This window comes from Neobacillus sp. KR4-4 (assembly GCF_042136325.1).
Taxonomy (GTDB): domain Bacteria; phylum Bacillota; class Bacilli; order Bacillales; family Cytobacillaceae; genus Neobacillus.
This window is the reverse complement of sequence record NZ_JBHHJU010000018.1, coordinates 57672-108295: the sequence shown is the minus strand read 5'-3', so window position 1 is coordinate 108295 and position 50624 is coordinate 57672. Positions and strand designations below refer to the sequence as shown.

General features: G+C 39.9%; 44 protein-coding genes and 2 rRNA genes (1 of these 46 only partly in view). 30 read left to right on the top strand and 16 right to left on the bottom strand.

Annotated elements, in window-relative coordinates; translation table 11 throughout:
* Nucleotides 1-128 (top strand): 23S ribosomal RNA (locus ACE198_RS18015); the annotation flags it as partial.
* A 76-nt stretch (nucleotides 129-204) separates the two neighbouring features.
* Nucleotides 205-321: ribosomal RNA gene (gene rrf, locus ACE198_RS18010) — 5S ribosomal RNA — on the top strand.
* A 153-nt stretch (nucleotides 322-474) separates the two neighbouring features.
* Here the strand turns inward: rrf and ACE198_RS18005 are convergent.
* Both ACE198_RS18005 and ACE198_RS18000 read right to left on the bottom strand, forming a co-directional pair.
* On the bottom strand, nucleotides 475-1269 hold the full coding sequence (locus ACE198_RS18005) for an SDR family NAD(P)-dependent oxidoreductase (protein WP_375376527.1): 795 nt from the start codon (nucleotides 1267-1269) through the stop codon (nucleotides 475-477).
* A complete protein-coding gene (locus ACE198_RS18000; RefSeq protein WP_375376526.1) occupies nucleotides 1266-2390 on the bottom strand; it encodes an oxygenase MpaB family protein in 1125 nt (374 codons plus the stop codon). Before ACE198_RS18000 ends, ACE198_RS18005 begins: the two co-directional genes overlap by 4 nt.
* Before the next feature lie 461 nt (nucleotides 2391-2851).
* Between ACE198_RS18000 and ACE198_RS17995 the strand changes: the two genes are divergently transcribed.
* The 6 genes from ACE198_RS17995 (at nucleotide 2852) to ACE198_RS17970 (ending at nucleotide 11423) form a co-directional block, all read left to right on the top strand.
* A complete protein-coding gene (locus ACE198_RS17995) occupies nucleotides 2852-3880 on the top strand; it encodes a LacI family DNA-binding transcriptional regulator (RefSeq protein WP_375376525.1) in 1029 nt (342 codons plus the stop codon).
* 174 nt (nucleotides 3881-4054) lie between these two features.
* Nucleotides 4055-5326: an ABC transporter substrate-binding protein gene (locus ACE198_RS17990; protein ID WP_375376524.1), complete on the top strand. Its 1272-nt coding sequence runs from the start codon at nucleotides 4055-4057 to the stop codon at nucleotides 5324-5326.
* Between the two features lie 62 nt (nucleotides 5327-5388).
* Nucleotides 5389-6306 carry a carbohydrate ABC transporter permease gene (locus ACE198_RS17985; RefSeq protein ID WP_375376523.1) on the top strand — a complete coding sequence of 306 codons (918 nt, stop codon included), beginning with the start codon at nucleotides 5389-5391 and terminating at the stop codon, nucleotides 6304-6306.
* Entirely contained in the window at nucleotides 6306-7136 is an 831-nt protein-coding gene (locus ACE198_RS17980; RefSeq protein WP_375376522.1) for a carbohydrate ABC transporter permease, read from the top strand. Before ACE198_RS17985 ends, ACE198_RS17980 begins: the two co-directional genes overlap by 1 nt.
* Before the next feature lie 19 nt (nucleotides 7137-7155).
* Nucleotides 7156-10317 carry a glycoside hydrolase family 2 TIM barrel-domain containing protein gene (locus ACE198_RS17975; RefSeq protein ID WP_375376521.1) on the top strand — a complete coding sequence of 1054 codons (3162 nt, stop codon included), beginning with the start codon at nucleotides 7156-7158 and terminating at the stop codon, nucleotides 10315-10317.
* 440 nt (nucleotides 10318-10757) lie between these two features.
* The gene (locus ACE198_RS17970; protein WP_375376520.1) at nucleotides 10758-11423 is read left to right on the top strand and encodes a DNA-binding response regulator; all 666 of its coding nucleotides are present in this window, start codon (nucleotides 10758-10760) and stop codon (nucleotides 11421-11423) included.
* 378 nt (nucleotides 11424-11801) lie between these two features.
* On the opposite strand, the gene ACE198_RS17965 is transcribed toward ACE198_RS17970, so the two are convergent.
* Genes ACE198_RS17965 through ACE198_RS17955 form a run of 3 tightly spaced genes read right to left on the bottom strand, consistent with a single transcriptional unit; the run spans nucleotide 11802 to nucleotide 14711 of the window.
* Nucleotides 11802-12158 carry a cupin domain-containing protein gene (locus ACE198_RS17965; protein ID WP_375376519.1) on the bottom strand — a complete coding sequence of 119 codons (357 nt, stop codon included), beginning with the start codon at nucleotides 12156-12158 and terminating at the stop codon, nucleotides 11802-11804.
* A gap of 22 nt (nucleotides 12159-12180) precedes the next feature.
* Entirely contained in the window at nucleotides 12181-13740 is a 1560-nt protein-coding gene (lsrK, locus tag ACE198_RS17960; protein WP_375376518.1) for an autoinducer-2 kinase, read from the bottom strand.
* A 50-nt stretch (nucleotides 13741-13790) separates the two neighbouring features.
* Nucleotides 13791-14711: a sugar-binding transcriptional regulator gene (locus ACE198_RS17955; protein WP_375376517.1), complete on the bottom strand. Its 921-nt coding sequence runs from the start codon at nucleotides 14709-14711 to the stop codon at nucleotides 13791-13793.
* A gap of 345 nt (nucleotides 14712-15056) precedes the next feature.
* Here ACE198_RS17955 and ACE198_RS17950 point away from each other — a divergent pair, with 345 nt between their 5' ends.
* From ACE198_RS17950 to lsrF, 5 genes are read left to right on the top strand one after another with little or no spacing between them, the layout of a single operon-like run.
* Entirely contained in the window at nucleotides 15057-16568 is a 1512-nt protein-coding gene (locus tag ACE198_RS17950; protein ID WP_375376516.1) for a sugar ABC transporter ATP-binding protein, read from the top strand.
* Entirely contained in the window at nucleotides 16561-17544 is a 984-nt protein-coding gene (locus ACE198_RS17945; RefSeq protein WP_375376515.1) for an ABC transporter permease, read from the top strand. The genes ACE198_RS17950 and ACE198_RS17945 overlap by 8 nt, the downstream gene beginning before the upstream one ends.
* Nucleotides 17545-17564: 20 nt before the next feature.
* Nucleotides 17565-18563: an ABC transporter permease gene (locus ACE198_RS17940; protein ID WP_375376514.1), complete on the top strand. Its 999-nt coding sequence runs from the start codon at nucleotides 17565-17567 to the stop codon at nucleotides 18561-18563.
* Between the two features lie 14 nt (nucleotides 18564-18577).
* Nucleotides 18578-19645 carry an autoinducer 2 ABC transporter substrate-binding protein LsrB gene (gene lsrB / locus ACE198_RS17935; protein ID WP_375376530.1) on the top strand — a complete coding sequence of 356 codons (1068 nt, stop codon included), beginning with the start codon at nucleotides 18578-18580 and terminating at the stop codon, nucleotides 19643-19645.
* A 38-nt stretch (nucleotides 19646-19683) separates the two neighbouring features.
* Nucleotides 19684-20562, top strand: a complete 879-nt coding sequence (gene lsrF, locus ACE198_RS17930; protein WP_098572746.1) for a 3-hydroxy-5-phosphonooxypentane-2,4-dione thiolase — start codon at nucleotides 19684-19686, stop codon at nucleotides 20560-20562.
* A 532-nt stretch (nucleotides 20563-21094) separates the two neighbouring features.
* Here the strand turns inward: lsrF and ACE198_RS17925 are convergent.
* Genes ACE198_RS17925 through ACE198_RS17910 form a run of 4 tightly spaced genes read right to left on the bottom strand, consistent with a single transcriptional unit; the run spans nucleotide 21095 to nucleotide 22127 of the window.
* A complete protein-coding gene (locus ACE198_RS17925; RefSeq protein ID WP_098576302.1) occupies nucleotides 21095-21331 on the bottom strand; it encodes a spore germination protein in 237 nt (78 codons plus the stop codon).
* 56 nt (nucleotides 21332-21387) lie between these two features.
* Nucleotides 21388-21621 carry a spore germination protein gene (locus ACE198_RS17920; RefSeq protein ID WP_098576303.1) on the bottom strand — a complete coding sequence of 78 codons (234 nt, stop codon included), beginning with the start codon at nucleotides 21619-21621 and terminating at the stop codon, nucleotides 21388-21390.
* Nucleotides 21618-21884 (bottom strand): hypothetical protein, encoded by a 267-nt coding sequence (locus tag ACE198_RS17915; protein WP_098576304.1) that lies wholly within the window; start codon nucleotides 21882-21884, stop codon nucleotides 21618-21620. Before ACE198_RS17915 ends, ACE198_RS17920 begins: the two co-directional genes overlap by 4 nt.
* A gap of 9 nt (nucleotides 21885-21893) precedes the next feature.
* Nucleotides 21894-22127 (bottom strand): hypothetical protein, encoded by a 234-nt coding sequence (locus tag ACE198_RS17910; protein WP_375376513.1) that lies wholly within the window; start codon nucleotides 22125-22127, stop codon nucleotides 21894-21896.
* Between the two features lie 222 nt (nucleotides 22128-22349).
* Here ACE198_RS17910 and ACE198_RS17905 point away from each other — a divergent pair, with 222 nt between their 5' ends.
* Together ACE198_RS17905 and ACE198_RS17900 are read left to right on the top strand one after the other, a co-directional pair.
* Nucleotides 22350-22823, top strand: coding sequence for an Hsp20/alpha crystallin family protein (locus ACE198_RS17905; protein ID WP_251463409.1), 474 nt, complete (start codon nucleotides 22350-22352; stop codon nucleotides 22821-22823).
* 54 nt (nucleotides 22824-22877) lie between these two features.
* The gene (locus tag ACE198_RS17900; protein ID WP_375376512.1) at nucleotides 22878-23720 is read left to right on the top strand and encodes a hypothetical protein; all 843 of its coding nucleotides are present in this window, start codon (nucleotides 22878-22880) and stop codon (nucleotides 23718-23720) included.
* 726 nt (nucleotides 23721-24446) lie between these two features.
* On the opposite strand, the gene ACE198_RS17895 is transcribed toward ACE198_RS17900, so the two are convergent.
* Nucleotides 24447-25277, bottom strand: a complete 831-nt coding sequence (locus ACE198_RS17895; protein WP_375376511.1) for a hypothetical protein — start codon at nucleotides 25275-25277, stop codon at nucleotides 24447-24449.
* 297 nt (nucleotides 25278-25574) lie between these two features.
* On the opposite strand from ACE198_RS17895, the gene ACE198_RS17890 reads away from it, so the two are divergent.
* Nucleotides 25575-25970, top strand: a complete 396-nt coding sequence (locus ACE198_RS17890) for a VOC family protein (RefSeq protein ID WP_251463406.1) — start codon at nucleotides 25575-25577, stop codon at nucleotides 25968-25970.
* Between the two features lie 29 nt (nucleotides 25971-25999).
* On the opposite strand, the gene ACE198_RS17885 is transcribed toward ACE198_RS17890, so the two are convergent.
* The gene (locus tag ACE198_RS17885; protein ID WP_285851489.1) at nucleotides 26000-26131 is read right to left on the bottom strand and encodes a hypothetical protein; all 132 of its coding nucleotides are present in this window, start codon (nucleotides 26129-26131) and stop codon (nucleotides 26000-26002) included.
* A gap of 1216 nt (nucleotides 26132-27347) precedes the next feature.
* Between ACE198_RS17885 and vanR the strand changes: the two genes are divergently transcribed.
* From vanR to ACE198_RS17855, 6 genes are all read left to right on the top strand, one after another.
* The gene (gene vanR / locus ACE198_RS17880) at nucleotides 27348-28043 is read left to right on the top strand and encodes a vancomycin resistance response regulator transcription factor, VanR-F/VanR-M family (RefSeq protein ID WP_375376510.1); all 696 of its coding nucleotides are present in this window, start codon (nucleotides 27348-27350) and stop codon (nucleotides 28041-28043) included.
* Nucleotides 28036-29139: a HAMP domain-containing sensor histidine kinase gene (locus tag ACE198_RS17875; protein ID WP_375376509.1), complete on the top strand. Its 1104-nt coding sequence runs from the start codon at nucleotides 28036-28038 to the stop codon at nucleotides 29137-29139. Before vanR ends, ACE198_RS17875 begins: the two co-directional genes overlap by 8 nt.
* Before the next feature lie 100 nt (nucleotides 29140-29239).
* Entirely contained in the window at nucleotides 29240-30145 is a 906-nt protein-coding gene (vanY, locus tag ACE198_RS17870) for a VanY-A/VanY-F/VanY-M family D-Ala-D-Ala carboxypeptidase (protein ID WP_375376508.1), read from the top strand.
* Complete coding sequence (locus ACE198_RS17865; RefSeq protein WP_375376507.1) at nucleotides 30142-30654, top strand: VanZ family protein; 513 nt, start codon at nucleotides 30142-30144, stop codon at nucleotides 30652-30654. Before vanY ends, ACE198_RS17865 begins: the two co-directional genes overlap by 4 nt.
* A gap of 5 nt (nucleotides 30655-30659) precedes the next feature.
* On the top strand, nucleotides 30660-31568 hold the full coding sequence (locus ACE198_RS17860; protein WP_375376506.1) for a Gfo/Idh/MocA family protein: 909 nt from the start codon (nucleotides 30660-30662) through the stop codon (nucleotides 31566-31568).
* A 242-nt stretch (nucleotides 31569-31810) separates the two neighbouring features.
* Nucleotides 31811-33700 (top strand): GDSL-type esterase/lipase family protein, encoded by a 1890-nt coding sequence (locus tag ACE198_RS17855; RefSeq protein ID WP_375376505.1) that lies wholly within the window; start codon nucleotides 31811-31813, stop codon nucleotides 33698-33700.
* Between the two features lie 117 nt (nucleotides 33701-33817).
* Here ACE198_RS17855 and ACE198_RS17850 read toward each other — a convergent pair whose 3' ends face one another.
* Nucleotides 33818-34255, bottom strand: coding sequence for a VOC family protein (locus tag ACE198_RS17850; RefSeq protein WP_375376504.1), 438 nt, complete (start codon nucleotides 34253-34255; stop codon nucleotides 33818-33820).
* A 215-nt stretch (nucleotides 34256-34470) separates the two neighbouring features.
* Between ACE198_RS17850 and ACE198_RS17845 the strand changes: the two genes are divergently transcribed.
* The 8 genes from ACE198_RS17845 to ACE198_RS17810 all read left to right on the top strand — a co-directional run bounded on the left by ACE198_RS17845 (nucleotide 34471) and on the right by ACE198_RS17810 (nucleotide 44192).
* Nucleotides 34471-35490 (top strand): ATP-binding cassette domain-containing protein, encoded by a 1020-nt coding sequence (locus tag ACE198_RS17845; RefSeq protein WP_375376503.1) that lies wholly within the window; start codon nucleotides 34471-34473, stop codon nucleotides 35488-35490.
* The gene (locus ACE198_RS17840) at nucleotides 35487-36299 is read left to right on the top strand and encodes an ABC transporter permease (protein ID WP_375376502.1); all 813 of its coding nucleotides are present in this window, start codon (nucleotides 35487-35489) and stop codon (nucleotides 36297-36299) included. Before ACE198_RS17845 ends, ACE198_RS17840 begins: the two co-directional genes overlap by 4 nt.
* 512 nt (nucleotides 36300-36811) lie before the next feature.
* Nucleotides 36812-37498 carry a response regulator transcription factor gene (locus tag ACE198_RS17835; RefSeq protein ID WP_375376501.1) on the top strand — a complete coding sequence of 229 codons (687 nt, stop codon included), beginning with the start codon at nucleotides 36812-36814 and terminating at the stop codon, nucleotides 37496-37498.
* Entirely contained in the window at nucleotides 37485-39596 is a 2112-nt protein-coding gene (locus ACE198_RS17830) for a HAMP domain-containing sensor histidine kinase (RefSeq protein ID WP_375376500.1), read from the top strand. The genes ACE198_RS17835 and ACE198_RS17830 overlap by 14 nt, the downstream gene beginning before the upstream one ends.
* Nucleotides 39597-39762: 166 nt before the next feature.
* Nucleotides 39763-40089 (top strand): hypothetical protein, encoded by a 327-nt coding sequence (locus ACE198_RS17825; protein WP_375376499.1) that lies wholly within the window; start codon nucleotides 39763-39765, stop codon nucleotides 40087-40089.
* Nucleotides 40090-40228: 139 nt separating this feature from the next.
* Entirely contained in the window at nucleotides 40229-41221 is a 993-nt protein-coding gene (locus ACE198_RS17820) for an aminoglycoside phosphotransferase family protein (protein WP_375376498.1), read from the top strand.
* A gap of 327 nt (nucleotides 41222-41548) precedes the next feature.
* The gene (gene galE / locus ACE198_RS17815; protein WP_375376497.1) at nucleotides 41549-42583 is read left to right on the top strand and encodes a UDP-glucose 4-epimerase GalE; all 1035 of its coding nucleotides are present in this window, start codon (nucleotides 41549-41551) and stop codon (nucleotides 42581-42583) included.
* A 499-nt stretch (nucleotides 42584-43082) separates the two neighbouring features.
* Entirely contained in the window at nucleotides 43083-44192 is a 1110-nt protein-coding gene (locus ACE198_RS17810; protein WP_375376496.1) for an FtsZ/tubulin family protein, read from the top strand.
* A gap of 47 nt (nucleotides 44193-44239) precedes the next feature.
* On the opposite strand, the gene ACE198_RS17805 is transcribed toward ACE198_RS17810, so the two are convergent.
* From ACE198_RS17805 to ACE198_RS17790, 4 genes are all read right to left on the bottom strand, one after another.
* Entirely contained in the window at nucleotides 44240-46903 is a 2664-nt protein-coding gene (locus ACE198_RS17805) for an SGNH/GDSL hydrolase family protein (RefSeq protein ID WP_375376495.1), read from the bottom strand.
* A gap of 502 nt (nucleotides 46904-47405) precedes the next feature.
* The gene (locus ACE198_RS17800) at nucleotides 47406-48026 is read right to left on the bottom strand and encodes a DUF2238 domain-containing protein (RefSeq protein WP_375376494.1); all 621 of its coding nucleotides are present in this window, start codon (nucleotides 48024-48026) and stop codon (nucleotides 47406-47408) included.
* Nucleotides 48027-48184: 158 nt separating this feature from the next.
* On the bottom strand, nucleotides 48185-49504 hold the full coding sequence (locus ACE198_RS17795; protein ID WP_375376493.1) for a gluconate:H+ symporter: 1320 nt from the start codon (nucleotides 49502-49504) through the stop codon (nucleotides 48185-48187).
* Nucleotides 49505-49691: 187 nt separating this feature from the next.
* On the bottom strand, nucleotides 49692-50624 hold the 3' portion of the coding sequence (locus ACE198_RS17790) for a four-carbon acid sugar kinase family protein (RefSeq protein WP_375376492.1). It continues 504 nt past the right edge of the window; only the last 933 of its 1437 coding nucleotides appear in the window; its start codon lies beyond the right edge, outside the window; its stop codon occupies nucleotides 49692-49694.

The following is a 50624-nucleotide window of genomic DNA, read 5'->3' as shown; positions in this document are numbered from 1 at the left end:
CTCAAGATGAGATTTCCCATAGCGCAAGCTAGTAAGAACCCTGAAAGATGATCAGGTTGATAGGTCAGAGGTGGAAGCGTGGTAACATGTGGAGCTGACTGATACTAATCGTTCGAGGACTTAACCATATTTTAAGGTGAACTCAAGTTTACAAACTTCTTCAGCATTATCTAGTTTTGAGGGAATGAAACCTCAATTAAATAGTCTGGCAGCAATGGCGAGAAGGTCACACCCGTTCCCATACCGAACACGGAAGTTAAGCTTCTCAGCGCCGATGGTAGTTGGGACACGCGTCCCTGTGAGAGTAGGACGTTGCCAGGCAAAAAAAAGACAACCATTTCCGGTTGTCTTTTTTTTGTGCGAAATTTGGAGCTGTCACTCTTTTAAGGGTTAAGCCTGATTAAAAACAAAAGCTGCCAAAAAGGCAGCTACGGTCATCATTTGTTTAATCCGGAAATTTGTAAAAGGTTATTCTTATTTTAAATGTGTTTTTATCTTTTTAGCAATGATGTCCGTTGCTTTTTTCGGATTTAAACGATATAAGAAGTCCATTATTTTTGCATCGTTACCGGCTAACACTCGGTATTTTTTATTTTCCATCCCTTTAATAATGATGGCAGCTGCTTCATTTGGGCTGAGCACCTTATACGAATGGTTGTCGGCACCTTCTAATTCAATTCTTGCATTTTTGACGATGTTCGTGTCGACTCCACCAGGAAAGACGATCGTTATGCCTACATTGGTATCTCTAAGCTCTAAATGAAGGCCTTCAGTTAACATTTTAACGGCCGCTTTGGATGCTGCGTAAACCGATTGAAGCGGTACAGGAAGAAATCCCCCCATGCTTGATACATTGGTTATGTGGGATTCTGGCCGATTTAAAAGGTATGGTAAGAATGATTTGCACATATAGAGCGTACCGTAAAAGTTGACATCCATCACTCTATGAATTTGTTCATAATCAAGATCATTCACACTATGAAACTGTTGAATAATTCCTGCATTATTAATAATTCCATCTATGCATCCGTGTACTGCAATGATCTCCTCTGGAAGCTTTTCCACATCATCTCTGTTAGCTAGATTAGCTATGTGTGTTGATATCTTGTCGTTTCCATAGACTGTTGCTAATGATTTTATTTCCTCTAGCCCGGATTTGTGGATAATGGCTGCGACTTTAGCTCCCTTTTCTAAAAGCTGACGAACGAGTTCACTTCCAATCCCGCCTCCAGCACCTGTTACGACAATGACCTTATTGAATACTTTCATGCAATTCCCCCAATTTCCTCAATCCCCCAAACCTTCCGCAGTTCAGTTGGTATGAGAAAGGGTGTGTATTCATAATCGGTCATCGCGAGTGATTGACGCTTAATTAAGGCTAACCCAAGCCGATTGACCATACTTCCCAAAAAGCCCGTATAATCTGAATCAAGAAAAAAGCCCATTAGCTCTTTGAATTTCATCAGTTTTTGCCAATTGGAGTGTGGAACATCCATCCAGTCTGCTATTTCGTTGCCTACGGTTTCTCGAATTAGAGCAGGGACCATGTTGTCAAACATTTCACCGGGAATGAGGCCTGCGTGAAATTCAAGGAGAGCACGAGTCATCTGGACTCCTTCAGGAGATGGTCCATGGTGTCTTTTTTTAATCATTTTCTCCAACTGCTTTGACTCTTCCATTGTTTCTGGGATATTATCTTCTCGAACTCCCAGTATGATTCCAATAATTTTCCAAAAATAGAGGTAATCTTCCGCTTGTTTCTCTGTTACTTTCATCCCTAAATGGCGAAGCCCATCTATGACGACTTTGGAAAAGGTTAATAGAGTACCAAGAAGATCCTCCTGACAAATGGGGATTCCATTTTCTTTTTCGTCCCATCTACTGGTCTTTTGAACCAAATACCGAATGGCTGAATGCATTAAACGGACTTTTTGAATCGCTTTGATTCCTTGTCCTCCGGATTCAAGTCCGCCTGGAGCCATGATATGAAGAACAAATTGCCCTGTTTCCGCTATCCTGCGGTAAGCGTTTTGGCCTAAGCGATAACTGAATGTAAGGACCTTCACACCTTTAACGGCAGCGTAACAATTCACAAGTGAGGCTGTTGATAATAAGAAGGTGATGGCAATCCCATGCTCCTGAAATAAATCAGTTGCGTTTCTCATTCTTGACCAATCCACGCCTTCTGGGCAAGAAACGGTATTCTTCAGCCAAAATTCAATGGTATCAGGCAGCTCTGCCGGATACTCCTGGTCATTATGCATCAATTGCTTCAATAAATTGTTTACGGAGCCAACCTGACTGTTCTTGAACAATTCTGCGATTATTCGGTCCAGAACTGGATCGCCTTCCATCCGTAACTTTTCCAAAGACTCGTCTGTATATAACATTCATTTCCCCCTCATTACTAACCGTTGGTAGATTAAAAGACTTGAAACATTTTACATATATATTCCTATTAGAATACTAATATGAAAAGTGCCTGACACCAATAGGTGATGAGTTCATTTTTAATGTAAGTTTATGAGAAACCCATCTAATTTTGTTAAAAGATGGGTTATTTCCTGCGAAATTAATAAATGCTTTTCGACATTCTTCTTGTCTGCTTTGCTGCTGAAATTCATATACATCAGTACTTGTAGAAGTTTTAACCAAACGTTTGAATAGTATAGCCTATACGTTATTTAGTCGAAAGAGTGTCGGTTGGTGAGGGTAAATTCCAATGCCTGTTACGCCCAGAGAAAGACAAAATACAACTCAATACCTTTCTTGTTAGAGATGCTAGATAAAGGCAACAATACAAGGTACAATATATAATGTAATTGGTTATATAGATAAAAGGGGAGTGTGTATGGTTACAAGAAAAGATGTGGCTCTGAAGGCAGGAGTTTCACCATCAACAGTGTCACGTGTCATCAATAATAATGGGTATGTTGCTATGGAAGTAAGAAAACGAATAGAAGCAGCCATTGCCGAATTGAACTACATACCGAACCGGGCAGCACAGAATTTACGGATGAAATCCTATAAACAAATTGCTTGTATCTCCCCCTCTATTAATAACTCCTTTTTTGCAGAAATGTTTATGGGGATAGAGGAAATGGCAATTGAGGTCGGATATTCATTATCTTTATATAATATTACAAAGAAAAAACCCGATTTTTTAAAGCAAGTTGTAGAAGGCCCTTATGATGGTTTGATTCTGCTAGCCTCACATGAATTAATTATGATTAAAGATATTCTCGAAAATATAAAAAAAATGCCACTGTCTATCTACTGGGATCGAATTGATAAACTAAACATTCCGCTTAAGGCAGAAATTCCTCATGTATATGTTGATTTAAAGAAAGTAATGAGGCAATCTGTAAACCATTTGATAACAAATGGACATAAGGAAATTCTTTTTTTAGGCCATTATTATCAAAAAGAAAAAAGCAGCAATCCAAGATACAAGGGCTATGAAATGGCTATGAAGGAACATAACTTAGAGATTAAGGAATATTATCGAATATTCGTTGAAATGTATGAAGATAAATTGACGACAGGGTATGAAGCGATTAAGATGTTATTGGATAAGGGGCGATATTTTACTGCTGTTGCTGCATCGAACGATTTGTTAGCTGCTGGGGCAATACGAGCGATTATTGAAAGCGGGAAGAAGGTTCCTGAGGATATTTCAGTCATTGGTGTGGATAATATTGAGTTAGCTAAAATTGTGACGCCCACGTTGACTACGATGAATATTCCAAAAAGGGAAATTGGCAAAATGCTCGTACAGCAGTTGATGGATCAAATTCAAAACGAAAATACAATTGAGAAAAGTGTTGAAGTTGAAGTAATGTTAAAAGAAAGAGAATCAGTGAAAAAATTAATGATTTAGTAATTTTGGATTGACAACGATTACAATTTAATTTATTTTAATAGCATAGCAGAATTTTTTAAATAATGTGGTTACGTGGCCATATTATTTTTTCTGTAATATGGTTACGTGGCCATATTTTTTTCTGAAGAGTGGTCACGTGACCATAGACTTTTAAAAAAAGGAGCGATAAAAATGAAAAGGTTCTCAGTATTATTGTCAGTATTATTGGTTTTATCAGTTTTCTTGACAGCCTGTAGCAGTGGAAAAGATGAGAAGGCTAGTTCTACTGATGGTAAGGTTACCATTACTGTGGCATCCTGGAATGCCGCTGCAGATGCTTTAACAGAACAAATTGAGGGATTTAACTCAAAGTACCCAGATATAAAAGTGGAAGTGCTACATACAGATACTGGATATTCTAAAGTTACCCCAGCTTTAGCAGCAGGAACAGGAGCTCCGGATATTATTCAAACACAAGCAAGGGATTTTCCGGCATTTCTTCAGAAGTTTCCTGATCAATTTGAGGATTTAACAGACGAAACGGAAAAATATAAAGATGATTTTATTGAGTCTTCTTGGAAAAGCGTTACACAAAATCAAAAAATATATGCCATGCCATGGGATGTAGGTCCAACGGCTTTATATTATCGAATTGATTTATTTGAAAAAGCAGGAATTGATGTTGAATCGATCAAAACATGGAGCGATTATATTGAAGCGGGTAAGAAATTAAAAGAAACATTCCCTGACACAGCGATGACCCTCTATACCGATGATTTTAATCTTTATGAAATCTTCTTAAACCAATTGGGTGGTTCTTATGTGAAAGATGGAAAAATTAATGTGAATTCACCGGAATCAGAAAAAGCACTTTTACTTCAAAAGAAAATGAAGGATGAGGGCATTGCCATTAATGTTCACGACGGAAATGGACGAATTCCAGCTTTAACGAACGATAAAGCTGCTAGTGTTATTTTACCTGTATGGTATGCGGGCACGTTAAGCCATTCTGTTGAAAAACAAGCTGGTAAATGGGGCATCGTTCCGATACCTGCTTTTGAGGAGGGTGGAAATACACAAGCCAATTTAGGCGGCTCTGTCTTAGCCGTGTCAAAACAGTCTAAAAATGCGGATGCAGCATTTAAATTTATTGAATATGTGTTAACTACAGATGAAGGTCAAAAGATTATGCTAAAATACGGACTTTTCCCTTCCTATACTCCTTTCTATAAAAATGAAGCATTTAATACAAAAGATGAGTATTTTGGTATGGAATTATATCCCTTCTTTGCGAAACAAACTACAACCATTAGAGATATGGAGTATGGTCCGATTATGTTAGATGCAACGAAACCGCTTAAAGATATGATTGACGGTGTGTTAGCAGGAAATAATGCCAAGAAAATGATGGGAACTGCTGCAGAATCTATTTCAAAATCTACTAAGCTTAAAGTAAATCATTAAAAAAACTAATAAAGTAGGTGTTTGCTAGTTAAACACCTACTCCTAATTTAGGAGGTGCCAAAATGAGGGAAACAGCTGTTGGAAAAATGACAAACCCTTCTGTTGCTAGTAAGAAAAAATGGAATCCAAAAACATTAACTCCCTACCTATTTCTATCGCCGTTTTTCATCGTGTTTGCCATTTTCATGGTGTATCCCATTTTTGAATCATTGTATTTATCCTTCACTTCAGCTCAAGGAAACCGTGCAGAATGGGTTGGGTTGGAAAACTTTAAAAACATTATAACGGACGGATTATTTTGGAAATCCTTATCCAACGTTTTTATCATTTTAATTGTTCAAGTGCCAATCATGCTTATTATAGGGACATTATTAGCTGTCCTATTAAACTCTAAATTTATTAAGGGAAAGGCCATCCTTCGATTATTTATCTTTTTACCGGTATTAATTGATTTAGTCACTTATTCTATTGTCTTTACCCTTATTTTTAATGAGCAATACGGAATGATGAATTACGTTTTAGGTCTCATTCATATTGACCCTATTCATTGGTTTAGTGACCCGTTCTGGTCGAAAGTGTTAATTATTATTGCGGTGACATGGAGATGGACCGGTTATAATACGATTATTTTGTTGGCAGGAATCACAACGATTGATAACTCGTTGTATGAATCCGCTGAAGTGGATGGGGCTAACAAGTTCACCCAATTCTTTAAGATCACCATTCCCATGTTAAAACCAATCCTGTTGTTTTGTGGAATTCTTTCTACCATCGGGACGATTCAATTATTTACGGAGCCTTCCTTATTAACCGCGGGCGGACCAAACAATGCTACCAATACACCTATTATGTACCTTTACCAATTTGGATTTCAAAGCTTCCAATTTGGGTATGCATCAGCCGCGGCGTACATCATTACCATTATTGTTGGTATTATTAGTTTCTTCCAAATCAAAGTTTCAAAAGGAGGAGAGATTTAATGAAAGGATCATCCTACTTAACAAAATCAGCAGGATATCTATTTTTAATTCTGGTTAGTATTGCTTCAGTGTACCCATTTTATTGGATGTTTGTGGGTTCCACTCTATCTGATAGTGACATTTTTCAAAGTCCTCCCAAGTTATTACCGAGTGGGGAGTTTTTTAATAACATAACAGGACTCTCGGCTTCTGCTCCTATTTGGCAGGCATTGGGTAATAGTTTACTCATCTCCACCATCTTTACGATTGCTACATTATATTTGTGTGCGATTGCAGGATATGCCTTCGCTAAATATGAGTTTAAAGGGAAAAATATCATGTTCGTTATTGTATTAATTACGATGATGCTGCCACACCAAGTGACATTAATTCCTTTGTTCAAAATGATCATCGGGTTCGGCTGGCAAGATCAACCCCAGTCAGTCATTTTACCGGCGCTCGCGAACGCCTTTGGGGTCTTTTTTATGAGGCAAAATATGATGAGTATTCCGACTGAAATGATAGAAGCGGCGAGAATTGATGGGGCTAGTGAAATGTCCATTTTTCATAAAATTATCTTGCCTACATCTTTACCGCCATTAGCTGCTTTGGGTATATTGAGCTTTATCCAACAATGGGGCAATTATTTGTGGCCGCTCATTATTTTACAGGATCGTGAGAGTACAACGTTACCTGTTCTATTATCTCAGTTAGTGGCACCAGGCCAGGTCGTCTATTATGGCCAAGTATTAGCGGGAACAGTTATCAGCATTGTTCCGGTATTAATCTTATTCCTGTTATTGCAAAAGTATTTTATCAGCGGCATATATGGCGGATCTGTTAAAGGATAATATCGAGAGGAGAATAAGGATGCGTTTACAACATGATTGGGAAAACTTGAATGTGTTACATAAGAATCGACTGCCAGCCAGGTCAACCTTTTTTAGCTATAAGAGTAAACAAGAAGCCCTTACGTATGAACGAGGGGACTCACAGGGTTTCTTATTGCTCAATGGAAATTGGAAATTTCATTACGCGAACTCACCGATGGAATCGCCGAGTAATTTTTACAAGGAGGATTACTCTACTGATCATTGGGCGGATATTACCGTTCCATCTCATTGGCAATTAAATGGGTACGGAAAACCGCACTATACAAACGTCCAGTATCCTTTTCCAGTAGAACCTCCGTATATTCCATCAGAGAATCCAACGGGGTCTTACAGCCGCACCTTTTATGTCGCGAAGGAAGCCTTACAAGGGAAGGTTCATCTTATGTTTGAGGGTGTTGATAGCTCTTTCCATGTTTGGGTGAATGGATATTTCACAGGATATAGTCAAGGCAGCCGACTTCAATCAGAGTTTGATATTACCCATTTTGTAAGAGAAGGCGAGAACCGGATCTCCGTACGTGTCTATCAATGGGCCGAATCCTCTTATATTGAAGATCAAGATATGTGGTGGTTAAGCGGAATTTTTAGGGATGTTTATATTTTCTCAAAACCGGATGTGCATATCCGCGATCTGTTTTTGAATGGTACTTTAGAACCTGGCTATCAAGATGGCCGACTTAATTTTGAGATCGCTTTATCAGGAGCGTATCAAGATCATTCAGTGGAAATAGAAATCCAACAGGAGGGCACTGTTGTCGCTTTACACAAACAAGGTGCAGCGGATGAAACGGTGACAGGTTCGATCCATTTGGATCAAGTGAAATCATGGAATGCTGAAACTCCCTTCTTATATGATGTGGTGGTTACTCTATTAAATCCTGAGGGGGAAGTGGTAGAGGTTATTCCACATAAATGCGGATTTAGGACGGTTGAGATTAAAGGCGGTCAATTACTCGTAAATGGTGTAGCTATTATGTTTAAAGGTGTAAATCGACATGACGCCCATCCTGATTACGGAAGGGCTGTCCCATTACGTTCCATGATTGAGGATTTAGTTTTAATGAAACAGCATAACATTAATGCCATCCGGACCGCGCATTATCCAAACGACCCGAGGTTCTATGATCTTTGTGATCAATTTGGCTTTTATGTGATTGATGAAGCTGATCTTGAGTGTCATGGGTTGACCAGGATTGGGCAGCCACATGTATTAAGTAATGATCCAGCATGGGAACATGCCTATTTAGATCGAATGGAAAGATTGGTAGAAAGAGATAAAAATCATCCTTCCGTCATTATGTGGTCATTAGGGAATGAGTCCGGTTTTGGACAAAATCATGTTTCGATGTATGAATGGGCAAAAAGAAGAGACCCTTCAAGACTTGTCCACTATGAAGGGGAGACGAGAGAAATTTTGTTGGAGGATCACTTTATCCCAACGAAGGATCCAGTAGCAACGGATGTTCATACGTCCATGTACACGCCAATTGAAAAATTAAAGGTAATTGGGGGATTAACCTACTTAAACAAGCCTCATATTTTATGCGAATATGCTCATGCAATGGGCAATGGGCCAGGTGGTTTCAAAGAATATTGGGAGACCTTTTATGCCTATGATCGATTACAGGGCGGTTTTGTATGGGAATGGGTTGACCACGGCTTACGCCAATTCACAGAAGAGGGTAAGGAATATTTTGCATACGGCGGTGATTTTGGGGAGACACCACATGATGGAAACTTTGTGATCGATGGATTGGTTCGACCGGATCGTGAGCCATCCCCAGCCTTAGCTGAATTTAAAAAGGTGATTGAACCAGTTGTCACATCCCATTTTAATGATAAAGAAAACACCATTCTTGTCCAAAATCGATTTGACTTTTCCGATTTATCAACGTTACAGTGTGAGTGGTTTATTGAAGCTGACGGGCAAATCCTTGCAGGTGGAATGGTCGATGTTCCAGCCATTCCTGCAAACACAGCTAAGGTGGTTGATTTACCAATTCATCTACCGACAGTGGTGAAGGTAAATACAGATTATTGGTTAAATCTCGTTTGGAAGACGAAAGAAAAGACACGATGGGCTGATTCAGGTCATACGGTTGCGTGGTCACAATATGAACTCCCAATCTCTCGTTTTGCTCAGATTGAATCACAATATTTAGGCCAATTAACGGTTCAAGATAAAGCTTCCACCACGAAAATAGCCGGACCTGCCTTTGAATTGACCTTTAATAAACAAAATGGCCGAATAGAAGATTTTTGTTTTGATGGTCAACTTGTGATGTCGAAGGGACCCATGTTACATTTCTGGAGAGCACCAATCGATAATGACTTGTTGGGTTCTGAAGAATTTAACGCAAGCTCGGTTACCAAACGATGGAAGGAATTTGGCGTACATGCCATTCAGCATCGAGTAATTGGAACGGACGTCACCATCAGTGAAGATCTCCAGTCTGTTGTCATTCAGAGTGAAGCCAAACTGGCACCACCGGTTCTTGCGTGGGGATTCCATGTGGCCTATCTCTATACCATTCATGCGAATGGAAGAATTGTAGTGGAGATCAAGGGTGTGAAAACTGGCGAGGCACCTCAGTATCTGCCGCGAATTGGCGTGGAGATGGTGGTAGAAGATACCTACGATTACGTGCAGTGGTATGGACTAGGGCCCAATGAAGCCTATAGTGATAGCAGGCAGGCGTCGAAGATGAGCATTTGGTCATCAACCGTTGATAATTTGCATACGCCGTATGTGTTCCCGCAGGAAAACGGGAACCGCCATCAAACAAAATGGGCAAGTTTTACAGAAGAGAGTGGAAAAGGATTGTTCATCAGTGGCTCCACTTTTGATTTCACGGCAAGCTATTATACGGTTGAACAGTTGGAGGCCGCTAAACATACATGTGACCTATTTAAAATGCCGTATATCACCTTACATGTTGATAAACAGCAATATGGTCTGGGCTCAGCCAGCTGTGGTCAAGAAGTGCAGGAACAGTATCGCTTGGAAAACGAAAACTTTGAATTTACATTTTCAATGCTGCCATATGATGAAAATGCCTATTCACCAATTGCTTTAAGTAAAAAGTTTATTAGTGTAACAGAAAAAGCGAAGAATGTATGTAAGAGTGAAATAATTTAATAGAATGTATCCCCTTCATCATGTGGAGGGGATATATTTTTCTGGTAAAATTTAAGTACCCCTATTTTATAAAGAAAATAAATTGACAAATTGAGGAATTTTATTAAACTAAAGGTAGTTTGTTTATCCTCAAATTCTTCACTAAAAATTCATTTAATATTAGCTGCTCCGCAAGTCTTTATTTGTCTTTACTTTCTTCAATGGAAGCCACATTAACCTCTTTTTTTCACTCACATTAACAATCAATAACGTTTATGAATCTGTCCGAAGTTCCAATCAATATAGGCATCGAATATGTATGCAAAGTTTGATAATAGAAGAAATGGAGGGAAAGACCGGGTTCCCAATTAATTAAGGTTTGTCCACTAAATTTTTGTTTAAATGATGATTGGCCATTGTATAAAAAGGTTGCAATAAAAGATGATGAGGAGAGGGATACAATGGGATTTGAAGAAGAATATCAGGCCTTTTTAAATGCTCATTTACAGGTACGAACCGGTGAAAGGCTGCGACGCTTACAGGAAGGTCATAACCAGGCTGAAAGATTGTTTTTGAAACAAGTGTGGTGGCCTTTATTTTACCATTTTCGGTATCTTCATCCTGAGTATGAAGTTGATGATTTCAAGGATGGCAAAAGGTATTTGGATTTTGCCTATATTCGTCCCGCCATCCGGATTTGTTTTGAGGTCGACGGGTATGGCCCTCACCTAAAGAACATTAGCAGATGGCAATTTTCCGACAGCCTGGAACGTCAAAACCAGTTGGTGATTGATGGATGGACCGTGATTCGCTTTTCTTATGACCAAGTTAAAGAAAAGCCTCGTCAATGCCAACAGATTGTTCAACAAGTGATTGGCCAATGGCTGGGGGATGAACTGGATCAGACATCTCTTTCCTTTGTCGAAAAGGAAGTGCTCCGGTTAACGATTCGAAAAGGAGAAGCCATATCCCCTAAAGAAGTCGAAGCGTATTTGAGGCTAAGTGACAAGACGGTAAGGAAGGTATTTTCTCAACTAGTCTACAAAAATATGTTGATTCCCGCATCCGGGGTTAAGAGGATCCGCACTTATCAGTTGGGGGATCAGGTTAAGCATCCGATCAGATAATTAGGCGGAAAAATTCCGCTTATTTAGAAATTATCATTGAAAATAACCAAAATAGCCGAAGAAATTCCGCCTATTTACTCGAAAGACGTGAAAATGGGGGATTTTGAATTGCATAAGCGGAAAAACTTCTCTTATTTACCCCGAAACGAGCTCCATTCTGCATTTAACCGGAAAAACTCCGCTTATTTTACTTTCGCTGATTAAGGACAATAGACATCTTATATAAATGAAAGTGAGACGGGATGGGTTTTGAATATGTAACTAAAAGTGCCTGACACCCTTGGGGGTGTCAGGCACCGTTCCTAAAATCCTATCCACTAGTTGTACAAAGCAAGACTTGCGATTGATCTCTATAAGAACCGTCCCTTGGCAGCCTCGCTACTTACCATATGGACGGTATTCGACCTCGATTTTATCTTTTTCATGGTAGGGTGCCAGCATAAAGGCCGCTTTAAGGAGGGTATCTCCCTTATTAATTAAATAGTGGACCTTTTTTGGCTCCACATGGATAAAATCTCCTTGTTTACATTGGAAAATCTCCTCGTCAATATGAATTTCCAGTTCGCCTTCTAAAATAAAGAAATTTTCTTCCATGAAGTTATGATAATGGGCTGTAAAATCCTGTCCTGGCTGCAGGACAACGATACCAAAGTTCATTCGGGGTCCTTTTTGCAGGTACTTAGGACCGCTGTCACCAAATCGGTATTCTCGCTCATTCTCGTTAATAACAGTCATTCTGTTTCACTCCTTTGGATGTTTATAGTCCTGGGGCAATCCACATATGGTTGGTGTGTCCTTGATCTGCCAGCTCTAGTTGTACCTTGTACACAGCTTCCCACTTTTTATATACCACTTCATAAATGAAGTGATTCGAATTGTTTGGTTCAAAGGTTTTTTCGAACTTAACCACTTGAGTAATGGCTTCATTAAAGCTTTCAAAAATGCCCGCTCCTACACCAGCACAAATGGCCGCACCCAGAGCTGTCGATTCCTTTACCACTGGAACTTTTACCTTTATATTCAGAACATCGGCAACAATTTGGCACCATAGATCACTTTTTGAAGCCCCGCCTCCAAACACAATCGTTTCCGGTGCTTTGTTTGTTATTTTGGAAATGATGTCAATATTGCCCTTTGTGACAAAAGCGGCATTTTCCATAATGGCCCGGTAAAACGTTGCTTTATTATAGGAACTATCAAACTTGAAATCTATGAAACTTGGTGCCGCATGTTTCCATGAAAAGTAGTTCATTTTATCGGAAAACGTACAAATCATTCCATTGCAGCCTGCCGGTACTTGTTGTGCTCTTTTCTCCATTTGGGCATAAATGCTTTCCCCGTTTTCCTTCTGAAGAAAGGCTTCAAGCTCACAAAACGTATCCCTGAACCATCTCATGATCAGTCCAGGAAAGAAGGCGATGGCTTCATATTGCCAAGTATTTGGGATGGCATGGCAATTCACTCTTACTTTACAATCATCATTGATTTCTACTTGATTGGTTGTATATTCATATTGCCAAAAGCTCCCGCCTAAAACAGCTGCATCCCCTTCATTGATGACCCCCATGCCAATGCAGCCTAATTGGGCATCGCCGCCTCCTGCCACCACGACCGTCTGCGTGCTTAATCCAGTAAGGGCGGAAAATTCCTCGGTAACCTGGCTAATAATGGATCCGCTTTCATTTACAATCGGAAAAATATCCCCACTAAGACCTACCTTCTTCGCAATGCTTGGATCCCAAACTCTTTTCTTAATATCAAAAAGTCCAGTGGTGCAGCCATTAGAAGGTTCAACAGAGATCACCCCGGTCATACGATAGGTAATCCAGTCGTTCAGCATGGTAACGTATCGAACCTTTTGATAGGTTTCAGGGAGATGATTTTTTACCCAAAGGATTCTGGGGATTGCGCCTAATGAAAAGGTCTGTCCGGAAATCTGATGAATGTCTGATTCAAGTGTGTCACTTATTTTACAAAGGTAAGCCACTTCCTCGTTGGATCTTGAATCTACGTTGGCACAGGCCCATAATTCCTTCCCGGTTTCATCGTATAGGATAATGGCTTCACGCATACTTGTGGTGGAAATCGCCACAATGTTTTCGGGGTTAACCTTACTCTTTGCCAAGATTTCCTTTATTAATTGGATGATCATGTCTATATTTTTCTCGATAGCAAAGTCCATGGACCCTGGATACCGCTTATCTTCATGGTGGGTCCATTCTGATTGGGCAACAAATTGTTCATGGCCTAGTGTATTAAATAAAATGACTCTGACACTGCCGGTTCCGGCATCAACCGCCATTAAGTACTTTTCCATGTTATCGCTCTTCCTTTCTATCATAGTCGGGATTCATGATCAGGAGCATTTCATTCAATGAGACTTTTAGCCACCACTTCATCTGTTATTAATACATTGATATAGCCCCCTTTTAGGGCGCCGATAATCGCCTCCGTTTTTTCCGTTCCTCCTGCCACGGCCACCACATGGTTCAGTGATTTTAATAAATGGATATCGGTACTAACTAGCTGCTTATGCAAGGGAAGATCTAGAACCTGGCCATTTCGATCATAAAATTGGCTTAATAAATCTCCTGCAGCCCCCAATGATTTATAGATTTCCATTTCATGCGTGCTCAAATATCCTTCCTTTACAAGGGTGGCCCGTTCGTTAACTGCTCCAATGCCGATGATGGTAATTGTAGAATAAGGGATCATTTCAAAGATTTTCTTGATTGGTTTTTCATTAATTAACTGTTCGGCGAGGTGCTCTGTAGATGTTAATAATGGGGCTGGCATAATGTAATGGGTGTAATTGGGATTGGTGTAATAATCGGATGATGAATCGATCGCTGTGGGAATGTAGAATTTGACGCCCCCGGATAGCGAGACGAAGGTGACTTTATATTTCGTTGAGATGTTTAAATGTCCCAAGGTTCCTGAAACGGCTTGCCCATACCCAACATTAATCATGGTGTCGCTGGTAATTCGGTCTTGGATATAGTGGGCGGCGGCTTTTGTCAGACTATCTAACGGATTTTCGGTAGAGGCGGGAACGATATAAATATCTTGTAATTGATATTTCTGCTTGATTTGATTCTGCAAATCGATGTTAGCCAATTTTTCTAGGTTAATTTTAAATTGGATAATGTTATTGGCTTTCGCGATCTCTAGGTATTTAATCACTTTCATTCTTGATAGATTTAAAGACTCGGCGATCTCATTTTGCGTCATTCCTTCAATGTAATATTTCCATGCGATTTTTATGATCAGGCTATTTTCATATAACATGTTCTTCACTCTTTACAGTTTATTTTTGAAACAAAAGTTTTATGTTAAAACAATTGTGATACTTTTGCATGACGGTAGAACAAAAGTAGCAGCCCAATCTCTTATCGTTATAAGTCAATCATCCTTCTCTATTGTCATAAGCATGTAATGAATAGTATGCCTAGTTCATATAATCTACGAGGGAATCATTCATTAGGTGTTAAGGCTTGTTTTTTAAATTTGCAATATCAAAGATCTATAGAAGGGTTACTAGCAATAATATGTTTATTCGTTAATAAAATGTATGAATCCGTAATAGATTTATTAGTAAGCGGTTACAAAAATAGTCTAAGGGAGGGGGTTAGGATGAAAGCGCCGAGGAACTTAGTGAGATTGGAGAATATTCGGAAGGCCTTTAACCGAAACATCGTTTTGGAGGGTGTTTCATTAGAACTGAATGAGTCAGAAGTAATAGCGATCATCGGCGGTAATGGAGCAGGGAAGAGTACCTTAATGAAAATCCTCACAGGGATCTACAAGGCGGATGACGGGGTTATTGAGATTGCTGGTGAAACGGCGGATCATCTCAATCCTTCTTCGGCACATGAAAGAGGCATTTATTTAGTACCACAGGAACCTTTGCTATTCCCCAATATGACGGTGGAACAAAACCTCACGATTGGATTTAGTAATGATAAACATAAAGTCAGAGAAGAAGCGGCAAAGCTCATTAAAGAGTTAGGCTGGAATCTTGATTTGAACCGGTTAGCGGTTACATTAAGTATCGCTGAACAACAACAGCTTGAGATCATAAAGGGACTTTTAAGAAAGTCAAAAGTGTTGATTCTGGATGAACCCACCTCTACCTTAACGTTTTCAGAAACAGAGTCATTATTCAAAGTGATTAAACAGTTGAAAAATGCTGGGGTTGGAATCTTCTATATTACCCACCGTCTTGATGAAGTCTTTCAGATTTCCACCCATGCCGTCCTATTACGGGACGGAAGGGTAACGCTTCAAGGGAAAATTGAGGAGTTCACGAAAGACCTGTTGATTCAAGGGCTGCTCCCAGTTGGAAATAATAAAAATCATTACGAAGATCCATTCAAAAGGCGAGGGGCTGCTCGCGAGGGAGAAGAACCGATCCTTAAAGTGGAAAACATCGTTGGCGATGGATTTAAGAATATTAGTTTTGAAGTTTATAAGGGAGAGGTTGTCGGTCTGGCTGGGCTTGTCGGTGCCGGAAGAACAGAGATTGCGGAAGCGATTTATGGCATTCATCCGATTGAGAGCGGAAAAGTCTATCTGGCTGGAAAGGACATTACCAAGTTATCCGTAAATGAAACGGTGGACAGTGGGTTGGCTTATATTCCGGAAGATCGCTTTTTAAACGGTATTTTTTCGATCACCTCCGTGAGAAATAATATCACCTCTCAACTGATTAAACGACACGGTTTTTTTACCAAGAAAAAGGTAGAAGAACAAGTGGCCGGTCAGTATATTGATCGATTATGGATTAAGGTGAATTCTGGGGAGGATGAAATAAAATCTCTTTCAGGCGGTAATCAACAGAAGGCTGTGATTGCAAGGGCGTTATCCATGAACCCTAAATTAATTATTATGGATGAACCAACAAGGGGAATTGATGCGGCAGCAAGGGGTGACATCTACTCCATTCTGTCAGAATTAAAAAGCCAGGGATTTTCCATTCTCCTCATTTCCTCTGATTTAGAAGAAATCGAAAGAATGAGCGACCGCATCTATGCTGTCTATCAGGGGACCTGCGATGTTTGCCTACAAGCAGACCAAATCAATGCGGTCAATGTGATGAAGGCAGCTTTTGGAACATTTAAAGGAAGTGATCAGACACATGCCTAGGGTCAGAAACATATTCAAACAACGGGAATTTAGAACGTTCCTATTTCTAGTCCTTCTATTTATGATTGTGGGCGTTATCAACTCTGACTATTTATCCTTACAAAATATCGATCGATCCTTGAAAAGCAGCTTGCTTTATATTGTTCTTGCCGTTGGTATGACCTTTGTTCTATTAACCGGGAATTTGGATATTTCCGTAGGCGGAACGCTGGGATTAAGTGCAGCTGTGTGCGGAACGATTCTTCGCGATGGAGGAACTATCCTTCTAGCTGTGATCGCTGCCATACTTATTGGGGCTATCGTTGGACTCATTAATGGATTTGGCGTGATCAAGTTAAAAATTTCTTCGTTTATTATGACGATAGCAATCCTTTCCATTACGAGAGTGATTCAAGTTATTTATACGGACGGAAAATGGGTAGAGAATATACCTGCAAACTTTAAAGAGCTTTCGAATATAGACATCTTTGGAATTAATTTATTATCCTTCCTCGTTATTGCGGGGGTCATATTCGTTCAGTTATATCTATCTAGAAGCAGTAGAGGAAGATATTACAACGCGATTGGTGATAACAAAGATGGAGCCATTTCCTTAGGGATTCCTGTGAATCGATATATTGCCTATTCCTTTGTCATTTCTGGCATCTGTGCTTCTTTAGCTGGATTAATCTTTGTTAGTCAGATTGGCTTTGTCTCCACCAATGCTGGAGCAGGAATCGAGTTGACGGTGATCGCCGCTTGCGTTCTTGGAGGGGTGTCATTGATCGGCGGGATTGGGACGGTTGTTGGAGCGGCCTTGGGTGCGATTATTTTAACGTCCATCAACTCTGCTCTAGTTTATATGAAAGTGCCGGCCTTTTGGAATGATACGATATCTGGTTCTCTATTAATCATCATTGTCGTGATTGATGCCCTGCTTGCGTTTCATGCGAATAAAAAGGCAAAGAAAGTAAGATTAAATGCGAGGGTTCTGTAAAAGGAGGTGCAGAAATTTTCATGTTAACTAAAATCCCGAAATGGAACCTTACCTTATTCGTCTTAATTATTACTGAAATCATCGTTTTTGGAATGATTAATCCAAGATTCTGGAATGTCACCATCTTGTTAAATAGCTTTAACGATTTTATTGCGATTGCCATGATTGGCTTTTTTGTCACACTGGTGGTGATTACAGGTGGAATAGACATTTCAGGCGTTTCCATTATTGGATTAACCTCTGTTGTCACGGGGCTTTTGTCGCAAGTGGCAGGGGTCAATATCTGGGTTTCTATCCTTTGTGCAATTTTGATTGGCGGGGTATGCGGTCTTCTTAATGGAGTTCTTATTGCGTATGGAAGAGTTCAAGCGATGGTCATCACCCTTGGCGCCATGCTTTTATATAGCGGGATCGCCATTGTACTGGTGGGATTGTCTGGAGTCAGTACCTATGAAGGGATTTCGGGATTTCCTGAGAGTTTTAGCAGCATTGCCAATGGAGAGGTACTGGGAATCCCTCATGCTGTGCTTCTTTTTATCATCATGTTTCTCATTGCTTATATTCTCCTGCACCGCACAAGGTATGGCAGATATATATACTTGACAGGCATTAACCAAAACACCGCTGATTACTCCGGAATCCATACGAAAAGAATCATTGCTAGTACCTATGTTCTATCAGGGTTAAGTGCTGGGATTGCAGGGGTTGTATTAACTTCCTATTTAGGCAGTGCCAGAGCTGATTATGGTGCAGAGTATCTAATGCCCATTCTCACCGTTGTTGTGTTAGGAGGGACATTCATTACAGGAGGTAAAGGGGGTGTTGTCGGGACAGCCTTAGCTAGCATTATATTAGGATTTATGCAGATAGGATTGCAAATGGCCGGGGTTTCTACCCAATATATAGGATTAGCTACTGGGGTTCTTCTTATCGTATCTGTCGCATTCTTGGGCATAAATCCAGATTTCAGATTGAACATGAAGAGGATCTTAACACAAAAACAACATATTGGGGGTTAGGGACAGTGAGAAAAATAAAGTCTATTAAAATAGTAAGTTTGATGGCGATTCTGACATTATTATTAGCTGCCTGCGGTTCCAATGACAATGCTTCCGGAGACGGGGGTAAAAAGAAAGATTCGAAAGATATTCAGGTGGTGTTTATTCCAAAAATGACAGGGAATGCCTTCTTTGAGTCTGGAAACGATGGGGCCCAAGAAATGGCCAAGAAGGTTGGTTTTAAAGTGAAGTACGATGGTGCGCCTGAAGGTACGGTGGCGAATCAAGTACAAATTATTAATAGTGCCGTCAATAGCGGTGCGGATGCGATTGCCATTTCTTCTGTCTCTTCTGATGGTTTGAATCAAGCTTTGAAAAAAGCATTAGATGCCGGCATTAAGGTGGTCACATGGGACTCAGATGTGGATCCTAAATATCGTTCTGTTTATGTAGACCAAGGTACACCGGATATCCTAGGAAAAATGCTTGTTGACATGGCTGCCCAGCAAATGGATAAACCTGATGAGGCGAAGAAAATTGCCTGGTTCTATTCCAGCCCGACCGTTCCAGACCAAAACTCATGGGTGAAAGCCGCAAACCAATATATTAAAGAAAAATATCCTAAATGGGAATTGGTTACGACTCAGTTTGGTGATGCCAATGAACAAAAATCCTTACAAGTGGGAGAAAGTATTTTAAGTTCTTATCCTGATATTGATGCGGTCATTTGCCCGGATTCCACCGCCCTTCCGGCCATGGCACAAGCGGCTGAAAATAAAGGGCTAAAAGCGGATGATGTCATTATTACAGGATTTGCTTCTCCAAATTCGATGAGGCAGTTTATTGAGAATGGAACGATTACTAATCATGGGTTGTGGGATGTAAAAGATCAAGGTGCTCTTGCTGTGTATGTGGCTTATTGGCTGGCTCAAGGGAAGGATTTAAAGGTTGGGGACTCTTTGGATGTTCCTGATATGGGTTCCGTAAAAGTAGAGCCAAACACCATCCAGGGCTACGATTATACGGCAGATGATTCCGGTATTATCGTGCTGCCGGAACGGATTGTATTTACAAAAGACAATACGAAAAACTACGATTTTTAATAGTAAAATAGAGTATTTGTTATAAAGGAGTTGGAGAAATGGCTGATACACAAGGCAACAGAAACGCAAAGGATTTTTCTGAGAATATACCGTTCGCGAACAATGGGAATTACCATGTAAAAGGGGCAAACCACCTTGATTGGGGAATGAAGGATCGGTTATCGAGAATCTTTAACCCGGACACAGGAAAAACGGTCATGTTAGCGTTTGACCATGGCTATTTCATGGGGCCAACTTCTGGGTTAGAGAGATTAGATTTGCTGATTCCTAGATTGGCAGATTATGCGGATTGTTTGATGGGGACGAGAGGGGCCATCCGCAGCAGTGTCCCGCCGACCTTTAATAAAGCGATCGCCTTACGAGCTTCCTCTGGTTCCAGTGTGCTCCAAGATGACCTGAGTCATGAATCCATGGTCGTTGATATAGAAGATGCGATTAAGATGAATGCCAGTGCGATCGCGATTCAAACCTTTATTGGCTCTGATGGGCAAAAGGAAACCATCGAAGAGTTAAACCGGGCCGTTAACCTTGGCTCAAGATACTCCATTCCAACATTAGGTGTTTGTGCGGTTGGTAAAGAAATGGAGCGCACCACGAGCTTCTTCTTGTTAGCGACAAGGATGCTGGCTGAATTTGGTGCACAAATGGTTAAAACGTATTACTGTGATGATTTTGAAAAAGTCGCCTCAGCATGCCCAGTCCCATTAGTAGTGGCAGGCGGTAAGAAATTACCAGAAAAAGATGCTCTAACTCTAGCCTATAACTCTATTCAAGGCGGAGCCGCGGGTGTTGATATGGGAAGGAATATTTTCCAATCTGAACACCCCGAAGAAATGATTCAAGCGGTGATTAAGGTCGTTCATGAAGGGTTTACCGATAAAGAAGCGTTTGAGTTTTACCAGCATCTCATAAACTAATTTAACAAGGGTCAGTCCCCCGCTGCTTTAAAGTAGTGGGGGACTGACCTTTTTTTCTATTTATCATATTACGAATCTCCGTATTGATTTCGTGCAGGTATGAGAATCAATAGGCGGAGAATTTCCGCCTATTGTAAAAAGAGGAGGCTTAAGAAGCAGATTTAAGCGGAGATATTCCGGTTAACTGCTCTTAATATGACAAAATCCAAAGATTTGGACCATATAACCGGAAAAAACTCCCTTATTCTTAAGGAAATATAGGTATTTCCCAATTTAGCCGGAAATTTTCCTTTTATTTTTCATCACTCAAGAAAAATTAGATGGTTGGCATTTGGTGTTAAGTAAATATACGTATGGAAAACCTACTCGTATCAGGGAACATCGGAATGGCTCCCCATTTTTCTTTTTTGATGTGTCATTTTGTGCATTACTTCGATCGAATACATTTCTCTATAGGGAATCAAGGTTAATAGAAAAAGGCGAGACCTAATTAATTTAGGAATCGCCTTTTTCACCATAAATGATATAAGTGTCAAACGACACTATTTTTAATAGAATTGCTGTCACTGACATCAGGATCAACTATGTTATTGGAGGAGAGATTAACAGGGGATAAGTCACCGAGTACTTCTCCAAATGCCTGATTTCGCTTATAGGAAATAAATTGGTCAATTATTTGTAACGAACCCGTATTTGCGACTGCTCCATTGTCCACGCTATTAACTTTCACGCCCAACACATTGATGACCATCGGAGAAATAAAAAACATATAAACACTCCTAGTTTTTAATGTATACCCTAAGCTTAGGACGATGGAACAAGACGTTATAGAATACTTGATTTTACGGAAGAACTATCAACCATATCATTGTCAAACACCCATGAGGTTGATAACAGAGTAGGGGATAAGTCTCCGTTTTGTTCTCCAATTCCTTGATTACGCTTATAGGAGACAAACAAGTCTAAGTGCTGACATGGCCCTAGATTCACCACTGCTCCATTGTCCATACCATTAATTTTAATACCCAGAATATTTAGTGTAGCAGGCGCAAATGTCATGGGCTCACTCCTGGAATTGGCATTTTGGACGTTGAGTCAAAGGTAGAGTTGGAATCCAGTTGATCACGGTCATCCACGAAACTTCTTGTACCAAGAAAGTTGCTTCCGTCTCCCATATTTTGGCCGAGGCCCATATTTTTTTTGTCTGAATTATGCCATTCAGCTAGTAGGTTTTGCCCGACATTGATGGCTGAGGCATTCTCAAAAGAATTTACCTTTATGATATTGATATTGATGTTGATGTAAGGAACCGGACCAGACATAAAACCCTCCTAAGCATTTTTATTTTTTTGTGACATGCTATCTTTAAACTCATTATCAATGGTTGAAGAGACGGTGAAAGCTCTAATTGTACCATCTGCAAATTGCTGGCCAATTCCTTGGTTTTTCTTTGCACTTACATTTTTGTTTTGAATCATCGTTGAATTTAATGATACTGAACTTAAATGATCAACATTATTCAGTTTTATACCTTTAATATTGATCGTCGTTGGTAAAAAGAACATAGACCAGAATCCTTTCCGTTCAACCCCCGGGATACTTAAAGCCTATGCGGGACACAGGATGATTATGTTAGGACATTACGTGTAGATACATCATTCTGTTTTTTGAATTTTTTTAGGTAATTATCCTTTTTTCATGAATGATTTGATAAATCATAAATAGGATGAATATAGGATGCACATTTATAAATGGACCAGCTTTATACTTCTGAGGAGGATCCATACATGGATATGAATAAGATGTTACAATGGATGGATTTAGCAAAGAATTATCAATCCAATGACTTTTGGAGTGGGATTTTTGAGCAGCCCTCCTTTGATGAATTTATGAAAAGTAATTTTGATTTTGGTCAGCCCGGAGAGGCAAAATCAGAACCTGTCAGGGGAAAAAATTTTCCGCCAACCGATATTTATTTGACAGACAGAGAGGTTATATTGGTCGCCGATCTGCCTGGTTATTTAAAAGAAGATATCCAGTTGTCGGTATCAGGCATCAAGGTATTAATAAAAGGAAGCAAAAAAAACCTCATCCAAGGGGAAGTGGTACAGCAAGAAAGAAATACTGGAGATTTCGAGCGGATCATCCAGCTTCCGGAACCTGTGCTGCCCAAACAAGTTAGTGCAAAGTTTAGCAATGGCTTGTTGATTGTTACTTATAAACGGCATTATTTTAACGAAGAACAGGTGCCCATCGAATAAACAATACACAGTTTCTACTAAAGGAAAATAAATCATAGTTTGCGGGGATTTACTATGCCTATTAAAAGGATATTCGGCCGAAATAATGAGGAAAATTCGATAAACAGCACCAATGATTACGATAAGCAAATTCTACGGATCAACGCACTGGAAGTCCAAATGAAAAAATTATTAGAGTTTGAAAAAGAAATTCGGCTAGCGAAGTATGGAACTGACAAACTTGTGAAAGACAAGAGATCATGGACCGAGCAGAAAAAAGTGGAGGCCAATAAGTCTGAACAGGAGTTTCACTCGAAAAGGAACGCTGAAAATAATCTGCAAGTTCAAAAAGTCAATGAGCTGTCACAAAGGATCGACCATCTGGAGAAACTGGTTCAAGAAATGATGAGGTTAAACCATCGTCCCAGGGAAAATAGGAGCTCCGGGCAAGAACAGAGTGACTCCTTCTCTATCATAAACAGGAAGGTTCGTGAGCTGGAGAAAAATTATCTAATGGTAAATGAGGTACAAGCTGGGATTCTCAAACAAATGGAAGAATTAGCAGAGAAGCTGGAAAATTGGGAGAAACCAGAAAGGGAAGAGACAGAGCAGCATCCTATTATCAATACATTGTATATTGATAAATTTTATTTAGATAAGTACGAACAAACCAATAATCTTGGCCAGATTGGCATTCATGAGTTGAGCGGGGCCCTAAATATTGGAGCGACCTATGGAAAAGATGTGGTTCCTAAACAAGTTACGGAGGAAATAAAAGAGGAAATGGAAAAAATCAAGGACGACATGGCGGAAAAGGAAAAGCCGCAAACTAGTACAGACGAAGCGGACAAGCCTCCAAAAGATGAATCATCGGATGAGGGGGAGGAAGAAGAGTACATTGAGATTGAGATTGAGTGAATGGTGAGGTCAATAGGGATCAGACCCTAAAAGGCTGAGGATTTCCGGCTAATGTAGGGGTTCTAGTTGAAACTTAAATCCATTCTGTGTTTCTTACGCAGGCGACATAAGTACCAGTTATTACACTAGTAAATGCTTTAGATGCGGTAAGCTAAGTAGAAATCATTATTAAGCAGTTGGGGGGGCTGACCCCCGCACATGGGATGGGATGATTATTTATCTGATGCAATATAGGAGAGTTTCTCCATCCAGCCGTTCTCTATGTAAATTTTCGCTGCATCTTCAACAAACCCTCAAATGTTTTTTAAGGACCTGCCATAGAGCAATCCTCGTTGTAGATAACTTTCACTTTGCTTGAAAAATAAACGGAAAAATTCCGCTTAAATTGGGAAATATCCATATTTCCTTAAAAATAAAGGAACTTTTTCCGCTTATATGATCCAAATCTTTGGATTTTTTCTTATTTAGAGCAGTTAGGCGGAATATCTCCGCTTATATTGCCTTTTAAGCTTCCTCTGCAAACATTAGCCGGAAATTCTCCGCTTATGAACTCTCCTACCTACAATTAAAAACTGTGCTGTTATAAGAATGGAGCTGTCGTGAGGGCGGAAAAACCAAATATACACAATCGAAAAGTTTCCAAACATCCAAAGTCTATGGTACACATTGACTCCCCCTCCTTATAGATTATCAAAAGGTTACACGTACTGCATGCAACAGCTGAATTTATAACGTTTTTTTATCCAAGCCTAACCGAAACTCAATTTTCGTATCATTTAAATCATACTTATCCTTGAGTAATTGATGAAAAAGTACGCAAAACTTATTCTCTGCGATTCCATAAAAATAGGCGAATGGATTTTTGACATTTCTGCTGAATTTCAGCTTCCTGATGAGCTGTTTAAAGGATTGGATGGCTACATTTTGGATGTGATGGATATCAAGGTCACCTTCGTAGCTGGATGCAGCTAAATTCACTGTTCTCCAATACTCTTCGATGGTCTTTGCCTCAGGAAAAAAGCATTTTACTAATTGTACGAAAGGCTGTGGAACTCGGTCGCTCACGTAGGTATGGTCTAATTCGGACGCTTCTTCTTTACGTTCTTTTATCTTTTGATCTTTTTCAGTTTTTGAAAGATTATTAGTTTCTTTAGGGTGGTTCAAGATTTCCTCTTTAGGTAGTTCATTTGAAGGAAAACGATTGATGATATATAAGTTACTAGATTGCGAACCATTCTTCCTTTCTGTTTCATAAACAGTGAGAATACCCAATTCTTTAGCTTTTTGGATCATTCGTTTAAAGGTAGAACGCGAGATTCCATTATGGTTGTATTCTTCGTGAATCGCTTTTAAGACCGTTCCAATTTTGGCATTGCATACGCCAGGTATTTTTGCAGAAAAACGAACCAGCCGCTTCAGCCCCACTAATTCTCCTTTAGAAAAATCTTGTTTGTGGAACGTTAACCACCTCTCGATATGTGAATTCAATTCCTTCAGCGAAGTAAATTGTGAAAACTGCTCGAATCCTTCAATATTGCCTGACTTTAAACCTGCCATTTCCGAACACCCTCTGCCGCATATTTTGTGCTTTCCAATTGTCAAATCAACAATTCTAGCACTTTCACCATAGCGGTTTTAGGAGCATGAATCGAATGACTAAAATTCAAATTTGAAGCCGTTTTTGGGGTGAAACGTGTCATTTTGGGGGTCAAATGTGAAATTTGAGGCCCATTTTTGCATTTTTAGCTATTTTTCCTATCAATTTAATATATCTTTAATGCAGTGCGTTGCTTTAGTTCACCAAGAAAATCCATTATACTAAATTTAGTACCTAATATTAGGAGGAGGATAAGAGTGGAAAAAATCACACCGTTTTTAATGTTTCAAGATGGCAATGCTGAAGAAGCGATGAATTTTTATATTTCCATCTTTGAGGATTCTCGAATTACCAACATTATTCGATATGGGGCTAATGAGGCTGGACCAGAAGGCACTGTCATGCAGGCTACTTTTACTTTAAAAGGGCAGGAATTCATGTGTATTGACAGTTTTGTCAAACATCAATTCACCTTTACACCGTCTTTCTCAAGCTTTGTTACTTGTAGTAATGAAGAAGAACTTGCCAATCTTTATGAGAAACTGATGGAGGGTGGACATGCCCTCATGCCATTAAACAATTATGGATTCAGCAAAAAGTTTGGCTGGGTCAATGACCGCTTCGGAGTTTCGTGGCAACTAAATCTTCCTTAACCTCTTTTAGGGATCAGTCCCCCACTGCTTTACCGTAGTGGAGGATTGACCCTTTTTTCTGCTTTCCCGTCAGTAATTACTCGGTCAATATCCAGATAAGGCTTCCCTTTTATTGCATCATTAGAAACAATTTTGACAGATCCCTTGCGATTGTCTTTCATCCAAATACTCCCTCCAAAATTTATACTAATGTTAGGGTGTACAATCTATAGATATTAAATACTGTATGATCTGTCCGAAGATGACCGAAGTTTGGACACAAGTACCTTTGAAACTATGAAAGCAGTCCGAAGACGCCCGAAGTTCGGACATGATTGCCATTGGAATCACCAGAGCTGTCCGAAGGGGACCGAAGTTCGGACATGATTGGGCTTTGAAAACACCAGAGCTGTCCGAAGGCAACCGAAGTTCGGACATGATTGCCATTGGAATCACCAGAGCTGTCCAAAGGGGACCGAAGTTCGGACATGAGTGCCATTGGAATCACCAGAGCTGTCCGAAGGCGCCCGAAGTTCGGACATGAGTGCTTTTGGAATCACCAGAGCTGTCCGAAGGGGACCGAAGTTCGGACATGATTGCCTTTAGAATCACCAGAGCTGTCCGAAGGCAACCGAAGTTCGGACATGGATGCCTTTGAAAAACACTTGATCTGTCCGAAGACGCCCGAAGTTCGGACATGATTGCCTTTAGAATCACCAGAGCTGTCCGAAGGCAACCGAAGTTCGGACATGATTGCCTTTGAAAACACCAGAGCTGTCCAAAGGCGCCCGAAGTTTGGACATGAGTGCCTTTGAAAACACCATAAGCTGTCCGAAGAGTCCACGAATCGAAGAATTATGTAGGTTTATGAGAAACCCATTTGATTTTGTTGAAAGATGGGTTATTTCCTGCGGAATTATTAAATGTATTTCGACATTCTTCTTGCTTACTTTGCTGCGGGAATTCAAATATATCAATACCTACAGAAGTTTTAACCAAACGTTTGAATAGTATAGCATATAGGGTATTTAGTCGAAAGCGTGTCGGGTGGTGACGATCACAGCATAACCGACATTTTTCTCTTATTTTTCGTACATGTTTCAACAACTTATTTTTCCATAGTGAAGGACTAAGCTAGATACATCAATGGCTACAGGGGAACTAATCAAACGTTTGATTAGAGGAGAAACTTGTTGAAGTTGGTCGATGGGAGTCCAGCGAAAACTTCACAAACGGGTCAGATTCTTGAATATAAAAAGGAAATAATAGAAAATAAAATACAAGCCCTAAAATCTACCATATTAGCTCAGATTCTGCTGATAAGGTAACATCGAAAATTTTTATAGGGTATCGGAAATAATAAATACCCAAATGCAACTTGATATAGGAGTGGAATAGATGAAACGGATATCGATTTTAATTGCTGATGATGAGGAGGAGATAGCGGATCTGATTGCTATCCACCTAGAAAAGGAAGGATACCATTGTCTTAAAGTAGCTGATGGGCAAGAGGCCATCCATGTTATCCAGACTCAGGTCATTGATTTGCTCATTTTAGATATTATGATGCCGAAAATGGATGGATATGAAGTAACCCGTCAGATTCGGGAACGATATAATATGCCTATCATTTTTTTGAGCGCGAAAACTTCTGATTTTGATAAGGTCCATGGACTCGTGATTGGGGCAGATGATTATATGACGAAACCATTCACCCCGATTGAATTGGTTGCTCGTGTAAATGCTCAATTGCGGCGTTTTATAAAGTTAAATCAACCCAAAGTAGATTATAAAGCGATCTTGGAATTTGGCGGGCTGGTGATTGCTCCTGATCAACGTACTGTTATGCTCTATGGTGAAACCATCGAGCTAACGCCGAAAGAGTTTGATATTTTGTATTTATTAGCCAGTCATCCGAAGAAAGTTTATGGAGTAGAAAATATTTTTCAGCAGGTTTGGGGCGATGCCTACTTTGAAGGTGGGAATACGGTAATGGTGCATATTCGTACCTTACGGAAAAAACTTGGGGAAGATAAAAGGAAAAACAAGTTGATCAAAACCGTTTGGGGAGTTGGGTATACATTCAATGGTTAAATTTAAACGCAGTTTTCGCTCCAAAATCGTCGTATTATTTGGTTTAAGTATGCTTCTGGGGGGTGGAATCACTTACATAATCTTCAAAGGACTCCAGCTTTATTATCATACAACGGTTCGTCGTGAAGACCCCTTGGCTGCACTTCGTCAATTTATCGCAAGTATTGGAGACATTAACTTCTTTTTCCTGCTATTTATCTCCTTTTCGATCTTGTTTTTCTATTTACTCACCAAGCCCTATTCTACCTATTTCAATGAAATATCAAACGGAATTCATTATCTATCTCGCGGGGACTTTAAACATCGGGTTTCTATCCAATCAAACGATGAATTTGGAGATATTGGACAAGCAATTAATCTGGCGAGTGAGAAATTAGAAGAAGCCATCCAAAGAGGAGATTTTTCAGAAAACAGTAAGGAACAGTTAGTTGTCAATTTGGCCCATGATTTACGTACGCCGCTAACGTCTGTTTTAGGTTATTTAGATTTAATCCTTAAGGATGAGAAGTTGACTAAAGAACAAGTCAGGCATTTTTTAACGATTGCCTTTACTAAATCTCAGCGGTTAGAAAGACTGATTGATGAATTATTCGAAATCACTCGAATGAACTATGGCATGTTACCAATTGAAAAAAAGCAAATTAATGTAAGTGACCTGCTTCTTCAATTAAAAGAAGAAATGTACCCAATCTTCGAGAAAAATAACTTGATGGCCCGAATGAATATTCTGCCCCATTTACCTATTTGGGGTGACGGAGAGATGTTAGCTCGTGTGTTTGAAAATCTTTTGACCAATGCCAGTCGTTATGGATATGATGGTCAGTTTGTAGATATTAACGGGTTTGTTGAGGCAGGGGAAGTGGTTATTCAAATTGTTAATTATGGAGATCATATTCCTCCGGATGAACTTCCATACCTTTTTAATATGTTTTATACCGGTGACAAAGCACGAACCCATCAAGAAGATAGCACAGGTCTTGGTTTATTCATTGCAAAGAATATTGTGGAGCAGCATGATGGAACCATTACAGCCGAAAGCAGTTTAATCCGGACTGTATTTGAAGTTCGTTTACCGCAGGAAATGGACCAAGTTTAAAAATTTCATTAGGATTTAAGAAAAATTTAAATTTTACCCTACTCTTTTTTTAAAAAGTTTTTCCTATTCTAGTTTCTATCAGAAGAAGGAGGAACTTGAAATGAAGAAGTGGGGATTTTTATTGTTTTTAGTCGTATGTCTGAGTTTTGCATGGGTCTATAAAATATGGTCTATTCAAGATAAAGTAGAGGTTCAAAGATATGAGTATTTAGATCAGAGCGAGACCTCTGAAAGTTTCGAAACGAGAGAGATGACAAAGGATCAGGTTTTTCAAGGAAATTTACTTTTGGTGAATAATGAGTTTCCGGTTCACCCAGAAAGTGTAAAATCAGATGTGGTTAATCTATCTACTCATAAAGAAATGACAAAGGGATACAGTTTGCTTGCCAACGAAATAGAATTGTCAGCGGATGTTGCCCATAAATTTTCGGAGATGATCGCTGCGGCTGAAAAAGACGGGGTTCACCATTTTTCTATTAATAGCGGCTTTCGAGACTTTGAGGAGCAAAGTGTCCTGTATCAAGAAATGGGGTCTGACTATGCCTTGCCTGCAGGCCATAGCGAACACAATCTCGGTTTATCACTTGATGTAGGATCGACTCAAATGAAGATGGATGTAGCACCTGAAGGAAGGTGGATCGAGAAAAACGCTTGGAAATACGGCTTTATTATACGCTATCCAAAGGACAAAACGACCATCACAGGCATTCAGTATGAGCCATGGCATATTCGCTATGTGGGATTGCCGCACAGTGCGATTATGAAGGAAAAGAATTTTTCTTTAGAAGAATATTTGGATTTCCTCAAAGAACAAAAGTCCATTATCACTACTATACATGGCGAAAAATATGAAATCACCTATTATCCTGCCAGCAAAGATACGACCATTCATGTGCCTTCCAATCTCAGTTGGGAGCTATCAGGGAACAATATGGATGGGGTCATTGTGACCGTGTTTTCCACAACAGCACCTTCTGATCTCAAGGGGGCGAGGATGGCGGAATGAAATTAATAAACAAAATGATTGTTTTAGCACTGTTTGTTTTTTATATGTACGCAGTATTTAGAATTATTCTGTTTAAGTTCCACTGGAGAGATATGACCTTTCTCGTGCATCAACTCCAATGGAACCTTAGAAACCCTGATCTTCTCATGTACCAATGGCAAAGAGGGAATTTTACCCCGTTTCAAACCATATTCATTAATATTCACAGTCTATCGGGGTGGCATGATTTAAGTAATTTCGTTGGGAATATCGTCGCGTTCATCCCATTTGGAATGTTTCTTGTCCTATTGTCTAAAAATAAACGGATGTCATTCATAGGTGTATTCGCTCGAACTTTGAGTTTAAGTTTAGGCCTGGAATGCTTACAGGTTGTTTTTTCTCTCGGAATTTTTGATGTGGATGACCTACTATTAAACACCTCTGGGGGATTACTTGGCTATGGTGTTATCAAGCTTTATACTAAGTTTAAAGTAAATACATCAAGCATTGTTCAAGATAGAATGGAGTGAAGAAGATGAAAATAGCAATTATTGGATTGGGTGATATTGCTAAAAAAGCCTACCTGCCTGTTCTTTCGGAAAAGGAAGGGATTGAATTAGTGCTTTGTACAAGAAATCAAGACACGTTACACCGCTTCTCAAAAAAATATCGGATTCCAGAAAAGGTTCAGTCGGTAGAAGAACTGATTAAAATGGGCATCGATGCAGCCATTGTGAGTACGGCGACAGAGGCCCATTTTGAAATAGCTGAAACATTACTAAGAAATGGGATCCATACATATATTGATAAGCCGATATCGATGAATATTCATGAAACCAAAACCATTGTTGAGCTGGCAAAAGAGAACGGTACGATCGCCATGGTAGGTTTTAATCGAAGATTTATCCCGAAAGTCAACGAGCTGAAAGAAAAGGGAAAAGCCAACTTCATTATCATGCAGAAAAATAGATTTTCAGCGCCAGATTTTGTACGAAGGTTTGTTGTGGAAGATTTTATCCATGTTGTCGATACACTCCGGTTTTTAATGGATACTGAGGTCAAGGATGTCAAGGTAGAGTACCTTAAAAAGGGTGAAATGCTGGAGCATTTGGTCATCACGCTTCTTGGAGAAGGGTGTACCGTTCTCGGGATCATGAACAGAAATAGCGGGGTCACAGAAGAAATCATTGAATACACGACAGGGCAGGATAAATACGTCGTAAACAGTCTCGTAGAAACCACGCACTATCATAATAAAGAAGTAACTATTTCAAAATTCGGTGACTGGGAGCCGACCCTGTATAAACGCGGCTTTTATCAATTAATAGATCATTTTATTGAGTGCGTTCAACAAAATCGCACACCGGAACCATCTATTGAAGATTCACTGATTACCCATGAAATTTGCGAGAAAATAGTGACATCTATTGATTCGAATGAATAGAAATGATTTCAAGATGTTCATATCACAATACAAGAAGGTCCATTCCAGACATGAACGGAAATGGGCCTTCTTGTATTTTTTTAAGGCTTCGACTGCTTACTTTTTCAACTTCTTAGTTTAGTAGGTTTCCATACTATTTATCTATAAAACATCTTCTAAAAACAGTACTTATATACTATACTATTAATGCAATATTTAAATTATTGCAATAGTTAGAAAGTTATATTTTAAGGGGGAATTTTATGAAGAAATCACTCTTCGCTATCGTTTGTGCGCTGGTCATGTTATCGGTTCCTTTATCTGCCTATGCACATCCAGGTAGGACGGACTCTAATGGGGGGCATTATTGCTGGACAAACTGTGAAAAATGGGGACTTTCCTACGGGGAATATCATTACCCGAATGGGAAAAGTTCAAGTGTAAGCCCAAAGGAAAGTACAAAAGTAAAGACCAGTAGTGCAAAAAAGAGCGGTTGGAAAAAAACGAATGGAAAACGATATTACTATGTTAAAGGTGTAAAACAAAAAGGCTGGAAGACCATTGGTAGTAAACGTTATTACTTTGACAAAAACGGTGTCATGAAGACGGGATGGCTTACATATAAAGGCTCTAAATATTATTTAGATAAAAACGGTGTGATGAAAACCGGCTGGATCACCGTCAAAGGCAAAAAGTATTACCTTAATAAGTCAGGTGTGATGAAAACCGGCTGGGTTACCGTGAGCGGCAAAAAATATTACCTGGATAAGTCAGGTGTAATGAAAAAAGGCTGGGTCACCGTAAGCGGCAAAAAATATTACCTTGATAGTTCAGGTGTAATGAAAAAAGGCTGGGTCACCGTAAGCGGCAAAAAATATTACCTTGATAGTTCAGGTGTAATGAAAAAAGGCGGCTGGATCACAGTAAGCGGTAAAAAATATTACCTGGATGGCTCAGGCGTGATGAAAACCGGCTGGATCACCGTAAGCGGTAAAAAATATTACCTGGATGGTTCAGGAGTCATGAAAACCGGCTGGGTTACCGTAAGCGGTAAAAAGTATTACCTGGATGGCTCAGGTGTAATGAAAAAAGGCTGGATCACAGTAAGCGGTAAAAAGTATTACCTGGATGGCTCAGGTGTAATGAAAACCGGCTGGATCACCGTGAGCGGTAAAAAATATTACCTGGATGGTTCAGGTGTGATGAAAACCGGCTGGGTTACAGTCAGCGGCAAAAAGTATTACCTGGATGGCTCAGGCGTAATGAAAACCGGCTGGGTAACAGTAAGCGGTAAATGGTATTATCTTGATAGCACAGGTGTGATGAAAACCGGTTGGTTAGATGTATCAGGGAAAAGGTACTACCTTAATACCGACGGGTCAAGGGTCACAGGCTGGAAGCAAATCAATGTCAAATGGTATTTTTTCAATAAAGATGGAGTAATGGCAGCCAATACCACAGTGGATGGCTATAAATTAGGTGCAGATGGAGCACGGATTCAAGTCCAATATGTTGCTTTAGGTGATTCCTTAGCGGCTGGTATGACTCCTTATGGAGTAGATAGAATTCCGGTAGACGGAGTAGATTTAGATTGGGGATACCCAAATTATATTGCTGCGAATTTTGAAAAGTCCTATCAGTTGCTAGATTTTGATAACTTTGGTGTGTCTGGATATAAAACGGATCATGTCATAGCTGATTTCAGTAGAGCAGACGTCCAAAAAGAAATAAAAGAAGCCACTCATGTCACGATTGATATTGGGGCGAATGATCTGCTTGCCGTCCTTCCAGCTATTCAAGCAAATCCAACTCAGGCTCCAGCAGAGCTTGGAAAAATTTCTGTAAAGTTGAACACCATTTTAAGCACAATCGACCAATTGAATCCGAATGTGAAGGTTTATGTGATGGGCTATTACAACCCATTCCCATATATCACTGATGTGCAGCAAAAAGCGCAGTTAGAACAATTATTACTCTTATTTAATGGAGAGATTCAATCACTGGCCATACAGAATGGTGATACGTTTGTACCAACTGCACAAGTTATTAATGTAGCAAATTTTGCAGAGTACCTTCCAAATCCAGCAAACATTCATTTGAGTCTCGCAGGCTATCAAGTAGTGTCTGAGGAATTCTGGAAAGTGATGAATTAATCGTAGAATAGTAATTATTACATTAGGCTGCCATACCATGACAGCCTAATTTTTTTTCAGCTAACGCATCGGATGGTGCATGTAGAAATCTTTAAAGCTGGTGGTCCAACTCCATATTTAGCTGATTTTCTCCGCCAACTCTAAAATAATTCCCTCTGGGCCGCGAACGTAGCATAGCTTATAACTATCTTCATATTGCTGTATCTCACTAAAGATTTCCGTGCCCTTCTTTTTCAATTTGGCAACAATTGCTTCAATATCTTCAACAGCAAAGCAAATATGCCGGATACCTAGCGTATTTGCCAAAGGTTCCTGAATACCATTTTCATCTGCCGGCGTATAAAATTTGACTAACTCGATCCATGCCTGACCATCTGGCATCCCCATTCCTACACATGCCGTTTTAACATTATTCAGCCCAACGATCTTGTCTAACAGTACTCCATCCAATTCCCATTCCGCCTGCACTTCAAGTCCTAAATCAAGAAAAAACGCTTTAGCCGCTGAAAGATCATTTACGTTAATACTCACATGATCTATTCTATTGATCTTCATATCTCATACCTCCTAATACGCCTACAATTTCCCGTCTTTGACCACCATTATAGAGCGATAGTTCGGATAATGGCAAATATCATCAATGAATCCTAACACGGCATTTTTAAAAGCCCATGTAAATAAAGGGGCAAGCCTAGATGAAATTTGTTCATCTTGAATTCACAAATGTTTGGTACTCTCTTATGTATTCAGATTGATGAGGAGGAGATGGAATGAGTCTTATAAATGGAAAAACCGCCTTTCCGGAAAATGGAGATTGGGCGGTGGAGGCGCGTGGACTTGTTAAAACGTTTGGCGACAACCGTGCTGTTGATGGGGTAGATTTGAACGTACGTGCAGGAACCATTTACGGTGTCCTTGGTCCCAATGGAGCAGGGAAAACGACCACCATCAGAATGCTGGCGACACTTTTGCGAGCAGACGCAGGTTCAGCAAAGATCTTTGGTTATGATGTTGTAAAAGAGGCACAGATTGTACGTCAACTCATTGGAGTGACTGGACAGTACGCGTCCGTTGACGAGTCACTTAGTGCAACGGAGAATTTGGTCATCTTTTCTCGATTGTTAGGACTAGGCCGTGCGGAATCAAAGCGGAAAGCAAACGAGTTGTTGGAGGAATTTGGCTTAACGGAAGCTGCCAAACGTCCATTGAAAAATTTCTCTGGTGGTATGCGGCGCCGATTAGATTTAGCTGCAAGTCTGATTACACAGCCGCCGCTGATCTTCTTGGATGAGCCGACCACCGGATTGGACCCGCGAACACGGAATCAAATGTGGGAGACCATCCGCCGATTGGTAAAGATGGGGTCCACGGTATTGTTAACGACGCAGTACTTGCAAGAGGCAGATGAACTTGCGGATCGGATAGCGGTTATCGACCGTGGCCATGTGGTTGCCGAGGGAACGGTGGACGAATTAAAAGCGTCCGTTGGGAACTCATCGTTACATTTGCGATTAGAAGATACAAAAGATATGGAGAACGCTCGTCAAGCAGTTGAGCGGGTACTCAAAGTGAAGTCGAGTGTGTCGTCCGAAGGTGTGAAGATTATTGCACCAATGGCCGATGCAAATAAAGTGACGGACTTACTGATCGCGTTCCGTGAGTCAGGAATCCAATTGGCGGAGTTGAGTGTACAAAAACCGACACTCGACGAAGTTTTTCTAAACCTTACGGGTCATGGTGTAGAGGACCCGTCAACTAAATGGGGAGAAGCAGTGGAGGTGGGCAAATGAGTAATCATACGAAGTCGTTTTCTGAGCGCCCATTAAAGAATAACACGAGTTTCGGTCAAACAGTCCGTAACTCATTTACCATGGCCTATCGTGGGTTGTTGAAAATTCGCCGCACACCTGAACAATTATTTGATGTTACGCTTCAGCCCATCATTTTCACTCTGATGTTTACTTACATTTTTGGCGGGGCGATCTCTGGGAACGTCCAGAACTATTTACCCGTCATTATTCCTGGGATCCTCGTTCAAACGGTGATTTCCACCTCCATTGTCACTGGCGTCCAGCTGCGGGAGGACATGGATAAAGGAGTGTTTGATCGATTTAAGTCATTGCCGATCGCACGTATTGCTCCGTTAGCAGGAGCGTTGTTGGCAGATAACATTCGGTATACCATTGCCACTGTGCTTACTTTTGTTATGGGATATATTATGGGGTATAGACCTGATGGGGGCTTAGGTTTTGTCGTCATCGCTGGCATACTTGTGATTGCCTGCTCTTGGGCAATTAGCTGGATTTTTGCCTTCTTCGGTGTGATTGCACGAACGGCTTCAAGCGTACAAGGAATCTCGATGCTCGTGCTGTTCCCGCTTACGTTCCTTTCTAATGCGTTTGTTCCAGTTGAAACCATGCCTAATTGGCTTCAGTGGTTCGTGAAGATCAATCCCGTGTCGCATCTTGTGACAGCTGTCAGAGAGCTTGCCAATTCGGGAACCATTGGGATGGATTTCGGCATCTCCCTCATTGGGGCTGCTGTCATTGTCGCCATCTTTGCACCGATCACCGTACGCGCATATATGCGCCGAGCGTAGAAAGGATTTAGCTGAGGGGTCATGTCCCCTTTGCTTTTTTCAGTTGAGTTGAGCACCCCAGCGGATAAATAGACGGAAAAATTCCGCTTATTTCAAAATTATTATTAAAAAAGGCTTAAATAGGCGGAGAAATTCCGCCTATCTACTCGGGAAACGATGAAAAGGGGAGGTTTTGCACTACATAACCGGAAAAATTCCGCTTATTTACCCCGAAACGAGCTCCATTTTTCATTTAACCGGAAAATCTCCGCTTATTACTTTTGCAGGTTACTCAATGAATGAATGACTGGCCTCCTTATTTAAAAAGAAATGCAGTTCTATAAACTAATAAAGATGCTCGCCAAATTTACTTTGGCGAGTTTTATTTTTAAATATATACCCATACCACAAATACCCGTGTTAAGAAAATCTTAAGATTTTCATCATGTGTTTGTTAAGATTTACTTGATATGATTCTTTTTGCAGGCATACTAAAAGGAAATAGTAAAGGCCAGAGTGGGGAGTGAATTTCCATGAACGTGTTGATTTGTGATGATGATAAGGAGATCGTCGATGCGATCGGAATTTATTTAGAAAATGAAGGATATCAACTATTTAAAGCGTTTAATGGTTTGGAAGCCATCAATCTCATCAAAGATCATGAGATTCATCTGATTATCATGGATATTATGATGCCAATGATGGATGGGCTAAGGGCCACGATGAAGATTAGGGAAGAAAATAATATCCCGTTGATTATGCTTTCTGCTAAATCGGAGGATTCGGATAAAATTATCGGATTGAATATAGGGGCAGATGATTATCTCACTAAGCCGTTTAATCCCCTCGAGTTGATCGCAAGGGTGAAGTCCCAGTTGAGGAGATATACCACATTGGGAAGTCTTGAAACGAAAAAGAATGTCTTTCGGACGGGAGGACTGGTCATCGATGATGAAAGTAAAATCATTACAGTCGATGGGGAAGTGGTCCATCTTACACCGGTGCAGTATAAGATTTTGAAATTGCTGACGGCTAACGCCGGAAGAGTTTTTTCGATTGAGGATATCTATGAAAGGGTATGGAATGAAACCTCATTTAGTCCTGAAAATACCGTATCCGTACATATTAGAAAAATAAGAGAGAAAATAGAAATCAATCCGAAGGAACCGAAATATTTAAAGGTGGTGTGGGGAGTTGGATATAAAGTTGAAAAAATTTAGCCACGTATTAACAACGAAAATCATTGTTTTGATGATTGCAGTCGTTTGTTTGACAGGGATCATCCAAGCGGTGATCCAGGTGGAGGTAGCCCATGATGGCTATTTTGGCATGGTGATGGAAGAGGACTATCTTTCAAGTAATGCATATATTAGAGAAAATGAAAAGATTGTGGACAATCTTACTACCCTTCTTAGGGAATATAAGAGTGAGGACCATATTATAAAGGGCGGATCGATTCGTGAAGAAAGATTAAGGGATGAAGCAATGGGGTTATATTCCGATTTTCAGCAATATTCTAAGAGCTATCGGCCGGATTTTAGTGAAGCGGAGAACTATTCCACCTTTCAAACAGAGTATGCCGACAAGATTAAACCGATTCGGGAAAGGTTGATCAGGGAGGATTTAAGGAATTATCATGCCTTATTGCAAGAGCTCACGGAGCAGAGAAATCCGTTGTTTTATGCCAGTGATGGTGTAAATGTCTATACGAACACGACAATGAAAGAAAAAAGCCAGTTTAAAGAGTATCCTGCATATCTGGTGTTTGGGGATTATAAGAGAGAGGTTTATCCGAAAGAAATCGAAGAGAGTGAGCAATTTCGATTTATTACAGATCCAATTGAGGAATTGAACCAAGACAAGACGGTGGTATATATTGCGTTTACCGACGACTTTTTAAGCCAAAAAATAAACGAGTGGAATCAAGATAAAGCACTGGTCACAAAGAATCTTTCTATTTTAGCAGCATTTTTGCTAGGTTTCCTCCTTTCCTTTGGCTATCTCCTCCTCGTTACAGGAAGAAGGTCATTTAAAGATGACCATGTACATCTTCATACAGTAAACAGATTATACAATGATATCAATATCGCGCTATGTATTAGCTTAATGACCATTTGGGGAACATGGATGGATAATGTGGCACAACAAAACATTGATAAAATGGCCATTCCTATCACGATCCCGATTTCAGCCGTCGTATTTGTGCTGATTCTCTCACTGGCTAAACATATTAAAAATAAAACGTTCTTTAAACATACCTTGATTTTTGCGATTATCCATAAGCTTATCACTATTGTAAGAAATGTCTATGAGTCAGGAAATGTCGCGGTTAAGACGGTATTAATCGTCATTGGCTACCCATTATTGGTTGCGGTAACGTTTTTTATGTTCCCGGTTACCATTGGTCTGGCAGCCTGGTTTGCTTATAAAAAAGTTAAGAGTTTTCAAGTGATTCAGGATGGAGTGGAAAGGATTAAGGCTGGAAATCTTCAGCATCGAATCGATGTAGTGGACCGTGGGGAGTTTAAAACCCTTGCGAACAATATCAACAGCATCACGGATGGATTGACTATGGCTGTTGATCGTGAACTCAAAAGTGAGCGTTTAAAGACGGAGTTAATCACCAATGTATCTCATGATATTCGAACACCGTTAACCTCCATCATTACGTATGTGGATTTACTAAAAGGGGAGGAGGTCACGCCAAGAGCTGCCGAATACATCGAGATCTTGGATCAAAAATCAAAAAGACTAAAACTACTAACGGATGATTTATTTGAGGCGGCTAAAGCGACGAGTGGAAATATTTCCGTTGATTTTGAGAAAATTGATATTGTGTCTTTAATTACCCAGGGGCTTGGCGAGGTAAATGATAGAATTGAAGCCTCCCATTTGCAATTCAAGCTGAATCATCCCAAGGATAAGAAGTATATTAAAGCGGATGGAAAATTACTTTGGAGATCGATTGAAAACCTATTATCGAATATCTTTAAATATGCGCAAAGTGGTTCCAGAGTTTATATCGATATCGAGGCTGACGATCGTGAAATTCAGCTTAGCTTTAAGAATATTTCCGCCTATGAGTTAAATATTTCAGCAGATGAATTAATGGAACGTTTTAAGCGGGGCGATGAATCCCGATCCAGCCAGGGCAGCGGGCTGGGGTTATCAATTGCAAAAAGCCTCATCGAAGCTCAAAAGGGTAAATTTAACATCCACGTGGACGGAGATTTATTTAAGGCTGTGATTACTTTCCCTATGGTGCCTCCTATGGTGCCTGACACCCACACGAAAGATGTGACCGATCATCCTTTTTAAACCGCTTTACAGCAAAACTCTGTACTTGTTACAGAGTTTTTTTATTAATGGGGCGGCGGCCTATGGTTACGCGATGGGGAGACTTAGGTTAGGTACCCTGCCATCGGTCAATACATATAATAAAAACTACAGGAAGTTTATTGATTTAATAGAAGGAGAAAATTTTATGCTTACTGAAGCGGATGCATATAGAAAAGACGGCTTTATAACTGTAGTCCTCATTGGTCAATCTCCCACACCATGTGATGAAGTAGTAGTACTCGGTCATAATCCAGCAAACGAATTTGGTCCTGCTCGAATTTTTCTTAGAGAAGGCAGAAAACCTGGAATGGAAAATATGTTTTGCATACAGACATTGGGGAAAATATGGAGTATCAATCGAATCATTCCTGACCGATATTCTCCGATTGTTGAGATTTATATCAATGACCAACTGGTTAGGGAAATTCGGGTGATAGAATTTACAGAATTGGGATTTCATAACCTGCATTAAATGATATATTTAACACGACTGATGATCTTTAGTTTGTGTAACTACCTGATGCCAAAGTGAGAATCAGAGCTGCCGGTGTGTAGCTCTTTTTTGTACGAATAGGGCAGGATAATAATCAAAAGGAAGAAAAGGAGAACGGATGGAGATTAATAATAGGATTACTGCTATATTGAATGATAACTATGGAATTGAAGCAACTTCAATAGAACAACGACCAGGCGGCTGGTCGGCTTTAGCATTTTTCGTGGAAGATAAATGTGAAAAGTATTTTTTAAAAGTATATGACAAAAGAAAGCCGTCCATTGTTCCGTGGATTGAGGCAATTGATAGATATACTCCCTTAGTAAAGTGGATGTATAACCATACTGATTTAAGAAACAATCTTGTTAATCCAATCTTAACCAAATTGAAAAAGAATAAATGCGAGGACGAGCAGTACGTTTATTTACTTTCAGAATATATTGAGGGAACTACAGTTGCCGACCAACAGCTAAGTCAAAATCAGGTAAATGAGCTGGCTAAGATTCTTGGAATACTTCATAATAACACTTCTAACATCCCTTATGAATTAAAACAGCAACAAGTAAACGAAAGTTTCGACATAGATTTCTGCGAAAACTTATCTTTTTTTATTCATTACGATTTGGATCATACAGATGATAACGTTTTAGAAATTGTGAAGCCTTATACAGGCACTTTATTAGATAAGATTAACAAAATGAGGTATTTATCCAATACATTGAAAAGCAGACCCTGCCAGTTTGTTTTGTCCCACGCAGATGCTCATAATTGGAATGTGATGCAAGGGAAATCCCTTATGCTTATTGACTGGGAATGTCTAAAACTTGCTCCACAAGAACAAGACCTGATTTTAATCATTACAGAGCCATATGCTAGACAATTCTTAAATGAATACAAGAAATATATGAAGTATGAGACTCCTGATTTTGATGCCTTTGAATTTTATTTCTTAAAGAGAAAACTTGAAGATATTTGGGCGTGGATTAAGAACTTACGTTTTGAGGGTCTTGTAAAATCAGAAGATGTAACACTCGAGTTTCTAAAGTCGGGCCTTGATTCCTGCACAAGAACTGAGAGCTTTCGGTCGGACATTCAAAAAGTCTTTAATTAAAAGGTAAACTAAATACTCTAGTTGAACTAGCGGTGCCTGACACCACCCCGTTTAAAGTTCACCTGAGTCATTAATAGATCAAGTGGAAAGTCCCCTATCATGAGCAGATAGGGGATTTATTATGTAATTAATAAATTTTTTAAATAGTAACTAGTCTATGTTAGAGCTGATTTTTCAAAAAATTAACAAATTAGGAAGCCCTAATGAGTAATTTTTATGTATAATAAAATTAGAATATTCCCATTTTTGTATTTATTTAAGTTGAATTAAACAGCTGCATCTTATGCATTTTGAGTAAATAAGTGCTTATAAAAGGAGAGTTGGTCAATGGCGATTTTGGTAACAGGCGGTGCTGGATATATTGGAAGTCATACTTGTGTAGAGCTGCTATCTGCAGGCTATGAAATTATTGTTCTAGATAAATTATCAAATAGTAAACCTGAATCACTAAGTAGAGTGAAAGAGATAACTGGTAAAGACTTTTTGTTTTACGAAGTTGACTTGCTTGACCGAAAACGACTTGAGGATGTGTTTTCAAACCATTCGATCGAAGCTGTTATCCATTTTGCAGGACTCAAAGCGGTTGGGGAATCCGTTTCGATCCCTCTCCATTATTATCATAATAATATCACTGGAACGCTTGTTCTTTGTGATGTGATGAAGAAATATGGTGTGAAGAATCTTGTATTTAGTTCATCTGCAACTGTGTATGGTATGCCAGAACGGGTACCTATTTCTGAAGATTTCCCACTAAGTGCAACCAATCCATATGGCCGGACTAAGCTTATGATAGAAGAAATTCTTCGTGATCTACATATTGCAGATGATAGCTGGAGTATTACCTTATTGCGTTACTTCAATCCCATTGGAGCTCATGAGAGTGGCAGGATTGGGGAAGATCCCAATGGTATCCCTAATAATTTAATGCCGTTTATTACTCAGGTCGCTGTTGGGAAAAGAAAAGAGTTACAAGTGTTTGGAAATGATTATCCAACGGTGGATGGTTCGGGTGTAAGGGATTATATTCACGTCGTTGACCTTGCACTAGGCCATTTGAAAGCGCTTGAAAGAGTAAAGTCTTCCATTGGTGTGGATGCTATTAATCTTGGAACCGGAACTGGTTATAGTGTATTAGAAATGGTAACAGCTTTTGAAAAAGCAGCTGGTGTGAAAGTTCCGTATAAGATCGTGGAGCGCCGGCCTGGAGATGTGGCCGTTTGTTATGCCGATCCTTCAAAGGCAAAAAATGTACTAGGATGGACTGCTGTAAGAGGAATTGAAGACATGTGCAGAGATTCTTGGAGATGGCAGGAGAATAATCCGAATGGGTATGAGACGAATATAGTGGTAGAATCAAAGTGAATGTTAACTGAAGGAAACAGGTACATACCGAATATGGTGTGACTGTTTCCTTTTTTTATGGGGAGAGTTGACATTTTTCTCAGGTGTCCTAGTGGAAAAATCTAGGAATGATGGGGGCTGAAGTAACTTTTAATTAAACGTTTGTGTAGTTTCGAAAATGTGAGGGTTTAGTAGAATCATGTAAGTTGATGAGAAATCTATCTGATTTTGTTAAAAGATAGGGTATTTCCTGCGAAATAATAAATTATTTTCGACATTCTTCTTGTCTATTTTGCTGAGGGAATTCATATATATCAGTACTTGTAGAGGTTTTAACCAAACGTTTGGATAGTATAGCCTAAATGGTTTTTTGACGAAAGAGTGTCGGTTCGCGGCGTTGGCCAAGATCATGGGGACAGTTTTCATGACCCTCCACACCAAAATAAACACCATTTTTAAAATGAAAAGTCTAAATTCATAAAACTTGAGTATTATCATATTAGGATAAGGAGGCGATCTGGTGAAATCAATTGGAATCTTGGGTGTAGGTCAAGCAGGCGGAAATATAGCTGAGATAGCAACAACCTTGGGCTTTCAAACCGCCCTAATCAACACGAACCAACGTGATGGGATAGTAAACACGAGGGTGGAAAGAAAGTATTTTGTCCCTGGTTATAATGGTGCTGGTCAAGATAGATCCATAGGATTAAGAGCTGTTAAGGAAAATTATCGAGAGTTGATTGACTTTGTAAAGGGGTCCTTTAAGAACATAAGGCTGTTATTGGTGGCCTTCTCGACCGACGGTGGTACTGGATCAGGTATGAGCCCTTTATTAATTGAGATGTTATTAGATCACCTGCCAGGTGTTAACGTTGGGGCGATTGCTATTTTACCTGAGCGAAACGTGTTAGCTGGAAACCGAATCAATGCTTCTGAATGTATTGAAGAGATTTCCAAAATTGAAGCGATCTCTTCAGTATTTCTAGTAGACAATGATCAGATGCGTAAGCTTAACCCACAGTCAAGTAAACATCTAATCTACCTTTCTTCGAATCAACAAGTCATGGAAGCCATTAACAATGTCCTGCGAGTCACAAATAAGAGTTCTTTTTATGGTAACTTTGATGAGTCGGACCTTATGAATATTCTTAATACCAGAGGAGTAACGATCATCTCTTCTGCCACGATCACAGACGCGAAGACGATGTCTGACGCATCTAGAGAAATTCACCAATCTTGGATTAACTCCATATTCTGTCCTGTTGAATCAGCAGGTGTCATTCGAGCTGGTTTAATCTATGAAGGACCAGAGAATATGTCGAAGCTCATTAATATACCATCAATCTTTGAAAGGATTGGAGAGCCCTTACAATTATTCGAAGGAACATATTTCTCAGAAACCGACCCTACGATAACAACCATTCTAGCGGGCTTTTCCTTCCCAACCCGGCGTCTGCTATCACTAGAGGATTCCCTCGAAAAGAACAAAGATCGTTTACAAAACCTAGTCATCAAGGAACAAAGTCAGCGGTATGAGTCTAAAGTATCTTGGGCATCCGGCCTAAAAGCAAAAAAACCTGATAAACAGGCAGGACCAGTGGCGTCCAAGTTTCCAAAGAACCAGAAATAACGAATCATGCAAAAAGACGAATCCGTGTGGATTCGTCTTTTTTTGACTTATAAAAACGGGTAGATAGCATTTGCGTATGCCATTGCCCCTTTATTGTTAGGATGACCCATTGAAGCTCGTTTGCAGATTTCAAAGTCTAATCCCGTACAGCCAGCTTCAGTGCAAGAGATCAGCCGATCAGCAGCGATCAAATCTTGTGGGGACATATCTAAATTAATTCCGAATAAATAAGGATCTTTGGTAAGTGCAGAGTGTTCAACACCAATATTTGGATCGGCAAAGAAAAAACGTTTTTCGCCCGGCAAGGTAGCATTTGTTTCATCAACAGCTTGTTGGAGGAACAATTTTGACTCGGTAGCCAGCTGCAGGCTTCTCGCATGGATTTTCTGCAGGTGATGTTCAGTCAAAAATCCAGCAACAACACCGCCAGGCAGCCCCTCAGTTGCAATTCCTAAAGCGACAAGTAAAACTTCTACCGCGCTTAAATCACTGTGTTCAGAAACAGGGGGATAGTATCCAGTTACAATTACCTTGGCATTTGGAAAGGTAGTTGCCACTTTAGTAAATAACGTTTTACTATTTTTAAGAAAGTGTGTCCGATGAAGGGCACTCAAATCATCATTAATAAAAGGATTCAGGACGGTTCGCATATTAACATCATTGATTCCTCCATCCATAATGATAAGATCTACCTCAGTTGGTTCCCCGACAAATAGATCACACTGCTGTAGGATGGTCGGGTAAGAAACAGGCACTTCTCCATCTACTGCTGGAGTGTTTGTATGATCATTTACTCCAATCGTTGCCCCAGAATGGGCAAGCACTTGGGTATAGAATCCGATATTTCCATTTCGGGCTTTAACGGCATTGCCGACGAGGGAATAGTGCTTTTCATGTTCTGTTAAGCCTTGACCCCAAGATACTGAATCACCAATGACAAGCATATGAAAGGTATCCAATACTAAATTGAGGGTGTTAGATGGCGTTCCATCTGATAAAATCACGCGCGCTGCCGCATGCTCACCTGATGGGTTTTCTTCGATTGTAGATGGTCTAATCAATGTGAACTCCAGCTGGGTAGGGCTTACCAACGTAACATCTGGCATATCTTGATCATTGATCCGAACAATGGCATTTTCTGAAAATCCACTGCCTATTAATGTTACCTTTTTCCCTGGCTTGACTCGCATCTGTTTATTTTCTTTATTATCTTGCTGAACAGAGTCGACTTTAGGTTTAATATACAATGAGGCTTTATTGGATAATGTTCCATCCGATTGTTTTACCTGAATTGTGTGCTGCCCCCCTCTTATAAAAGGAACCGAAAATTGCAGGGAAGTATCACTGTAAACGTTTGTTGGCACAGGTGAACCATCGATTAGCACGACATCCGATTTCGTAAAACGTGTGCCTTTTAATGTTACGCTTTCCGCTGCATAAGCATAGGCGGGAGTTGCTTCAAAAATTGCCGGTTCTAGTAATTTTCTGCGGAAGTCATCGGCATCAATGACACGCATACTTACTGGATCTGGGAGTTTACCGCCATTATAGCCGCTCGCGCCTTGACCGGAGTAGGCACCATCAGGACCTCTTGAGCCAGCGGTTCTTGGTCCAGGTCCACAAACGGCACCAAAGTTTGCTTTAAGCGAATCTCCAACTGGTCCTCCAGCACCGCCTGAACCCGGATAACCAGGCTGGCCTCCAGCTCCACCGCGGCCGCCATCCACGGTTATGTAAAAACCTTGAAGATATTGATTAATCACGTTCTGAGGGGCATAAAAAGAAAGCTTTCCACCGTACCCGCCATTGCCTCCATCTCCGCCCGGACCTGCATTTCCTCCAGCTCCTCCGTTGCCGCCTGCCCCTGCCCCTGACTTACAGAATCCTGACCAGTCTAATTGGGCAGGTTTTCCTTTTCCTCCTTGGCCGCCATTCCCGCCGTCCTGACCAGAACCACCGGTGATTCCATCCTGTCCCCTTAAATCAAAAGCAGGACGTCCAATCAAATCAAGAACCCATAATTCTAATTCAGGTGCACTATTTCCATCCGGGCCTCTGCCGCCTTTGACACCATGTATACCATTTGTCCCTGTAATGCCTACTAGTGTAGTCGAAGTTGGTGCTTGAGGTGGTGTCCCAGGTTTCCCAGGTTTAGCGGGACTAAATTTACTTGGCCTTTCCCATGTAAACGTAACATTTTGGCCAATCGTAATTTTTTCTGCAATTAAAATAAGATAACGCTGAGGCTGCTTTAGAACCACTGTTGTATTGTCCTGTAAATTGATTTCTGTTGCTACCCAATAAGCGGTATCTACATTAATCTGTGTGGTAATACCTTGTACGGAAGCAGCAGTTACTGTTTTAGATGGTAATGGGACTGCTTTCAAAATAGTGGCCTGGCCTCCAACAGGTTGAAGTACGGGTGTGGTTGCCGAATTCGTTACTTTATACGCCGACTGGAAGTATGCCTGTGTGGTCGCGGCCGCTAAATTAGGATCAGGCTTTGTAAGTCCTGCTTGAGGTATTAAATTACCTGATAAATTAAGTGTTCCAAGGGATGATAGGGAAGTAATTCCCACGGATTCTAGAACTGCCTTGTGATACTGTAATCGGTCCTGGCTTGAACTTGTGGCTGAAGTGATGGTGTTAGAACTAATGGAAAAGGATTTTCGAGCAATTGGGATAAATTGTGTTCCTAGAGTTGTAGACATGTGATTCCTCCTGAGATAAACAATGTGTAGGCGTTTATCATCCAACAAACCAATGAATTACCTAGTGACCCTTAAAATCACCCAGTATTTCTTTTACTACAGAGACATTAAAAGTTGTGAAGGACTTGATAAAAACCCGATTAACAATATATTTGAGAACCAATAAAACTAGACCAATATTTTAGTGAAGGTCTATTTAACATAAAGGTTGATAAACCAAACAAGTCAAATGAAATCAGGAAGAAATTCATAAGGGGGAAGAATCGACGAGATAGCTGCGGAAATATGCTGTATATCAAGGCTAGGGGAAAGGAAGAGTTTAAGACAATCTTTTTATGTGTGGAGTGAGATAAATCTAGTAATGGTATGTGCTGAGACCAATTTTAATTAAACGTTTGGTTAGTTTCGAAAAGGAGGGGTTTTAATAGAATAATGGAAGTTTGTAAGGAACCAATCTTGTCATACATTAAGGGTGGCGTCCTTTTATGTAGATTCCAACTCATTATCTAGGTTTTTTTAATCCTTTATAAAGGATCTTTGTGAAAAAAAGCGAAAGAATGGAACCTGCTAATAAAAATGTCATATCCCACTGGGCGTCCCATATGTCTCCTTGCATGCCTAAAAAATCTTTTGTGGCTTTCCCTTCTTTCCCTATTTTTGTACTTGCCCACTCGATGATTTCGTAGAAAGCCCCGATTGCTAGTGTTATACATAGAGCAATAAAATTTGTCATTTTACTTTTTAATAAAGCTGTTTTCCTTAATAATATCTCTAGGATAACTATGATCATAGACCCCTTAAGGAAATGACCAAACCGATCATAGTGGTTTCTTTTTAAATCAAAATAATCTTTCATCCATGTAAAGAGAGGAACTTTGGAATAAGAATAATGCCCTCCTATAAACGTTAAAATGACAAGAAGGGTAATAATGACATAGGAAACAGTGGTAAGGCGAAAATGATTATATCTTGATATCAAGAATATTAAAACTAATACGGAAGGTGAAACCTCCATCAACCAGACCATATAACCTTCCTCAGGTTTAATCAGGGACCAAATAAGAATAAGCATCACAACAAATAATAAGAAGAAATGTATCGAATTAGCTTTTTTACGTGACACTCGAATCACTCCATCAGAAAACAAGATGAATATAGTATTTGCTAAAATTCAAAAAATATAGAAAGAGGTATGGGGTGCTAGGTTCCGAAAAAAACAAGCACCCGATTGATATATTGCAAAAAAGGGATTGTTCAGCAGAACAATCCCTTTTTTACATGTTAAATAAACATATCCAAGATTAGGACACCAGCAAGTCCAACTAAAGAAATAATCGTTACCATGATAGACCATGTTTTAATGGTTTTTCCAATGGTTAGATTAAAGTATTCTTTGTAAATCCAGAAGCCTGCGTCATTCACGTGTGAGAAGGTAACACTTCCCGCACCAGCAGCTAGTACCATCAATTCTGGGCTTGCACCAGTTGAAGCGACAAGAGGTGCAGCAATACCAGCGGCTGTCATACCTGCTACTGTTGCAGAACCTACAGCAATCCTTAGGATTGCGGCGATTAGCCAAGTTAGAAGCAGTGGTGAAAGATTAGAGCCAGCCATAAGATCGGAAATATATTTGTCAATGTGGCTGTCAATCAGTACTTGTTTGAACGCACCACCTGCTGCAATGATTAAAAGAATCATACCAATTCCACTTACAGATTCACTAAGAGATTGCATTATTTCCGGCATTTTCTTACCAAGATTTAAACCGAATGTAAAGATGGCTACAATCACAGAAATTAAAAGGGCAATATTAGCATTCCCAATAAAATCAGTTACCGGTGCAATGGCTGATTCAGGGGCAAAAATTTCTACAATCGCTTGTAACGCAATTAAAATAACAGGTAAAAGGGCTGTGAAAAGACTGATTCCGAATTTAGGAAGTTCTTCTTCTTTAAATTTCTTTGGATTAAATAGACCTTTTGGAATTTCAATATCTAACGATTCTTTTTTAAATAATTTTGTATAAACGGGACCTGCAAGAATAAAAGCAGGAATTGCAATGATGATTCCCAAAATCATCGTTAAACCGATATTTGCACCGAAAACGTTTGCAACCGCAGTTGGACCTGGGTGCGGAGGCACAAATCCATGCATGGTAATCAGGGCAGCAATTACGGGCATACCAAGATATAGTACTGGCACTCTAGCAGCTGTGGCAATGGTAAATACTAATGGAATTAAAACCACAACTCCAGTTTCAAAGAATAAGGCGATTCCAACAACAGCGGCCGTAATAACTGCAGCCAGTTGAACTCTTTTTTCTCCGAAGGCATTAATCAAAGTTGTCGCGATACGCTGCGCACCGCCTGAATCGGTCATTAACTTACCAAGAACGGCACCCAAGATAATAATCATGGTAAGATGTCCAAGTGTTCCACCTAGACCGGCTTCAATGGATTCGACTGCCTTAATCGGTGTCATTCCTTCAAGAATTCCTACCGCCAGCGAAACAATAATTAATGATAAGAAGGCGTTTAATTTAAAGGCCATCATTAATACTAATAACAGTGCAACCCCTATAGTAACTGAAATAATTGGCATTTTTTCTCCCTCTTCCCCTTTGTGGTTTCATAAAAGGAGGCCGCATCCGTAAGAGGAGTTCACTCAAACTCTATAATCCGAGTCTTGATGATGGTTCATTCTTGCTGAAAGACGACTATATGATGAGTGTTAACTCCTTACTTCTGGGCCAAACCATTTTTTAGAAAAATTGATTCTTTTTTATTGATTACTTTTTACTTAGCATTTCAACAACTTCTCTTAAATCTGTTTTTGTTCCAACGTTTCCTGGGAAGATAACATAGGAAATTCCCGGGAACTTGCTCTCGCTGCCTGTTGTCCAGACAGGAATTCCAGGCCGGATTTGACCTGCTACTGTTGCTCTTTTCACTTCAAGACCGTTTGTCCCAATATCACTAGAGGTAATACCGCCTTTAGCAATAATATAGGAAGGTCTTACTTCTAACCGTTTTACGATACTTGTAACGGCATCGGAAATTTTGACAGCAAGCTTTAGTTCTTCTTCTTTCTTGCCTTCTCCGAGATCCAGTCTTTCTCTTCTTGTATAAACAGCCACATTTTTTCCTTCAATAATAAGCTTATTGGTGGTTTCTATTACTCTATCAAGTTCAGCTTCGAACTTTTCAGGTTCAAGTAAAAGATGAACATTGAATTCGATAAATTCAACGGCATTAGACTTTTTCAGTTCTTCAAACTGTTCTGTTGTCTTTTTAACATGGGAGCCAATAATGACTAACCCGCCATTGTTGCTATCTTCACTCATGATTTCCTCACGAGTGAGCAGATTTTTATCGCATACGCCTCCGATTACTTTCGTTAGTGCGGCTGCGCTTCTGAACATGAAATTCTTTCCTTTATTCATCGCTCTAATTAAAGCAATGGTAAAGATTTTGACATCCGCATAATCAACTGCATTCACAATGACTTTATTAAAGTTTTCCACTTTCAGAAGCTGCTGTTCAATGGTGTCAATATCTAGTGCACGCAGGCTTTCAAGCGAAATATAGGTCATATTCTCAGCTTGATATTCACCATTAGATTTTTCTTCGGCCCACTCGCCTAAATGTGATTTGGTATAACCGAAGGTGCGGTCTTTCGCAAATTCAGTTTCCCCTGCAGGGACAAGATACTCATCATATTG

What these genes read in the sequence shown, in the direction of transcription:
- ACE198_RS18005 (WP_375376527.1), bottom strand. Translation starts at nt 1,269, where the DNA reads ATGAAAGTATTCAATAAGGTCATTGTCGTAACAGGTGCTGGAGGCGGG.
- ACE198_RS18000 (WP_375376526.1), bottom strand. Translation starts at nt 2,390, where the DNA reads ATGTTATATACAGACGAGTCTTTGGAAAAGTTACGGATGGAAGGCGAT.
- ACE198_RS17995 (WP_375376525.1), top strand. Translation starts at nt 2,852, where the DNA reads ATGGTTACAAGAAAAGATGTGGCTCTGAAGGCAGGAGTTTCACCATCA.
- ACE198_RS17990 (WP_375376524.1), top strand. Translation starts at nt 4,055, where the DNA reads ATGAAAAGGTTCTCAGTATTATTGTCAGTATTATTGGTTTTATCAGTT.
- ACE198_RS17985 (WP_375376523.1), top strand. Translation starts at nt 5,389, where the DNA reads ATGAGGGAAACAGCTGTTGGAAAAATGACAAACCCTTCTGTTGCTAGT.
- ACE198_RS17980 (WP_375376522.1), top strand. Translation starts at nt 6,306, where the DNA reads ATGAAAGGATCATCCTACTTAACAAAATCAGCAGGATATCTATTTTTA.
- ACE198_RS17975 (WP_375376521.1), top strand. Translation starts at nt 7,156, where the DNA reads ATGCGTTTACAACATGATTGGGAAAACTTGAATGTGTTACATAAGAAT.
- ACE198_RS17970 (WP_375376520.1), top strand. Translation starts at nt 10,758, where the DNA reads ATGGGATTTGAAGAAGAATATCAGGCCTTTTTAAATGCTCATTTACAG.
- ACE198_RS17965 (WP_375376519.1), bottom strand. Translation starts at nt 12,158, where the DNA reads ATGACTGTTATTAACGAGAATGAGCGAGAATACCGATTTGGTGACAGC.
- lsrK (WP_375376518.1), bottom strand. Translation starts at nt 13,740, where the DNA reads ATGGAAAAGTACTTAATGGCGGTTGATGCCGGAACCGGCAGTGTCAGA.
- ACE198_RS17955 (WP_375376517.1), bottom strand. Translation starts at nt 14,711, where the DNA reads ATGTTATATGAAAATAGCCTGATCATAAAAATCGCATGGAAATATTAC.
- ACE198_RS17950 (WP_375376516.1), top strand. Translation starts at nt 15,057, where the DNA reads ATGAAAGCGCCGAGGAACTTAGTGAGATTGGAGAATATTCGGAAGGCC.
- ACE198_RS17945 (WP_375376515.1), top strand. Translation starts at nt 16,561, where the DNA reads ATGCCTAGGGTCAGAAACATATTCAAACAACGGGAATTTAGAACGTTC.
- ACE198_RS17940 (WP_375376514.1), top strand. Translation starts at nt 17,565, where the DNA reads ATGTTAACTAAAATCCCGAAATGGAACCTTACCTTATTCGTCTTAATT.
- lsrF (WP_098572746.1), top strand. Translation starts at nt 19,684, where the DNA reads ATGGCTGATACACAAGGCAACAGAAACGCAAAGGATTTTTCTGAGAAT.
- ACE198_RS17925 (WP_098576302.1), bottom strand. Translation starts at nt 21,331, where the DNA reads ATGTTTTTTATTTCTCCGATGGTCATCAATGTGTTGGGCGTGAAAGTT.
- ACE198_RS17920 (WP_098576303.1), bottom strand. Translation starts at nt 21,621, where the DNA reads ATGACATTTGCGCCTGCTACACTAAATATTCTGGGTATTAAAATTAAT.
- ACE198_RS17915 (WP_098576304.1), bottom strand. Translation starts at nt 21,884, where the DNA reads ATGTCTGGTCCGGTTCCTTACATCAACATCAATATCAATATCATAAAG.
- ACE198_RS17910 (WP_375376513.1), bottom strand. Translation starts at nt 22,127, where the DNA reads ATGTTCTTTTTACCAACGACGATCAATATTAAAGGTATAAAACTGAAT.
- ACE198_RS17905 (WP_251463409.1), top strand. Translation starts at nt 22,350, where the DNA reads ATGGATATGAATAAGATGTTACAATGGATGGATTTAGCAAAGAATTAT.
- ACE198_RS17900 (WP_375376512.1), top strand. Translation starts at nt 22,878, where the DNA reads ATGCCTATTAAAAGGATATTCGGCCGAAATAATGAGGAAAATTCGATA.
- ACE198_RS17895 (WP_375376511.1), bottom strand. Translation starts at nt 25,277, where the DNA reads ATGGCAGGTTTAAAGTCAGGCAATATTGAAGGATTCGAGCAGTTTTCA.
- ACE198_RS17885 (WP_285851489.1), bottom strand. Translation starts at nt 26,131, where the DNA reads ATGAAAGACAATCGCAAGGGATCTGTCAAAATTGTTTCTAATGATGCA.
- vanR (WP_375376510.1), top strand. Translation starts at nt 27,348, where the DNA reads ATGAAACGGATATCGATTTTAATTGCTGATGATGAGGAGGAGATAGCG.
- ACE198_RS17875 (WP_375376509.1), top strand. Translation starts at nt 28,036, where the DNA reads ATGGTTAAATTTAAACGCAGTTTTCGCTCCAAAATCGTCGTATTATTT.
- vanY (WP_375376508.1), top strand. Translation starts at nt 29,240, where the DNA reads ATGAAGAAGTGGGGATTTTTATTGTTTTTAGTCGTATGTCTGAGTTTT.
- ACE198_RS17865 (WP_375376507.1), top strand. Translation starts at nt 30,142, where the DNA reads ATGAAATTAATAAACAAAATGATTGTTTTAGCACTGTTTGTTTTTTAT.
- ACE198_RS17860 (WP_375376506.1), top strand. Translation starts at nt 30,660, where the DNA reads ATGAAAATAGCAATTATTGGATTGGGTGATATTGCTAAAAAAGCCTAC.
- ACE198_RS17855 (WP_375376505.1), top strand. Translation starts at nt 31,811, where the DNA reads ATGAAGAAATCACTCTTCGCTATCGTTTGTGCGCTGGTCATGTTATCG.
- ACE198_RS17850 (WP_375376504.1), bottom strand. Translation starts at nt 34,255, where the DNA reads ATGAAGATCAATAGAATAGATCATGTGAGTATTAACGTAAATGATCTT.
- ACE198_RS17845 (WP_375376503.1), top strand. Translation starts at nt 34,471, where the DNA reads ATGAGTCTTATAAATGGAAAAACCGCCTTTCCGGAAAATGGAGATTGG.
- ACE198_RS17840 (WP_375376502.1), top strand. Translation starts at nt 35,487, where the DNA reads ATGAGTAATCATACGAAGTCGTTTTCTGAGCGCCCATTAAAGAATAAC.
- ACE198_RS17835 (WP_375376501.1), top strand. Translation starts at nt 36,812, where the DNA reads ATGAACGTGTTGATTTGTGATGATGATAAGGAGATCGTCGATGCGATC.
- ACE198_RS17825 (WP_375376499.1), top strand. Translation starts at nt 39,763, where the DNA reads ATGCTTACTGAAGCGGATGCATATAGAAAAGACGGCTTTATAACTGTA.
- ACE198_RS17820 (WP_375376498.1), top strand. Translation starts at nt 40,229, where the DNA reads ATGGAGATTAATAATAGGATTACTGCTATATTGAATGATAACTATGGA.
- galE (WP_375376497.1), top strand. Translation starts at nt 41,549, where the DNA reads ATGGCGATTTTGGTAACAGGCGGTGCTGGATATATTGGAAGTCATACT.
- ACE198_RS17805 (WP_375376495.1), bottom strand. Translation starts at nt 46,903, where the DNA reads ATGTCTACAACTCTAGGAACACAATTTATCCCAATTGCTCGAAAATCC.
- ACE198_RS17795 (WP_375376493.1), bottom strand. Translation starts at nt 49,504, where the DNA reads ATGCCAATTATTTCAGTTACTATAGGGGTTGCACTGTTATTAGTATTA.